This is a genomic window from Campylobacter sp. CNRCH_2016_3089, assembly GCF_025772505.1.
Classification (GTDB): Bacteria; Campylobacterota; Campylobacteria; order Campylobacterales; family Campylobacteraceae; genus Campylobacter_D; species Campylobacter_D lari_D.
This window is the reverse complement of the sequence record NZ_JAKMSF010000010.1, coordinates 1-56,310: the sequence shown is the minus strand read 5'-3', so window position 1 is coordinate 56,310 and position 56,310 is coordinate 1. Positions and strand designations below refer to the sequence as shown.

At 29.0% G+C, this 56,310-nt stretch carries 63 protein-coding genes; 44 read left to right on the top strand and 19 right to left on the bottom strand.

What is annotated here, in order from left to right; genetic code table 11:
- Positions 1–387: flagellin (locus tag L8W69_RS07510; protein ID WP_263666807.1), on the top strand; the 387-nt coding region annotated here is incomplete at its 5' end.
- A 27-nt stretch (positions 388–414) separates the two neighbouring features.
- Here the strand turns inward: L8W69_RS07510 and L8W69_RS07505 are convergent.
- The 5 genes from L8W69_RS07505 to pseI all read right to left on the bottom strand — a co-directional run bounded on the left by L8W69_RS07505 (position 415) and on the right by pseI (position 8,834).
- Positions 415–2,295: a motility associated factor glycosyltransferase family protein gene (locus tag L8W69_RS07505; protein ID WP_263666806.1), complete on the bottom strand. Its 1,881-nt coding sequence runs from the start codon at positions 2,293–2,295 to the stop codon at positions 415–417.
- Positions 2,296–2,487: 192 nt separating this feature from the next.
- A complete protein-coding gene (locus tag L8W69_RS07500; RefSeq protein ID WP_263666805.1) occupies positions 2,488–4,104 on the bottom strand; it encodes a motility associated factor glycosyltransferase family protein in 1,617 nt (538 codons plus the stop codon).
- Between the two features lie 2 nt (positions 4,105–4,106).
- Positions 4,107–5,843 (bottom strand): motility associated factor glycosyltransferase family protein, encoded by a 1,737-nt coding sequence (locus L8W69_RS07495; RefSeq protein WP_263665827.1) that lies wholly within the window; start codon positions 5,841–5,843, stop codon positions 4,107–4,109.
- Between the two features lie 55 nt (positions 5,844–5,898).
- Positions 5,899–7,797 carry a motility associated factor glycosyltransferase family protein gene (locus L8W69_RS07490; RefSeq protein WP_263666804.1) on the bottom strand — a complete coding sequence of 633 codons (1,899 nt, stop codon included), beginning with the start codon at positions 7,795–7,797 and terminating at the stop codon, positions 5,899–5,901.
- Positions 7,798–7,799: 2 nt separating this feature from the next.
- Complete coding sequence (gene pseI, locus L8W69_RS07485) at positions 7,800–8,834, bottom strand: pseudaminic acid synthase (protein ID WP_263666803.1); 1,035 nt, start codon at positions 8,832–8,834, stop codon at positions 7,800–7,802.
- Positions 8,835–8,953: 119 nt separating this feature from the next.
- Here pseI and L8W69_RS07480 point away from each other — a divergent pair, with 119 nt between their 5' ends.
- Genes L8W69_RS07480 through L8W69_RS07470 form a run of 3 tightly spaced genes read left to right on the top strand, consistent with a single transcriptional unit; the run spans position 8,954 to position 10,424 of the window.
- Positions 8,954–9,376, top strand: coding sequence for a chemotaxis protein CheX (locus L8W69_RS07480; RefSeq protein WP_133319685.1), 423 nt, complete (start codon positions 8,954–8,956; stop codon positions 9,374–9,376).
- Positions 9,373–9,669: a flagellar motor switch protein FliN gene (fliN, locus tag L8W69_RS07475; RefSeq protein WP_133319684.1), complete on the top strand. Its 297-nt coding sequence runs from the start codon at positions 9,373–9,375 to the stop codon at positions 9,667–9,669. The genes L8W69_RS07480 and fliN overlap by 4 nt, the downstream gene beginning before the upstream one ends.
- A complete protein-coding gene (locus L8W69_RS07470) occupies positions 9,666–10,424 on the top strand; it encodes a hypothetical protein (RefSeq protein WP_133319683.1) in 759 nt (252 codons plus the stop codon). Before fliN ends, L8W69_RS07470 begins: the two co-directional genes overlap by 4 nt.
- On the opposite strand, the gene L8W69_RS07465 is transcribed toward L8W69_RS07470, so the two are convergent.
- The 5 genes from L8W69_RS07465 to plsY all read right to left on the bottom strand — a co-directional run bounded on the left by L8W69_RS07465 (position 10,421) and on the right by plsY (position 13,947).
- A complete protein-coding gene (locus L8W69_RS07465) occupies positions 10,421–11,917 on the bottom strand; it encodes a Ppx/GppA phosphatase family protein (protein ID WP_263659707.1) in 1,497 nt (498 codons plus the stop codon). The two genes, L8W69_RS07470 and L8W69_RS07465, sit on opposite strands and share 4 nt — an antisense overlap.
- Complete coding sequence (locus L8W69_RS07460) at positions 11,917–12,162, bottom strand: YfhL family 4Fe-4S dicluster ferredoxin (RefSeq protein ID WP_012660922.1); 246 nt, start codon at positions 12,160–12,162, stop codon at positions 11,917–11,919. The genes L8W69_RS07465 and L8W69_RS07460 overlap by 1 nt, the downstream gene beginning before the upstream one ends.
- A 119-nt stretch (positions 12,163–12,281) precedes the next feature.
- A complete protein-coding gene (gene hsrA / locus L8W69_RS07455; RefSeq protein WP_133319681.1) occupies positions 12,282–12,956 on the bottom strand; it encodes a homeostatic response regulator transcription factor HsrA in 675 nt (224 codons plus the stop codon).
- Positions 12,957–13,033: 77 nt separating this feature from the next.
- The gene (locus L8W69_RS07450) at positions 13,034–13,351 is read right to left on the bottom strand and encodes a dihydroneopterin aldolase (protein WP_133319680.1); all 318 of its coding nucleotides are present in this window, start codon (positions 13,349–13,351) and stop codon (positions 13,034–13,036) included.
- Positions 13,336–13,947: a glycerol-3-phosphate 1-O-acyltransferase PlsY gene (gene plsY / locus L8W69_RS07445; protein WP_220566512.1), complete on the bottom strand. Its 612-nt coding sequence runs from the start codon at positions 13,945–13,947 to the stop codon at positions 13,336–13,338. The genes L8W69_RS07450 and plsY overlap by 16 nt, the downstream gene beginning before the upstream one ends.
- A gap of 198 nt (positions 13,948–14,145) precedes the next feature.
- Here plsY and L8W69_RS07440 point away from each other — a divergent pair, with 198 nt between their 5' ends.
- The 28 genes from L8W69_RS07440 (at position 14,146) to recO (ending at position 34,982) form a co-directional block, all read left to right on the top strand.
- Positions 14,146–15,180, top strand: a complete 1,035-nt coding sequence (locus tag L8W69_RS07440) for a cytochrome-c peroxidase (protein WP_133319678.1) — start codon at positions 14,146–14,148, stop codon at positions 15,178–15,180.
- Between the two features lie 151 nt (positions 15,181–15,331).
- Complete coding sequence (gene rplU / locus L8W69_RS07435) at positions 15,332–15,640, top strand: 50S ribosomal protein L21 (RefSeq protein ID WP_263659711.1); 309 nt, start codon at positions 15,332–15,334, stop codon at positions 15,638–15,640.
- Between the two features lie 10 nt (positions 15,641–15,650).
- Positions 15,651–15,905 (top strand): 50S ribosomal protein L27, encoded by a 255-nt coding sequence (gene rpmA / locus L8W69_RS07430; RefSeq protein WP_039649045.1) that lies wholly within the window; start codon positions 15,651–15,653, stop codon positions 15,903–15,905.
- Positions 15,906–16,000: 95 nt separating this feature from the next.
- A complete protein-coding gene (obgE, locus tag L8W69_RS07425) occupies positions 16,001–17,044 on the top strand; it encodes a GTPase ObgE (protein ID WP_263666802.1) in 1,044 nt (347 codons plus the stop codon).
- Positions 17,044–17,511 carry a DUF6194 family protein gene (locus tag L8W69_RS07420; protein ID WP_263666801.1) on the top strand — a complete coding sequence of 156 codons (468 nt, stop codon included), beginning with the start codon at positions 17,044–17,046 and terminating at the stop codon, positions 17,509–17,511. The genes obgE and L8W69_RS07420 overlap by 1 nt, the downstream gene beginning before the upstream one ends.
- Positions 17,508–18,419, top strand: a complete 912-nt coding sequence (fmt, locus tag L8W69_RS07415) for a methionyl-tRNA formyltransferase (RefSeq protein WP_220566508.1) — start codon at positions 17,508–17,510, stop codon at positions 18,417–18,419. Before L8W69_RS07420 ends, fmt begins: the two co-directional genes overlap by 4 nt.
- Positions 18,400–19,035, top strand: a complete 636-nt coding sequence (locus L8W69_RS07410) for a biotin--[acetyl-CoA-carboxylase] ligase (protein ID WP_220566507.1) — start codon at positions 18,400–18,402, stop codon at positions 19,033–19,035. The genes fmt and L8W69_RS07410 overlap by 20 nt, the downstream gene beginning before the upstream one ends.
- Positions 19,032–19,814 (top strand): ParA family protein, encoded by a 783-nt coding sequence (locus L8W69_RS07405; protein ID WP_012660935.1) that lies wholly within the window; start codon positions 19,032–19,034, stop codon positions 19,812–19,814. The genes L8W69_RS07410 and L8W69_RS07405 overlap by 4 nt, the downstream gene beginning before the upstream one ends.
- Before the next feature lie 3 nt (positions 19,815–19,817).
- Positions 19,818–20,669, top strand: a complete 852-nt coding sequence (locus tag L8W69_RS07400) for a ParB/RepB/Spo0J family partition protein (protein ID WP_263659714.1) — start codon at positions 19,818–19,820, stop codon at positions 20,667–20,669.
- Between the two features lie 63 nt (positions 20,670–20,732).
- Complete coding sequence (locus tag L8W69_RS07395) at positions 20,733–21,158, top strand: FoF1 ATP synthase subunit B' (RefSeq protein ID WP_263661938.1); 426 nt, start codon at positions 20,733–20,735, stop codon at positions 21,156–21,158.
- A 9-nt stretch (positions 21,159–21,167) separates the two neighbouring features.
- Positions 21,168–21,680 carry a F0F1 ATP synthase subunit B gene (locus tag L8W69_RS07390; RefSeq protein WP_263659715.1) on the top strand — a complete coding sequence of 171 codons (513 nt, stop codon included), beginning with the start codon at positions 21,168–21,170 and terminating at the stop codon, positions 21,678–21,680.
- Positions 21,680–22,201 carry a F0F1 ATP synthase subunit delta gene (locus L8W69_RS07385; RefSeq protein ID WP_133319669.1) on the top strand — a complete coding sequence of 174 codons (522 nt, stop codon included), beginning with the start codon at positions 21,680–21,682 and terminating at the stop codon, positions 22,199–22,201. Before L8W69_RS07390 ends, L8W69_RS07385 begins: the two co-directional genes overlap by 1 nt.
- Before the next feature lie 9 nt (positions 22,202–22,210).
- Positions 22,211–23,716, top strand: coding sequence for a F0F1 ATP synthase subunit alpha (gene atpA / locus L8W69_RS07380; RefSeq protein ID WP_133319668.1), 1,506 nt, complete (start codon positions 22,211–22,213; stop codon positions 23,714–23,716).
- A gap of 9 nt (positions 23,717–23,725) precedes the next feature.
- A complete protein-coding gene (gene atpG, locus L8W69_RS07375) occupies positions 23,726–24,610 on the top strand; it encodes an ATP synthase F1 subunit gamma (protein ID WP_263666800.1) in 885 nt (294 codons plus the stop codon).
- A gap of 14 nt (positions 24,611–24,624) precedes the next feature.
- The gene (atpD, locus tag L8W69_RS07370) at positions 24,625–26,022 is read left to right on the top strand and encodes a F0F1 ATP synthase subunit beta (RefSeq protein WP_133319666.1); all 1,398 of its coding nucleotides are present in this window, start codon (positions 24,625–24,627) and stop codon (positions 26,020–26,022) included.
- 2 nt (positions 26,023–26,024) lie between these two features.
- On the top strand, positions 26,025–26,417 hold the full coding sequence (atpC, locus tag L8W69_RS07365) for an ATP synthase F1 subunit epsilon (protein ID WP_133319665.1): 393 nt from the start codon (positions 26,025–26,027) through the stop codon (positions 26,415–26,417).
- On the top strand, positions 26,417–26,977 hold the full coding sequence (locus tag L8W69_RS07360) for a MotA/TolQ/ExbB proton channel family protein (protein WP_220566504.1): 561 nt from the start codon (positions 26,417–26,419) through the stop codon (positions 26,975–26,977). The genes atpC and L8W69_RS07360 overlap by 1 nt, the downstream gene beginning before the upstream one ends.
- Positions 26,978–27,367: an ExbD/TolR family protein gene (locus tag L8W69_RS07355; RefSeq protein WP_133319663.1), complete on the top strand. Its 390-nt coding sequence runs from the start codon at positions 26,978–26,980 to the stop codon at positions 27,365–27,367.
- Positions 27,368–27,370: 3 nt separating this feature from the next.
- A complete protein-coding gene (locus L8W69_RS07350) occupies positions 27,371–28,147 on the top strand; it encodes a TonB C-terminal domain-containing protein (protein ID WP_263661936.1) in 777 nt (258 codons plus the stop codon).
- Positions 28,147–29,346, top strand: a complete 1,200-nt coding sequence (gene tolB / locus L8W69_RS07345) for a Tol-Pal system protein TolB (protein WP_263661935.1) — start codon at positions 28,147–28,149, stop codon at positions 29,344–29,346. Before L8W69_RS07350 ends, tolB begins: the two co-directional genes overlap by 1 nt.
- A gap of 66 nt (positions 29,347–29,412) precedes the next feature.
- Positions 29,413–29,898, top strand: coding sequence for a peptidoglycan-associated lipoprotein Pal (pal, locus tag L8W69_RS07340; RefSeq protein ID WP_133319660.1), 486 nt, complete (start codon positions 29,413–29,415; stop codon positions 29,896–29,898).
- Between the two features lie 11 nt (positions 29,899–29,909).
- Positions 29,910–30,902 carry a tetratricopeptide repeat protein gene (locus L8W69_RS07335; RefSeq protein WP_263661934.1) on the top strand — a complete coding sequence of 331 codons (993 nt, stop codon included), beginning with the start codon at positions 29,910–29,912 and terminating at the stop codon, positions 30,900–30,902.
- A 14-nt stretch (positions 30,903–30,916) separates the two neighbouring features.
- Positions 30,917–31,501: an FKBP-type peptidyl-prolyl cis-trans isomerase gene (locus tag L8W69_RS07330; RefSeq protein ID WP_263666799.1), complete on the top strand. Its 585-nt coding sequence runs from the start codon at positions 30,917–30,919 to the stop codon at positions 31,499–31,501.
- Entirely contained in the window at positions 31,501–32,421 is a 921-nt protein-coding gene (fabD, locus tag L8W69_RS07325) for an ACP S-malonyltransferase (protein WP_263659719.1), read from the top strand. The genes L8W69_RS07330 and fabD overlap by 1 nt, the downstream gene beginning before the upstream one ends.
- On the top strand, positions 32,418–33,104 hold the full coding sequence (locus tag L8W69_RS07320) for a 5'-methylthioadenosine/adenosylhomocysteine nucleosidase (protein ID WP_263666798.1): 687 nt from the start codon (positions 32,418–32,420) through the stop codon (positions 33,102–33,104). Before fabD ends, L8W69_RS07320 begins: the two co-directional genes overlap by 4 nt.
- Positions 33,101–33,862 (top strand): ATP-binding protein, encoded by a 762-nt coding sequence (locus L8W69_RS07315; protein WP_039627820.1) that lies wholly within the window; start codon positions 33,101–33,103, stop codon positions 33,860–33,862. The genes L8W69_RS07320 and L8W69_RS07315 overlap by 4 nt, the downstream gene beginning before the upstream one ends.
- Positions 33,855–34,367, top strand: a complete 513-nt coding sequence (locus L8W69_RS07310; RefSeq protein ID WP_133319654.1) for a cysteine hydrolase family protein — start codon at positions 33,855–33,857, stop codon at positions 34,365–34,367. The genes L8W69_RS07315 and L8W69_RS07310 overlap by 8 nt, the downstream gene beginning before the upstream one ends.
- Positions 34,368–34,982: a recombination protein RecO gene (gene recO / locus L8W69_RS07305; RefSeq protein ID WP_133319653.1), complete on the top strand. Its 615-nt coding sequence runs from the start codon at positions 34,368–34,370 to the stop codon at positions 34,980–34,982.
- Here the strand turns inward: recO and L8W69_RS07300 are convergent.
- From L8W69_RS07300 to bamA, 7 genes are all read right to left on the bottom strand, one after another.
- Complete coding sequence (locus L8W69_RS07300; protein WP_039617382.1) at positions 34,966–35,286, bottom strand: hypothetical protein; 321 nt, start codon at positions 35,284–35,286, stop codon at positions 34,966–34,968. The genes recO and L8W69_RS07300 overlap by 17 nt on opposite strands.
- Positions 35,287–35,347: 61 nt before the next feature.
- Entirely contained in the window at positions 35,348–36,274 is a 927-nt protein-coding gene (locus L8W69_RS07295) for a tRNA dihydrouridine synthase (RefSeq protein ID WP_220566496.1), read from the bottom strand.
- The gene (locus L8W69_RS07290; RefSeq protein ID WP_263661932.1) at positions 36,271–37,254 is read right to left on the bottom strand and encodes a hypothetical protein; all 984 of its coding nucleotides are present in this window, start codon (positions 37,252–37,254) and stop codon (positions 36,271–36,273) included. Before L8W69_RS07290 ends, L8W69_RS07295 begins: the two co-directional genes overlap by 4 nt.
- On the bottom strand, positions 37,251–37,607 hold the full coding sequence (dksA, locus tag L8W69_RS07285; protein ID WP_133319649.1) for an RNA polymerase-binding protein DksA: 357 nt from the start codon (positions 37,605–37,607) through the stop codon (positions 37,251–37,253). Before dksA ends, L8W69_RS07290 begins: the two co-directional genes overlap by 4 nt.
- 8 nt (positions 37,608–37,615) lie before the next feature.
- A complete protein-coding gene (locus L8W69_RS07280; protein WP_263661931.1) occupies positions 37,616–38,071 on the bottom strand; it encodes a 23S rRNA (pseudouridine(1915)-N(3))-methyltransferase RlmH in 456 nt (151 codons plus the stop codon).
- Between the two features lie 2 nt (positions 38,072–38,073).
- Positions 38,074–38,916, bottom strand: a complete 843-nt coding sequence (accD, locus tag L8W69_RS07275) for an acetyl-CoA carboxylase, carboxyltransferase subunit beta (protein WP_263661930.1) — start codon at positions 38,914–38,916, stop codon at positions 38,074–38,076.
- A gap of 50 nt (positions 38,917–38,966) precedes the next feature.
- Complete coding sequence (gene bamA / locus L8W69_RS07270) at positions 38,967–41,183, bottom strand: outer membrane protein assembly factor BamA (RefSeq protein ID WP_263661929.1); 2,217 nt, start codon at positions 41,181–41,183, stop codon at positions 38,967–38,969.
- Between the two features lie 77 nt (positions 41,184–41,260).
- On the opposite strand from bamA, the gene L8W69_RS07265 reads away from it, so the two are divergent.
- The 12 genes from L8W69_RS07265 to ribD all read left to right on the top strand — a co-directional run bounded on the left by L8W69_RS07265 (position 41,261) and on the right by ribD (position 54,164).
- Positions 41,261–42,088 carry a prephenate dehydrogenase gene (locus L8W69_RS07265; RefSeq protein WP_263659726.1) on the top strand — a complete coding sequence of 276 codons (828 nt, stop codon included), beginning with the start codon at positions 41,261–41,263 and terminating at the stop codon, positions 42,086–42,088.
- Positions 42,089–42,164: 76 nt separating this feature from the next.
- A complete protein-coding gene (locus L8W69_RS07260) occupies positions 42,165–43,544 on the top strand; it encodes a M23 family metallopeptidase (RefSeq protein ID WP_220566490.1) in 1,380 nt (459 codons plus the stop codon).
- Between the two features lie 2 nt (positions 43,545–43,546).
- The gene (gene lpxC, locus L8W69_RS07255) at positions 43,547–44,431 is read left to right on the top strand and encodes a UDP-3-O-acyl-N-acetylglucosamine deacetylase (protein ID WP_263661928.1); all 885 of its coding nucleotides are present in this window, start codon (positions 43,547–43,549) and stop codon (positions 44,429–44,431) included.
- Positions 44,432–44,472: 41 nt separating this feature from the next.
- Positions 44,473–44,880, top strand: a complete 408-nt coding sequence (locus L8W69_RS07250) for a tRNA threonylcarbamoyladenosine biosynthesis protein TsaB (protein WP_165955275.1) — start codon at positions 44,473–44,475, stop codon at positions 44,878–44,880.
- 8 nt (positions 44,881–44,888) lie between these two features.
- A complete protein-coding gene (thrB, locus tag L8W69_RS07245; RefSeq protein WP_133319641.1) occupies positions 44,889–45,767 on the top strand; it encodes a homoserine kinase in 879 nt (292 codons plus the stop codon).
- Between the two features lie 24 nt (positions 45,768–45,791).
- Positions 45,792–46,058: a DUF448 domain-containing protein gene (locus tag L8W69_RS07240; protein WP_133319640.1), complete on the top strand. Its 267-nt coding sequence runs from the start codon at positions 45,792–45,794 to the stop codon at positions 46,056–46,058.
- Positions 46,039–48,672, top strand: coding sequence for a translation initiation factor IF-2 (gene infB / locus L8W69_RS07235; RefSeq protein WP_263661926.1), 2,634 nt, complete (start codon positions 46,039–46,041; stop codon positions 48,670–48,672). Before L8W69_RS07240 ends, infB begins: the two co-directional genes overlap by 20 nt.
- Entirely contained in the window at positions 48,669–49,031 is a 363-nt protein-coding gene (rbfA, locus tag L8W69_RS07230; protein WP_149061987.1) for a 30S ribosome-binding factor RbfA, read from the top strand. Before infB ends, rbfA begins: the two co-directional genes overlap by 4 nt.
- Complete coding sequence (gene rimP, locus L8W69_RS07225; protein WP_263661925.1) at positions 49,021–49,443, top strand: ribosome maturation factor RimP; 423 nt, start codon at positions 49,021–49,023, stop codon at positions 49,441–49,443. The genes rbfA and rimP overlap by 11 nt, the downstream gene beginning before the upstream one ends.
- Before the next feature lie 140 nt (positions 49,444–49,583).
- A complete protein-coding gene (locus L8W69_RS07220) occupies positions 49,584–51,788 on the top strand; it encodes an AAA family ATPase (RefSeq protein WP_263666797.1) in 2,205 nt (734 codons plus the stop codon).
- Positions 51,781–53,163: an McrC family protein gene (locus L8W69_RS07215; protein ID WP_263666796.1), complete on the top strand. Its 1,383-nt coding sequence runs from the start codon at positions 51,781–51,783 to the stop codon at positions 53,161–53,163. Before L8W69_RS07220 ends, L8W69_RS07215 begins: the two co-directional genes overlap by 8 nt.
- 8 nt (positions 53,164–53,171) lie before the next feature.
- A complete protein-coding gene (gene ribD / locus L8W69_RS07210) occupies positions 53,172–54,164 on the top strand; it encodes a bifunctional diaminohydroxyphosphoribosylaminopyrimidine deaminase/5-amino-6-(5-phosphoribosylamino)uracil reductase RibD (RefSeq protein ID WP_263666795.1) in 993 nt (330 codons plus the stop codon).
- On the opposite strand, the gene sppA is transcribed toward ribD, so the two are convergent.
- Together sppA and L8W69_RS07200 are read right to left on the bottom strand one after the other, a co-directional pair.
- Positions 54,161–55,054 (bottom strand): signal peptide peptidase SppA, encoded by an 894-nt coding sequence (gene sppA, locus L8W69_RS07205; protein ID WP_263661920.1) that lies wholly within the window; start codon positions 55,052–55,054, stop codon positions 54,161–54,163. The genes ribD and sppA overlap by 4 nt on opposite strands.
- 24 nt (positions 55,055–55,078) lie before the next feature.
- Positions 55,079–56,310 (bottom strand): autotransporter outer membrane beta-barrel domain-containing protein (locus L8W69_RS07200; protein ID WP_263666794.1); only part of this gene is annotated, 1,232 nt, incomplete at its 5' end.

Genomic DNA, 56,310 nt, shown 5'->3' with positions numbered 1-56,310 from the left:
ATAAGCGCAGCAGGCGATGGATCTTCTCAATTTGCTAATTTTGCAACTAGTGTTGGATCTTTAAGTATAGCAGCTAATGATCAAACTCCAGGTGTTACTACTCTTAAAGGTGCTATGGCTGTGATGGATATAGTAGAAACTGCTACAGCAAATCTAGATGCCATTAGAGCTGATATTGGCGCGGTGCAAAATCAAATCACAGCTACACTAAATAACATCAGTGTAACTCAAGTAAATATCAAATCAGCTGAATCAAATATCAGAGATGTAGACTTTGCAGCAGAAAGTGCGAATTTCTCTAAATACAACATCTTAGCTCAAAGTGGATCTTATGCTATGAGTCAGGCTAATGCTGTGCAACAAAATGTTTTAAAACTCTTACAATAAATCCAAATAATATAAGGCAGTTTTGCCTTATATTAAATTTCTTTTTTCTAAAATATCTTGTAAAGGTATAATGGCTATTTTTAAAGCTTTTTCTTGGACTAAAGCTAACTCACTGATTTCTTCTAGCCAAGATTTATGTGCTGTAATCCAAGCAACAAGTTTATTTTGTTTATCGCTATCATTGTGCATAGGATTAACATAGATTTTTGAGAAATTACTTTCAAGATGAAATAAAGAAGGACTTAAAACTTCTCTTAAGAAAATGTATTTATTACTTTCTATAGTCTCTTTTAGTTGATCTATTTTTGTATTTAACTCATGTAAAGTATAGTGTGTTTTGCTTTGATAGTTTAATTCTTTATGTAATTTTTTACAAATTTTTAAGAATTTTTCATTAGCTTTTATATTTTGTTTGATTTGTTTGTAAGCTTTTAGCATAAGCTCTTGGCTATCTTTGCGTTTTGGCGGATTTAGCTTTGGAAAAGGTTTTTTTACCTCATCTTTTAAAAACTCTTTACAAATTTCTTTAAAAGGTTTTTCTATGGTTCCTTCTATCCTTGCTCCGCCTTCTGTGGCATTGTAAATTTTTGCTTTTGTTTGTTTGTGAAATAAACTTTCAAAAATTTGTTTAAATAACATCCAAACCTCTGAACTTTGCACATAAGTTTTTCCACCATAAGCTAAGGTTTCAAATTTTCCATGATCGCGTTCAAAATCTCCTTCGTGATAACTTTCATGTAAAAATCCTTCACTATGAGTTTGTCCATCATCACTATAAGCTAAATCTTGTCCTATTAAGATGATATTTTCATGCCCTAGTAAAAGTGCTAGTTCATAGTTTAAATGTGCTACACTCATTCCACCGCTTACATAGCCAAAATCATGCAATCCTAAAGAATAAGCAAAAGGTAATGATCTTGAAACTAAAATATATTTTCTTTTATTTTTTTCTAAAAATTTTATACTATCTTTATATACTAGTGAAACTAAAATAAAAGTAATGTCTTTATCAAATTCTTTAAAATCATTTTCAAAGCATTTTGATACTACATCATCTCTTTCTAGCATACAAACATAATCAGGTTTTATACCCGCCTTTGCTAAGATAGGATAAGCACTATCAGCGCAAAATATAGTAGCTTTGTTAGCATATTTTTTAAGTAAAGGAAGTTGTTTTTTTAAAGAAGGTCCAGTAGCTACCAATATAGCATTTTTACTTTTATTTGATCTTTTTTTCTTAAATTCGTTAAAACTTGGATGTGTAAGCATTTTAGGTAAGTTTAGAACAAATTGCTCTATACCTTGCATAGCATCAATTGGGTCATTTCCTCTTCTTAAGGCAATATTTTTAATAACTTTGGAATTTAAATCATTTATGTTTTTAATTTCTTCTTTTTGTTTTTCTTCATAAAATTCGCAATGAATATGCAGAGTGTAAGTTTTTAAAAATAAATTTAAAAAAGAGCACAATGTATCAGCTTTTGTATAGTTAAATTCCTTTGTATGGATTAAAATAAATCTACCTTCTAAAAGTTCTTTGGAAAAATCTATCATATTAAAAACTAAAAATATCAACTCAATATCTTTTTCGTATACAATAACTTTTTTATGTTCTTTATTTGCAAGCAAACTTTTGTAAAATATACCATTGCCTAATCCATAGAAAAAAAGTATAGGGTATCTTAAGTATTCTTTATTAAAAAGCTCAATTTTTTCTTGTAGTTCTTTTAAAGGATTTATATATAAATTTTTTATATTTTTATAACATATATTACAATTTAAAGGATCTTTATCAAAAACATAAATATAATCTTTAGCTTCTTTTATTCTACCTAATTTTCTTTTTAGTGTTTGATATTCACTTCCTTTTAAGGCTTTTAAATTTTTTTTAAAAATCTCTGTTTTCATTTTTATCCTTTTTGATTAAAAAAATAATATCGTCATTTTTTATGTTTTTTATCAAAAATTTGATGTGTTATTGTTTTAAATTTTCTTTTATAGTTTTATTATAATTTTCAAGATATAAAATAATCTCATCAAAAAAATCGATTTGTTGTTCTAAGAAAGATTTTGTATTTTTTTCTTTTTCAACTTTGTATTTTAAAACCTCACATTCATTTTGAAAGCATCTAGCTTGTAAAATATCTGAAAAAATTCACTTTTTGGGAGCTTAAGTCTTAGTTTTTCTAATCTTTCTAAGCTTTTATCTTTAATAGCTTTTTTACATTCATTGATAAAAATTTCACTTTGTTTTATTTGTTTGTTGAGTTTTTCTTTGCATTGTTTTAGTTTTTTTTGTGGATTTTTTGCTTTTGTTAAAATAATATTTTTTTCAATTTTTTCTTTTAAAAACTCTTCACAAATTTCTTTAAAAGGTTTTTCTATAGTTCCTTCTATCCTTGCCCCACCTTCTGTGGCATTATAAATTTTTGCTTTTGAATTTGTGATTAAATGTTCAAGATTAGTTTTAAACATATCCCATGCAATATGTGTTTTTACATAGCCCTTGCCACCATAAGCCAAAGTATCAATTTTTTCCAATCGACTTTCATAAGTTGGACTATGCTTGTAGTTTGTAGGGTGAGAGTGTCCTAGATCATTAAAAGCTAAGTCTTGTCCTATAAAAAAAATATTTTTAAAATTTAATAGATTGGCAAATATAAAAGCTAAATGTGCAACAGAAATTGCTAAATCAACATAACCAAAAGCATTTAAACCAAAATAAGTTTCAAAAGTTTCTTTTGATATACATATAAATTTTCTATTATTTTGCTCTAGATAGTTAATTGCATTAGGATGAACTAATGAAGTTAAAATAAATAATGTGTTTTTATCAAAATTTTTAAAGTCATTATTAAAAAATTCCGCAGTAATTTCTCCTCTTTCAACCATAAAAACATAATCAGGCTTGATATTTTCTTGATATAAAATAGGATAAGCACTATCAGCACAAAAAATTACCACATTATCTTGATACTGTTTGAGTAAAGGTAGCTGCTTGCTTAAAGATGGTCCAGTAGATACTATGATTGCATTTTTACTCAATGTATTTCTTTTATTTAGCAATTCTTTTAAGCAAGGTTTTGAAAGCATTTTTGGAATATTTTCCATGAATTGTTCTATCCCTTGTAAAGTATCTTTAGTGTCTGTTCCTTTTATAGTTGCAATAGATCTTATACAAGAGAGTATTTTTTGATTTAAATTTAAAATATCATTTGCAAATCTTTCATAGTATCTAGAATGTATTTCTAAAAAATATGTTCTTGTAAATTCTCTAAAAGGATTTCTTGACATTAAAGAAAGTAATGCAGAATTTGGCATATTGCATTGTGCTAAAATTAGTTTATTTGCTTTTAATTCTTTTGAAAAATCTATATGAAAAAACAAGCTATAGATTAATTCCAAGTTGTCTTCAAAAACTATGATATGCTTTAAATTTGGATTTTGCAAAAGAGCTTTATATAAAATTCCATTTCCAAATCCAAAAAAATAAAGCACAGGATATAATTTATACATTTGATCATATTTTGCCAGCATAGTATTTAATTCTAAAATAGGATTTTCATAAATTATCTTTCCTTGTTTATCTTTAATATTAATATCTAAAGAATCGTTTCCTTGTATTATTTTATATGGTGTTTTTTTGATGTTTTTAAAAAGTTTTTGAAAAGATGGGTTAAGGGATTGGATATTTTTCTTAAAAAGCTCATGATTCATAATTATGCCTTTAAATTTTCTTTTATAGTTTTATTATAATTTTCAAGATATAAAATAATCTCATCAAAAAAATCGATTTGTTGTTCTAAGAAAGATTTTGTATTTTTTTCTTTTTCAACTTTGTATTTTAAAACCTCACATTCATTTTGAAAGCATCTAGCTTGTAAAATATCTGAAAAAAATTCACTTTTTGGGAGCTTAAGTCTTAGTTTTTCTAATCTTTCTAAGCTTTTATCTTTAATAGCTTTTTTACATTCATTGATAAAAATTTCACTTTGTTTTATTTGTTTGTTGAGTTTTTCTTTGCATTGTTTTAGTTTTTTTTGTGGATTTTTTGCTTTTGTTAAAATAATATTTTTTTCAATTTTTTCTTTTAAAAACTCTTCACAAATTTCTTTAAAAGGTTTTTCTATAGTTCCTTCTATCCTTGCCCCACCTTCTGTGGCATTATAAGTTTTGATTTTTAATATATCTCTAGCTAGAGCTATATCTTTTTCAAAACTTTTTAAAAACAAATACCATGTGAGTTGTGTTTTTACTTCTTTATTGCCTCCATATGCACAGATTGTTTTATAAACAACTTCTTCATCTCCTTGATCACCATATAAATGTTCTTTTGGGTGAGACTTTCCATCATCACTATAAGCTAGATCTTGCCCTATTAAAATAATATTTTCAAATCTTAAAGCTCCAGCTAACTCATAAGCCATATTAGCAACACTCATGCCATTTCCCAAAAAACCATATTCATTTAAGCCAAGTTTGCTTTCAAAAAACAAAGGTCTTAAAACAAGCATATAATTTCTATTGTTTTTTTCTAAATATTCTATGGTTTTAGGATGAGTTAAAGAAGCTATGATAAATAATATATTTTTATCAAATTCTCCAAAATCATTATTAAAAAATTCGCTAGTAAAATCTACTCTTTCTAGTGAAAAGACATAATCAGGCTTAATTCCCTCTTTGGCTAAGATAGCATAAGAGCTATCAGCACTAAAAATCACAACATTTTCTTGGTATTTTTTTAAAAGCGGAAGTTGTTTCATCAAAGAAGGACCTGTTGAAACTATAATGGCATTTTTTGCTTTTGCTTTTCTATCTTTTATTAGATTTTTAAAAGGCGTATGAGTGATGATTTTTTCTAAATTTATAATATTATGTTTTATTCCTAGCAAAGCATCTTTTGGGTCATTTCCACGAGCAAGCATTAGTGTTTTTATGAGATTTAATAAAATTTGCATCACATTTTGAGCATTGGGTGTATAAAAATTAATATAAAAATCATTATAAAAATGAAAATTGAAAATTTTCAGCGTATGTTTGATTTGTGGATAATTAAATAAAACTTTAAGTTGAGCGGTGTTGATATTTGGTGTAAAAAACAAAATAAGTTTTTCTTTTCTAAGAAGCGTGGTAAAATCAATCATATGAAAAGCTAGATATAAAATTTCTAATTCTTCTTCAAAAATAACAATATGTTTTAAATTCTGATTTTTTAAAAGTTCTATAAAAAATTTTCCATCGCCAAAACCATAAAAAAATAATACTGGATATAATTGAAATTTATCATAATCAAAAGAATGATTTTCATCTAAAAAAACTTGATTTTGCAAATCAAAAATTTTATTTTCTATGATTTTAAATTTATGATTTTGAGTGATTTTTCTCAACTCATAAGCTAGTATTTGATCTACTTCAAAAAGAGCTTGGGTGTTTTTTAAAAATAATTCTTTATTCATTTAAAGTCCAAATTTTTATTTTATTATATCAAAATTACTATATTTTATAAAAACATTAAAACAAGGTATTTTTTATCCTTGAAATTTGTTTTTGGAGATTTTTATTTATCAATTCTTTTTCTAAATTTGTAATATTTTTTTCTAGACTTTCTTGTAATTTTTTTATATGGCCTATTATAAGTTCTAACCATTCTAAGTGTTCTTTAATCCAAAGATAATTTTTGTTAAAAACATCTTCTTTTGTTTTTGGGTTAAGTACATAAATTCTAGCAAGATTAAGCTCAAATTGAGTGTTTAAAGGATTAACTAATTCTTTTAAAACATTTATTTTTTCAAATTTAGTTTTAAAACAATCTAATTCTTTAATCAATAATGAAAAATTCTTTTCATCATTTCCCATAAAATTTAATTTGTTTGATAAGTGAATGCATTCTTTGATTAAAGTATGGCATAGCTTTAAAACTTGATGAATTTTGTAAAATGCTTTTAACATTAATTCTTTTTGCTTGTTCTCATTTAATTTTTCAAGTTTAGCAAAAGGTTTTTTGAGTTCTTTTGTTAGTAGTTCTTTGCATACTTGTTTAAATGGTTTTTCTATGGTATGATTAATTCTGGCTCCACCTTCGGTGCAATTATAGGTTGTGATCTTCATGTTAGAAGAAATAAAAAATTCCAACATTTGTTTAAAAATCATCCAAGTTTCATTTGTTTTTACATAATGATTCCCATTGTAAGCTAATGTTGTTAAGCTATAATCAATTTCTTGAGGATCGTAAGTATCATATTTTCCATAGTAATATTCTTCAGGATGTGAAGCTCCATCATCAGCATAAGCTAAGTCCTGGCCTATAAATATAATATTTTTAAAATCTAAATTTAGGGCTAAAAAATATGCCATAGTTGCTACACTAGGAGATGAGTGTAAATTGCCAAAATTTTTTAGCTTAAGATGGTGGGTAAAACCTGAGCTTCTTTGTAAAAATGTAATTTTATGATTTTTATTTAAAAATGTAACTGTGTTTTTATGAACAACATTAGCTAAAACAAACACTATATCCTTGTCAAAATCACCAAAATCATTATTAAAAAATTCTGAAGTTTCTATTACTCTTTCTAAAGATAATACATAATCAGGTTTTATATTGTGTTTTGCTAGTATAGGATAAGCACTATCAGCACAAAATATACTAGCATAATTAGCATATTGCTTTAATAAAGGAAGTTGTTTTATTAGCGATGGTCCTGTAGAAACTATGATTGCGTTTTTTGCTTGTTTTTTTCTTTTTAAAAGTAATTCTTTGAAAGAATAATTTGAGATAATATCAGGAAGATTATAAACAAAATTTTCTATACCTTGTAAGGCATCTTGAGATGAATTTCCATTGCTTAATACAACTTGCTTTATGTGTTCTTGTATTTTTATGTTGAGTTTTAAAATATCTTCTTGATATTTTTCATAATAATCGCAGTGTAAATCTAAAAAATATGTTCTTAAAAAATTAAAGAAAGGGTTATTGTAGAAAAGTATTTGAAAATCAATCGCTTTTAAATCATTATTATCTAAAATAATCAAAGAATTATTTTCTAATTCCTCACTAAAATCTATACATCGAAAACTTAGATAAATAAATTCTATTTCTTTTTCAAAAATAACTATTTTTTGTCTATTTTTGTTTTGTAAAAGGGCTTTATATAAAATTCCATTACCAAAACCATAAAAATAAAGCACAGGGTATAAAAGATATTTATCATTATATAAGTTTAGTTTTTCATTTAACTCACTAAGAGTATTGCTATATAGTGTATACCCCCCCCCATGATGTATAAAATTAATATCTAGGGAGTCTTTTCCTTGTAGAATTTGGAAATTTTGGGGTTTAAAATTTTCTAATTTTTCTTTTAATTTTTTATTTTTTAAAGCTTCTAAATTTTTATTAAAAATATGTTTTTCCATGATTATTCCTTGAAATGTTTTTCTTCTAAAGCTTTAGCAAATTCTATATCACAACTTGCTTTTTTACCAAGCATGATAGGTAAAAATTTAGGATGCAAACCTAGGCTCGGTCTTACGCTTTTTATATTTTCTCGTGTGAAAATATCACCTTTTTTGATGTCTTTGCTTGCGTATAAACTTCTTGCAAAATGGCGGTTTTTTAAAGTTTTTTCATCCATGCTAAATTCTTTGTTTCCTAAAGCTTGCTCGCTTAAACGCACCATAGAACACATTTGCTTAAATTCCTCAAAATCAAGACTAAATTTAGCATCAGCGCTATTTAAAGTTTTGTCTAATATAAAATGTTTTTCTATAACTCTTGCACCAAGAGCTACGGCTAAAGTTGGTGCTAAAAATCCCTCGCTATGATCACTTAAACCAATAATAGTGTTAAATTTTTCTTGTAAAGTTTTTATGACATTTAAATTTAAATCACAAATTTGTGAAGGATAAGCTGAGGTGCATTTTAGCAAAATCAAATTCGGATTGTTTTCTTCTTTAAAAATTTTAACAATCATTTCAAGTTCTTCTTCATAGGCTATGCCTGTAGAAACTAAAGTAGGTTTGTTTTCTTTTGCTACATAACGCAAAAAATCATAATCATTTGCTTCAAAGGAAGCGATTTTATAAGCTGGGGGATTAAATTGCCTTAAAAAATTTACATCTTCTTTAGAAAAAGGACTAGAAAAGCAAATTAAACCTTCATTTTTAGCACATTCAAAAAGTTTTTCATGCCACTCATAAGGAGTTTTAGCTTCTTCGTAGAGCTCATATAGTTTGCGTCCATGCCATAAACCACCTTCAATAATAAAATCTTTTTTGTCAGAATTTAGTGTTAAGCTATCTGGGGTATAGGTTTGAATTTTTATAGCATCAGCTCCTGCTTGTTTGGCTGCTTGTATAGTTTTTAAAGCTATTTCAAGACTATTTGCATGATTGGCTGAAAGTTCAGCGATGATGAAAACCTTTTCATTTGTGTTAAAATTTTCTATAAACATTAAAAAACCTTTTTTAATTTAAATAAAAATTTACTATATTTTATATTTTAATTATTAATTATGATTAAAGGTTTATTTAGTAAAATAAATTTATTATAAAGTTATCTAAGGAAAAAACTATGACTAAAACACTAGAATATTCGATTTATCACTTTTGTGAACACATTTTAAAACTTAAAATTACACCAACAAGCGTGATTAGAGGCGAGCTTTATGGGGCTTCTATACCTTTGTATTTTAAAGATGAAGAATATAGTTTTTATCTGTTTTTTCAAAAAAAGGCTCTTAATGAGATTGCGCAATTTTTATTGCATGAAGAGTTAAAAGAAGATGATCTAGCAGATTTAGTAAAAGAAGTAGCTAATCAAATTATAGGTTATGCCAAAAAATTACTTAATGACACTAATGGCAAAGATGAATATCGCTTGGGTGTTCCTGAATATTTAGGACGTATTGATGGATTTTCAAAAATCAAACTCAAAGAAAAATTTACTTATGAAATGAAAAATGCTCGTTTTAGAATAGGTTATAAAAAATTATGATAGAAGATCATTTAGGATTGTTGCAATCTTATGAAGATATTTTAGATATTAGCGTTGATTTTGTTAGTGAGCTTGGTACTACTAATATGAGTGTAAGAGAACTTTTAAAGCTAGAAGTTGGTTCTGTGATAGACCTTGAAAAGCCAGCGGGTGAAAGCGTGGAACTTTATTTAAATAGAAGAATTTTTGGAAAAGGTGAGGTAATGGTGTATGAGAAAAACCTTGCTATAAGGATTAATGAAATTTTAGATTCTAAATCAGTATTGCAGTATTTCAAAAAAGAATTGCAATGAAATTTATTTGGATTTTACTACTTGCTTTACCTCTTTTTGGGGCAAAAATTCTTGATTACAATATTTATCCAAGAGAAGATAGGGTGGATATTACTTTTTCATTTGATGTTCCTTATAAAGAAGGTATTAGTCAAAAGAAAAAAGATGGTATTATTATTTTTACTTTAAATGCTAAAAGTGCAAAAGAGGAAGATAGAGCGTTAAATTCTGATATTATAAAAAAAATTAAAATTTTTTCAGAAGATAAAAAAACTTTTATAGCTTTAAGTGTAGGTAATAAAATACAAATTACCGCTGATGCGATTGGTGAATATGGTTTAAGATTGCGTGCTCGAAAAGAAGGTGTAAATTTAAGTACTAAAAAAAGCTTAGAGGAAAAAAACGAGGAAATAAAAATGCAAGAATATGATTTTACAAATTATATTTTAGTTGTAAGCGTTTTGATACTTTTGCTTGTTGGACTTTGGTTTTTAAAAATATATCTAAGACAAAAACACCCTTTAGATAGGAATTTTAATTTAATCTTTCAAAGACCACTTGATAGACACAATCAACTTGTAGTTTTTGAATATGGTTTAAAGCGTTATACTATGATTATAGGAAATTCTAATGTGGTATTAGAAACAAATGAAGCTTTGATAAAAAATGAAGAACAAAACAAAGCACCTCAAAAGCCAAAAGAAAAAGATTTTGACTCTTATTTTGAAGAAAATAAACAAAGATTGCAAAATTTACTTTTAAAACAAAATAATTAATTTTGCTGATTAAAAGCTAAAATGATAAGTTTTGGCTTCGAAATTTTTTTGATTTCTTCTTTTGAAAAATAAATTTGTTTTTTAGTCGAGTATATATACAAAGTATGATTTTTTAGCGTGAAATCAAGATTCTCATCAGTGTCTTTTGCAAGTTTTTTTGATAAAGCTAAAATAAAATTAAGCCAAGCTAATATGTGATTATTTGGTAGTAAATCTTTTATATTTTCTATCGCAAATGGATTGATTTTTTTTCCATTAGCTTTTAAAATAGTAGAAATTAATAAAATTTCTTTATGTGAAAAACCAAAATGCAGGCTATTTAGAGCTATATAAGCACTATGTTCATTGGCAAAATAGAAATTAATTCTCTCGCCTATATGCGATAATTTTGCAGCATTTATAAGATCTTTTTTAAAAGCAAGATTAATTTTATGGATAGGCAAAAGAGTATCAAATAGTTTATTTGCAAAATAAGCACTTTTATCATTATAATCTATACTAAAACGATCTTGTATAGATTTTAAGCTTGGATTGAAATTCGGAGGAAATTTGGCATTAAATTTTGAAAAATCCGTTGTTTCGTTTTTTATTTTAGTATATTTTTGAAAAAGATTAGATAAAAATACACCTTCTCTAACACCCACTGCAGAGGTGATGATATTTTTAGCTTTTAAATTTTTTGCTAGTGCTAAAAATATCACACATCCTTCTTTTATAGTATCAAAACGATCTTTTTTTATGTTAAAATCATTTAAATTTTTAGCATTTTGAATTTTTTCTATGTGATTTTTTTCTTTTTCAAAACTATAACTAAAATTATGAATCATTTTTAACGGGTAAGAGTTTTTTTTCATTATAGAATTTGACAATGCCCTTAAACTTCCACCTATGGCAATGATATTTTCATTTTGAAAATGCTTTGGAACTTGTTTTAGTGCTTCTTGTATAAATTGGTCTAGTGCATTAAATTTTTTTGTATCGTAAAAAATTTCTTTTAATCTTACTGTGCCAAGATCAAGTGAAATACAATCTACAATCTTACCTTCTTTGATTAAACAAAGCTCAGTCGATCCTCCACCTATATCTATAGTGGTGGCATTTTGAATATCTGATAGTAAATTTAGCGCAGCAAGCCCACCTAAAAATGACTCCGTTTTTCCATTAATACATTTTATATTTAAACCTACATTTTTTGCTATTCTAGCTATGAAATCTTTAGCATTGGGTGCATCTCTTAATGCAGAAGTTCCAACAGCAATAATTTTTCTACATTTTTCTTTTAAAGCTTTTTCCTTAAAATAAGTTAAAGCTTTTTCGGCTTTAAGCATGGCTTCTTCTTGAAGAATTTTATTATTATTGTAAGCATTTTCTCCAAGTCTTACTTTCTTTTTGTGCTCACTACAAATGAAAAAACCATATCTTGAGGTTTTTTCAAAAACTACCATACGAACGGAATTAGAGCCAAGGTCAATTACTGCTGTTTTTTTAGCCATTAAATATCTTTATTTTTATGTTTTAAGCGAAGCTCATCAATGCTTTCTACATTATCAGGATCAGGTATGATACAATCTACTGGACAAGCTACTATACAAGCTGGTTCTGAAAATTCATTCACACATTCAGTACAAAGATCAGGATCTATGACATAAATTGGATCATTATCATAGATTGCTTCATCGGGACATTCTTCCCTACATGCATCACAGGATATGCATTCTCTAGTGATTAAAAGTGACATATTTTTTTCCTTTTTATAAGTAATAAAGCAAACTTATACTATATAAAAACTTATAGGTAATTTAAAATGAAAGAAAAAACAAAATCTACTTTTTAGAATGATTAAATCATTCTAAAATTTTAGTTAGTTTTTTTAGGAAAACAAAAACGATACCCTCTACGACGCACGGTTTCTATGGTAGAGATATTAAGCGGTTTATCCATTTTTTGTCTTATTTGATTGATTGCAACCTCTATAACATTTGGAGTTACAAGTTCAGGTTCTTCCCAAATAGCATCTAAAAGTTGTTCTTTTGACACAATCTGATCTGAATGTCTAGCTAAATGAGTTAAAACTTCAAAAGGTTTTCCTTTTAATTCTATATCTTTTCCTTGATAAGTGATTTTTTCTTCATCAGGATCAATCACTAAATCATCGATTTTGATCACATTTGTTCCGCCAAATCTAAGTCTAGCTTCAATTCTCGCCATTAAAATTTCAAAATCTAAAGGTTTTTTTATATAATCATCTGCTCCAGCTTTCAAAGCTTTGATTTCATTTTCTTTATCTGCTTTTGCGCATATTGTAACTATAGCGGTTCTTGGAGATTTTTGCTTAATGGCATTAATTAAATCACTTGCATCATTATTGCCAATAGTCCAATTTGATAATACTAAATCATAGTGTCTAATACCTATAAAATACTCAGCGTCTTTAAAATTTTCTGAAGTATCACTTTGATAGCCAAACTCATTTAAGGTATTTGATAGAGTTTTATTAAGTGATGCTTCATCTTCTACAACTAAAATACGCATTTTATTCCTTTGAAGATAGTTTTAGTGCAAAAGTATAACACAAATTAAGCAAATGTTCAAAATTCTTTAAAAAAATTTTAATATTTTTTACTCAGACTAGCTCCAACGCATGCATTTTTGATAATATCAGGTTTGTAACAAGTGATATTTATAAATTTAAGCTTTTTATTATGTTTTTTAATATCTTTGCATATGTATTTTAAAGATTTTTCTATAGTTTTAAATTTTTTCTTTTTATAAATTTTTTCTATTCTAATACAAAGTTTTGCATAATCTAAAAATTTTTTACTTTTAGCTTCTAGTTCTATAATAACTTTTTGTTCTTGAATTCTTTCAAAATCCAAAAGCCCTATAATACATTTAAATTCTAAACTGACTTTTATATGACTTTGCATTCTTGTTTTCCAATAAGCCTTAAAATATTTGGTATATGTTTATAAATTACTATAAATGCAATAATAAAAATTGGTGCATGGGTGTTGATCACAGGCATGTCATAATGAAAAATAAATGAAGTAGCTATTAAAACAATTAAAGCTCCTAATGAAGCTAAGCTTGAAATTTTAAATACCTTTCCTATGATAAACCAAGCTAAAACCGCAGATATTATTTCAAAAGGTAAAAATACTGCTAAGACCCCAGCCCCTGTAGCCACTCCTTTACCACCTTCAAATTTTAAATAAGGAGAAAAGCAGTGCCCAAATACTGCTAAAACAGCCATAGTCCATAAGATATTTTCATCATAGCCCATAAATTTTGCCACTAATATAGGTATGATTCCTTTTAATGCGTCTAAAATAGCGGTTGCAATAGCAAGTATTTTAGCTAGTTTAGGATCGCTTTCTTTTACTACCCTTAAAACATTTGTAGCGCCTATACTTTTACTACCCATATTTTTAATGTTTGTTTTAGCAAAAATTTGAGCTAGTAAAAGCCCAAATGGTATAGCGCCTATAAGATAAGCTAAAAGATAGATTATTAAATTTTCCATTTACTTTTCCCTAAGATTTTTGTAAAACTCTGTAATAATAGCAAAAAACCCTGAAATAAATATTTAAGAGATATTTTATCCTATAATAATTTTTATTGTTAAATATAAATTTTTTATATTATTTAAAGAAAATTATAGATATATTTTCAATAAGTTTATTTTAAATAGGCTTTATTTTATCTTATTTAGGAGTAGATAATGAAAAAAATTTCATTATTAGTTGCATCATCATTATTAGTTGCATCAACTGCTTTTGCTAACGATAAAGCTTTGCTTGATGAAGCAAAAGCTGCAGGTTTGGCACCTTTACCAAAAGATCAGACAGGTGTTGAAAAACTATTAAAAGAAATGGGTATTAAAGCTAGTAAATTCTCTAAAGAGAAAGCTAACCTTGGTAAAAAGCTGTATTTTGAGCCAAGACTTTCTAAAAGTGGTTTGATTTCTTGTAATACCTGTCATAATTTAGGTATGGGTGGTACTGATGGTATAGCGGCTGCTGTAGGACATAAATGGACAGCTAATCCTCATCATTTAAATTCACCAACAGTTTATAACTCAGTTTTAAATTCAACTCAATTTTGGGATGGTAGAGCAGGAACTTTAGCAGACCAAGCAAAAGGGCCAATCGAAGCAGAACCTGAAATGGCAACTCCTGCTAAATTAGCAGTAGAAAAAATAGCTTCTATGCCAGAATATGTAAAAGAATTTAAAAAAGTTTATGGTAGCAGTGGAGTAACTTTTGATAATATTGCAGATGCTATTGCTACATTTGAAAGAACACTTTTAACTCCATCTAAATTTGATAAATTCTTAGAAGGTGATACAAAAGCATTAAATAAAAAAGAAAAAGAAGGTTTGAAAACTTTCATCGATAAAGGCTGTACAGCTTGTCATACAGGGGTAAATTTAGGTGGTAGTATGCAGGCTTTCCAAGTAGCAGCTAAATATAAATTTGCAAATGTAGGAGATTTTAAAGGTGATGCAAATGGCTTAGTTAAAACTCCAACCTTAAGAAATATTGCTGAAACTGCTCCGTATTTTCACAATGGTGCTATTTGGTCTTTACAAGAAGCAATCAAAGAAATGGGCAGTGTGCAACTTGGCATAGAAATTTCTGATAAAGAAGCAGCTTCTATAGAAACTTTCTTACATGCCCTAACAGGTAAAAAACCAAGCATTACTTACCCTCAACTTCCAAAAGCAACTGAAAAAACTCCAAAACCAGAGCTTTAATTTAAATCTTAAGACGCTTTTTTGCGTCTTAAGCTTACTTTATATAAAATCAAGATATAATTACTACTTTTAGCCATTAAAGCTTTCTAAATTTATGTTTATGCATAATGCTTTATGGTGCTACCAAAATATTTTAAGAAAGGATAGCTGTATGTATGCTATTATAAAACACAGTGGAAAACAATACAGAGTAAGCCAAGGTGATGAGCTTAAACTAGATCGTTTTGAAGCTGAAGCAAAATCAAGCATAGAAGTAAGTGAAGTTCTTGCTATATGCGATAAAGAATTAAAGGTAGGTGCGCCGTTTGTTGCGGGTGCAAAAGTTGTTTTAGAAGTGATTGCTCATGGAAAAGACAAAAAAGTTGTGATTTATAAAAAAAGACGCAGAAAAGACTCAAAATTAAAACGCGGTTTTAGAAGACAATTTACTCGCGTTAGAGTAGTAGATATTAAAGCTTAAGGAGTAAAGAATGGCACACAAGAAAGGTCAAGGTTCAACTCAGAATAATCGTGATTCTATAGGTCGTCGTCTAGGTGTTAAAAAATTTGGTGGAGAATTTGTTCGCGCTGGCAACATCATCATCCGCCAAAGAGGAACAGCAACTCATGCGGGTAATAATGTAGGCATAGGAAAAGATCATACAATTTTTGCTTTAATTGATGGTTTCGTAAAATTCGAAAGAAAAGATAAAAATAGAAAAAAAGTTTCTGTTTATCCTGCATAATTTTAAGGCTACTTTGTAGCCTTTTTCTTCTTTTTAATCTTAATATATTAAAAAAAATATAATATCATTTTAAAAATTTATACTTTGGTGATTGTATGTTTATAGATAATGTGAAATTAGTTTTAAGTTCAGGTAATGGTGGCAAAGGTGCTGTGAGTTTTCGCCGTGAAAAACATGTTCCACTCGGTGGGCCTGATGGTGGCGATGGTGGAAATGGCGGCGATGTATATTTTATATGTGATAATAATACCCATACGCTAGCGCACTTTAAAGGTAAAAAAGAACTTAAAGCACAAAATGGCCAGCCAGGCTTAGGTCGTAATAAAAACGGCAAAAGAGGGGAGAGTTTAGAATTAATCGTTCCTCAAGGCACTCAAGTAATTGACGCACAAAGTGGGGAAGTTTTGCTTGATATGTTAGTAGAGGGCCAAAAAGAATTATTTTTAAAAGGCGGTAAAGGTGGTCTTGGTAATACTCATTTTAAAAACTCTACTAATCAACGCCCAGATTATGCCCAACCGGGTGTGGCAGGAAAAACCTTAAGTGTGCGCTTAGAATTAAAACTCATAGCAGATGTTGGACTTGTGGGCTTTCCAAATGTAGGAAAATCCACTCTTATAAGCGTAGTATCTAATGCAAGACCTGAAATAGCTAATTATGAATTTACTACTTTAACTCCAAAACTTGGTATGGTTGAAGTAGATGATTATAATTCTTTTGTGATGGCAGATATCCCAGGTATTATAGAAGGTGCAAGCGATGGTAGGGGTTTGGGACTTGAGTTTTTAAGACACATAGAAAGAACTTCTTTTTTGCTTTTTGTGCTTGATCCATTAAGAGAAATGAGTTTAAAAGAGCAATTTTGTATTTTAAGAAAAGAATTAGAAAAATTTTCAAGCAAGCTTTATGCAAGAAATTTTGGCTTAATGCTTTCAAAAAGTGATAGCGTAAATTTAGGCGAAGAATTTGCACAAAAAATAGAAGATGATTATAATGAGCTAAAAGCTTATTTGCAAAGTCAAAATAATCCGCAATGTTTTTTCATCAAGGTTTCAAGCCTTGAAAAAACTGGACTTAAAGAGCTTAAATTTATGCTTTTAGAAGAAGTTAAAAAAATTAGAAATCAAAATAATCTTTGATGAGTGAAAATTTAACTATAGATTTTATCCAAGAATACATCAAGTCCAATTTTAAAGACTTGGTGTATAAATTTACCTATAAAGAGCATAGCTTTTTTTATAATCCCGATAGAGTTTTAAAAAACGGAGTTTATTTTTGTACTATTAAAGAAAACGATGGCATAAATGACAAAGCTTCGAATTTAAATAGAGAGGGTGTGTTTCGTCTAAGTTGCTCTCTTTGTGATCAAGATTACCAAAATCTTTTTGGTCAAAAACCTAAAAAAGCTTTAAAGGGTGAGATTGTTAGTTTAAATTATGATTTTTCTATGCTTGATCTTATCATGCCTCATCCAATTTATGCTTATATGGGATATATTTGTATTAACAATCCTTCAAGAAAAAATTTTGAAATTTTTAAAGATTATCTTGAGCTTTCATATCAAAAAGCTATAAAAACTTATAAAAAAAGGATAGTGGCATTATGAAAAATATCATTTTTATGGGAACTCCATCTTATGCAACTTGTATTTTAAAAGAGCTTGTTGATAAAGGGTTTAATGTCAAAGCTTTATTTACCCAACCTGATAAACCTGTGGGTAGAAAACAAATTTTAACCCCAAGTGATACTAAAAAATTTATTTTAGAAAATAATTTAAATATAGAAATTTTCACTCCAAAAAGCTTAAAAGATGAAAACATAACCAATAGAATAAAAAGCTTAAAACCTGATTTTATAGTTGTTGCTGCTTATGGGAAGATTTTGCCAAAAGAAATTTTAGATATTGCTCCTTGTATCAATTTGCACGCTTCCTTACTTCCTAAATATCGCGGGGCTTCGCCTATACAAAGTGCTATTTTAAATGGGGATAAAATAAGCGGGGTTTGTACTATGCTTATGGAAGAAGGACTTGATAGTGGTGCAATCTTAGAAAGTATAGAATGTGATATAGAAGGTAGAAATTCAGCTGAAGTGTTTATTATGCTTTCAAATTTAGCTGCTAAACTTACTGTTTCTACACTTTTAAATTTTGAAAAAATTATCCCAAAAAAACAAGATGAAAATTTAGTTACACATTGTAAAAAAATCAAAAAAGAAGATGGCTTGATTGCTTTAAATAATGCAAATGAAATTTATCAAAAATTTTTAGCTTTTACACCTTGGCCTGGAATTTTTTTAGAAAATGGTTTGAAATTTTTAGATATAGAATTAGTCGATAGTGAAAAAACTCAAAAATCAGGCGTGATTTTACAAATAGAAAAGGAAGGCTTTTTGCTTTCATGTAAAAAAGGTGTTTTAAGGATTAAAAATTTACAAGAAAGTGGAAAAAAGGCTTTAGACGCTAAGACTTATTTAAATGGAAAAAGGTTAAAACTTGGAGATAGTTTATTTTGATGAGCTTGAATCAACTCAAATTTATTTAAGTGATAAAATTCGTAGTGGAGAAATTACTAACAATACAGCCATTTGTGCTTTTATCCAAAGTGCTGGTATAGGTAGTAGGGATAATACTTGGCAGAGTAAGCAAGGAAATTTACATGTATCTTTTTGCATAAAAACTCAAGAATTAGCACAAGATCTTCCTTTGGCTTCTGCTAGTATATATTTTGCATTTTTAATGAAAGAAGTATTGCAAAGAAAAAATTCGAAAGTATGGATTAAATGGCCCAATGATTTTTATATAGAAGATAAAAAAATAGGCGGATTGATGAGTTCTAAAATCAATGATTTTTTGGTTGTAGGAATAGGGATTAATCTTAAATATGCTCCATTTAATGCTGAAATTTTAGATATAGAAGTAGATATAGCAAAACTTTTAAATGAGTATTTTTCTTATGTAGATGAGAAAATTTTATGGAAGAATATTTTTAGCAAGTATATGCTAGAATTTGAAAAATCAAGAAATTTTTTTATACATAATGAAGGTAAGATTTTATCTTTAAAAGATGCTTTGTTGTATAAAGATGGTTCTATATTGTTAGATAATAAAAGGATATATAGTTTAAGATGAGTGAGATAATAACTATTGCAAATCAAAAAGGTGGGGTAGGTAAAACTACTACCGCTATTAATCTAGCGGCTTCTTTAGCAGTAGCTGAAAAAAAGGTTCTTTTGATAGATATTGATCCACAAGCTAATGCTACAACAGGACTTGGTTTTAATAGAAGTAATTATGAGTATAATATTTACCATGTTTTTATAGGCAGGAAAAAACTTTCCGAAATTATTTTAAAAACTGAACTTCCACAATTATACTTAGCTCCATCAAATATTTCTTTGGTTGGAATTGAACAAGAAGTAGTAAAAGAAAGCGGAGAATATAGAACGATTTTAAGAGAAAAAATCAAAGAAATTGCTAAAGATTATGATTTTATTATCATTGACTCACCTCCTGCACTTGGAAGTATTACGGTAAATGCTTTTGCAGCAAGCGATAGTGTTATTATCCCTATACAATGTGAATTTTATGCGCTTGAGGGTGTTGCGATGGTTTTAAACACCATAAAATTTGTGAAAAAAACTATCAACCCAAAGTTAAAAATAAAAGGTTTTTTACCAACTATGTATAGCTCACAAAATAATCTTTCAAAAGATACTGTGGAGGATTTAAAGCAAAATTTCAAGCAAAAGCTATTTAGAACAGGTGATAATGAAGATGATTTTATTATCATACCAAGAAATGTAAAACTTGCTGAAAGTCCAAGTTATGGAAAACCTATTATACTTTATGATATAAAATCCCCAGGTTCAGTAGCATATCAAAATTTAGCACATTCTATATTAGGATAAAAAATGGCAAAAAAAAGTGCATTAGGAAGAGGTTTAAGTAGTATTTTGGCTGATATTGATGAGGTTTATGAAAAAGAATTAGGATCAAAAGAAGGCAAAATAGAAGAAATTGATATAGATTTAATTAGTCCAAATCCTTATCAGCCAAGAAAAAATTTTGATACACAAGCTTTAGAAGAGCTTGCGGGGTCTATTAAAGAATATGGTTTAATTCAGCCTATTGTAGTTTTTAAAAAAGATGAATTTGATTATATTATAATAGCTGGCGAGAGAAGATTTAGAGCATGTAAGCTTTTAGAAAAAGAACAGATTAAAGCCGTAGTTTTAAATGTGGATGATATAAAATTACGCGAGCTTGCTTTGATTGAAAATATCCAAAGGGAAAATTTAAATCCTATAGAATTGGCACATTCTTATAAAGAATTATTGGAAATTCATGACATAACTCAAGAAAAATTAGCAGATCTTATTCACAAGTCAAGACCACAAATTGCTAATACCTTAAGACTTTTAAATTTAAATGAGCAAACGCAAAATTTCATTATAGAAGGTAAAATTTCACAAGGTCATGCAAAAGTTTTAGTAGGACTTGAAAAAGAAGAAGAAAAAATGATAGTTGATACTATCATAGGTCAAAAACTTAATGTAAGAGATACAGAAAAACTGATTAAAAATTTTAAAAATTCAAATAATTTAGAAAAAAATACAAATTTAAATAAGCAAAATCAATCTATATTAAATTTAAAAGAAAAAATAGAATCTTTTGGATTTAAGACAGTGGTGAAAGATTTAAAAATTATTGTTAATTTTTCTGACGAAAATGAGATTTTAAAATTTTTAAAAATACTAGATTAAATATGCTTTTAGGTATATTTTGGTATAATTGCGCGTTTTATTTAGATTTATTTAGGAGTATTAATGTTTAATGATGTACATTTTTCCATCATGATAGCTACTGGTGTCATTTTTTTGCTCATGATAGCAATTTTAAATTCTATACTCTATAAACCTTTGATTAAATTTATGGATTCTAGAGATTTGACCATTAAAAATGACGAAGAAAAAATGAAAAAAAATTCTGATGATGTTTCAAATGTAGAAAATGAGTTGGAAAAAATTCATATACAAACAAGAGATGAGATTAATCAAATCAAAGTAAAAGCAGTAGAAGAAGCTAAAATAAAACAAGAAAAAGAATTATCAATAAAGAAAAAAGAATTAGAAGAACAAATGCATGTTTTTCTAAAAAGTCTAAGAGAAAAAGAAAAAGAATTAAAAGAAGAGATGCGGTTAAAAATGCCAGAATTTAAGCAAAGCTTTAAAGATAGCTTGAGTAAAATTTAAGGAAGATAAATGTTGAAAAAAATTACATTATTATTGGTGCTTCCTTTTTATGCTTTTGCAGCAGGTAATGGAAGTGGTGAGTATGATATTATCCCAAGAGCAGTTAATTTTGTTTTGTTTGCTGCTATTTTATATTATTTTATAGCAACACCTTTAAAGAATTTTTACCACGGAAGAATTGCAAAAATTGCCTCTAGGATGAATGAAATACAAGAAAAACTTATTGCAAGCAAAAATCATAAATTAGAAATGATGAAAAAATTAGATTTAGCTAAACAAGAAGCAATTAATGCAGTTGCTCTTGCAAAAAAAGAAGCAGAAATCATTACAGATAAAATAGAAGCTGAAACAAAAATGGAGATTAAGGCTTTAGAAAAAACTTATGAAGAACATAAAGAATATGAAATAAGAAGAATGGAAAAAGAAGTTGTGCAAGCGGTTTTAGAAGAAATTTTTGAAGATCAAAGTTTACAGCTTCAGCAAAAAGAAATTTTAAATATCATGATGAAAAAGGTGTCTTGATGGAAAGTGTAATTGCAAAAACCTATGCAAAAGCTATATTAGAAAGAAAAGATTTTGAAAATTTTTATTCAAATTTATTACAACTTAGTTCAGCTTTTGCTTCTGATAAATTTGTAAGTATTTTAAATGCTTATGAGCTTAAACAAGAAAAAAAATTAGATTTTATACTTTCTTTATTAGATAATCCAAGTGATGCTTTTAAAAATTTTATGAGCTTAGTTGTTGGCAACAATAGAGAGATGTTAATTCCAAGCATTACTAAAGAATTGAGTGAACAAAAAGCATTAAAAGAAAATGAATTTTTAGGGCAAGTTTATTCAAAAGAAAAATTAAGTGAAGAAGAAATTAAAAATTTAGAAGAAAAACTTAGTCTTAAATTCAACGCAAAGATTAGATTAGATAGTAAAATAAGTGATAATGACAGTGTAAAAATTAGCTTAGATGGACTTGGTTATGAAATTTCATTTTCAATGCAAAGCTTAAAAGCTAAAATGAATGAATATATATTAAAAGCAATTTAAGGAGACTTGATGAAATTTAAAGCAGATGAAATTAGTTCTATTATAAAAGAAAGAATTGAAAAATTTGATTTTAATCTTGAAATAGAAGAAACCGGTAAGATTATTTCAGTTGCTGATGGTGTTGCTAAGGTTTATGGTCTTAAAAATGCTATGGCCGGTGAGATGGTTGAATTTGAAAATGGCGAAAAGGGAATGGTGCTTAACCTTGAAGAATCAAGTGTTGGTATTGTTATTTTAGGAAAGGGACTTGGCTTAAAAGAAGGAAGTTCTGTAAAAAGATTAAAAAAACTTCTAAAGGTTCCAGTTGGTGATGCGTTGATAGGCCGTGTTGTGAATGCTTTAGGTGAGCCAATTGATGCTAAGGGAGCTATTGAAACAAGTGAATATCGCTTTGTGGAAGAAAAAGCAAAAGGTATTATGGCTAGAAAAAGTGTTCATGAACCATTACATACGGGTATTAAAGCTATTGATGCTTTAGTTCCAATTGGTAGAGGACAAAGAGAGCTAATTATTGGTGATAGACAAACGGGTAAAACTACTGTTGCAATAGATACGATTATTAGTCAAAAAGGTAAAGATGTTATTTGTATTTATGTGGCAATTGGTCAAAAACAAAGCACAGTGGCTCAAGTAGTTAAAAAGCTTGAAGAATACGGCGCAATGGATTATAGTATAGTGGTAAATGCAGGTGCTTCAGATCCTGCTGCATTGCAATATCTTGCTCCATATACAGGTGTAACTATGGGTGAGTATTTTAGAGATAACTCAAGACATGCGTTGATTGTTTATGATGATTTGAGTAAGCATGCTGTTGCCTATCGTGAAATGTCTTTGATTTTGCGTCGTCCTCCGGGTCGTGAAGCTTATCCAGGGGATGTATTTTATTTACATTCAAGATTGCTTGAAAGAGCAAGTAAATTAAGTGATGAACTTGGCGCAGGAAGCTTAACAGCATTACCTATTATTGAAACTCAAGCAGGGGATGTTTCAGCTTACATCCCAACCAATGTTATTTCAATTACCGATGGTCAAATTTTCTTAGAGACAGATTTGTTTAACTCAGGTATTCGTCCTGCGATTAATGTTGGTTTATCTGTATCTCGTGTTGGTGGTGCTGCACAAATTAAAGCAACAAAACAAGTTTCAGGTACCTTAAGACTTGACTTAGCTCAATATAGAGAATTGCAAGCTTTTGCGCAATTTGCAAGTGATTTAGATGAAGCAAGTAGAAAACAACTTGAGCGTGGACAAAGAATGGTTGAAGTTCTAAAGCAGCCTCCATATTCTCCGCTTTCAGCTGAAAATCAAGTAGTGATGATTTATGCAGGAACTAAAGGATATTTAGATGATATTGCAGTTTCAAAAATAGGAGAATTTGAAGCAGCCTTATATCCATTTATTGAAGCTAAATATCCAGAAATTTTTGAGCAAATTAGAACTAAAAAAGCTTTAGATAAAGATTTGGAAGAAAAATTAGCTAAAGCGTTGAGTGAGTTTAAAGCAAACCATATATAAGGTTTTTAAATGTCTAATTTAAAAGAAATAAAAAGAAAAATAAAAAGTGTTCATAATACACAAAAGACAACTAATGCTATGAAGCTTGTCTCTACTGCCAAATTAAGAAAGGCAGAAGAGGCAGCTAAAAAGTCAAAAGTTTTTGCTCAAAAAATTGATGAAGTTTTATCTGAAATTGCATTCAAGATTAATCAATACGAAGGACTTGATGATAAACTTCCGTTTTTTAGAAAAAAAGACAATGTTGAAAAAATGGATATTATTTTCATTACTGCTGATAAAGGTTTATGCGGTGGTTTTAACATTAAAACTATTAAAACAGTAAATGAAATGCTTGAAGATTGTAAAGCAAAAAAAATCAAGGTAAGATTAAGAGCTATTGGTAAAACAGGTATAGAGTATTTTAATTTTCAAAATATTGAAATTTTAGAAAAATATTTAGACACAAGCTCTAGCCCTGATTATGAAAAAGCTTGTGCTATTATTAAAAATGCAGTTGATGATTTTATAAATGAAGTTACAGATAAGGTTGTAATTGTACATAATGGCTATAAAAATATGATTTCACAAGAAATTCGTATTAATGAATTATTACCAGTGCAAGCTATTGCGAGCAAAGAAGAACAAGAGTCTCAATCTTTAATGGATTTAGAACCTGAAGATGAAGAAATTTTAAATGATTTATTAAAAACTTATTTTGAATATAATATGTATTTTTCTTTAGTTGATTCTTTGGCGGCTGAGCATAGTGCAAGAATGCAAGCTATGGATAATGCAACCAATAATGCAAAAGCTAGAGTTAAACAACTCAATTTAGCTTATAATAAAGCAAGACAAGAATCTATTACCACCGAATTGATAGAAATTATCAGTGGTGTTGAGTCAATGAAATAAATTTAGGAGTGATGATGCAAGGTTTTATTTCTCAAGTTTTAGGACCAGTGGTTGATGTTGAATTTAAAGAATATCTTCCACAAATTAACGAAGCTATAATTGTAAATTATGAATTAGAAGGAAAAGAATGCAAGCTAGTGCTTGAAGTAGCTGCGCATTTGGGTGATAATAAAGTAAGAACTATCGCTATGGATATGACTGATGGTCTTGTTAGGGGTTTAACGGCTGTTGCGACTGGAAACCCAATTAGCGTTCCAGTGGGCGAAAAAGTACTTGGAAGAATTTTCAATGTAACAGGTGATTTGATTGATGAGGGTGAAGAGATCAATTTTGATAAACATTGGTCAATCCATAGAGATCCACCTCCATTTGAAGAGCAAAGTACAAAAAGTGAAATTTTTGAAACAGGTATTAAGGTAGTTGATTTGTTAGCTCCTTATGCAAAAGGTGGTAAAGTAGGACTTTTTGGTGGTGCAGGTGTTGGTAAAACCGTTATTATTATGGAGTTAATCCACAATGTTGCATTTAAACATAGTGGTTATTCTGTTTTTGCAGGTGTTGGTGAAAGAACTCGCGAGGGTAATGATCTTTACAATGAAATGAAAGAAAGTAATGTTTTAGATAAAGTTGCATTATGTTATGGTCAAATGAATGAACCACCAGGAGCAAGAAATCGTATTGCTTTAACAGGTCTTACTATGGCTGAGTATTTTAGAGATGAAATGGGACTTGATGTGTTGATGTTTATTGATAATATCTTTAGATTTTCACAATCAGGTTCTGAAATGTCGGCACTTTTAGGAAGAATTCCTTCAGCCGTTGGCTATCAACCAACTTTAGCTAGCGAAATGGGTAAATTCCAAGAAAGAATTACTTCAACTAAAAAAGGTTCTATTACTTCAGTTCAAGCAGTTTATGTGCCAGCAGATGATTTAACAGACCCTGCTCCTGCAACTGTTTTTGCGCATTTAGATGCAACTACGGTTTTAAATAGATCAATTGCTGAAAAAGGTATTTATCCAGCTGTTGATCCGCTTGATTCTACTTCAAGAATGCTTGATCCACAAATTATTGGTGAAGAGCATTATAAAGTAGCTCGTGGAGTACAATCAGTACTTCAAAAATACAAAGATTTGCAAGATATTATTGCTATTTTAGGTATGGATGAATTGAGTGAAGAAGATAAATTGATCGTTGAAAGAGCAAGAAAAATTGAAAAATTCCTATCTCAACCATTCTTCGTTGCTGAAGTATTTACAGGAAGTCCTGGTAAATATATTAGTTTAGAAGATACAATAGCAGGTTTTAAAGGTATTTTAGAAGGAAAATATGACCATTTACCTGAAAATGCTTTCTATATGGTAGGTGGAATTGATGAAGTTATTGAAAAAGCAGAAAAACTTAAGGCTTAATAATGGATAATTTAATACATATAGAGGTGGTAACGCCTCTTGGTATGATTTACAATGATAATGTAAAATCTATTGTTCTTCCTGGAAGTGAAGGTGAATTTGGTGTTTTAAAAGGACATGCATCTTTAATTTCTTCTTTAAGGGCAGGGATTATAGATATAGAAAAATCAGATTCTACTCATGAGTTAGTTGCTATTGATTCAGGTCATGCGAAAGTTTCTGAAACGAAAGTAAGCGTTTTAGCAAAAGGTGCTGTGTGGGTTGGAGGAAATAGTGATAGTGAAATAGCAAAAAGATTAGCAGATGCAAAAGATTTAATCAAATCTATGAGTAGTGATAGTGTTGCTTTAGCTTCTACTTTTGCTAAGATGGATAATAATGTAAGGCAAAAATAGTGGATTTTCAATCAATTTTTCATTTTTTTGAAAATACAAGCTTAATTACTTATATTGTATTGGCTTGGCTTTCGGTGTATTTTATACTTAGTTTTAGTATTTTATTTTCAAGATTAATGCTTATTAATAAATGGATGCAAGATGAAAGTCAGGCTTTAGAAGCTTTGATGAGAGGAGAGAGGGATTTAAGCCAAAGTGCATCAATTTTAAAAAAATGTATTGAGATTGATGAAACTAAGATGAATATTTATAAAAATTCTGTTGAAAAAAAAGCCACAATTGGATTAACTTGGCTTAGTATTATTGCTTCAACCTCTCCTTTTATAGGTCTTTTTGGTACAGTTATTTCTATACTTGAAACTTTTGGTGGTTTAGAAATGCAAAATTCTTTGAGTATTATTGCGCCAAAAATTAGTGAAGCTTTGGTAGCTACAGGTTGTGGAATTTTAGTGGCAATTCCCGCATATAGTTTTCATTTGATTATCAAACGCAAAGCTTATGAACTAATTAATATTTTAGATAGTGAGATAAAAGTATTAGTAAGTTCAGCAAAGGTTTAATTGATGTTTTTAGAAGAAAAACCCGAACTAAATATTACACCTTTAGTGGATATTATGCTTGTATTGCTTGCTATTTTAATGGTAACAGCACCAAGTATTACATATGAAGAAAAAGTTCAACTTCCTCAAGGTTCACAAAAAACTTCAAGTGCTCCAAATATCAAAAGTTTAATTATAACAATTAATGCAAAAAAAGAAATTTTTATAGGAAAAGATAAATTTAATTTTTTAAGTTTTGCGGATAATATGAATGCATTAAAAGTGCAATATAATACTCAAGAAACAGTTTTCATTAGAGCGGATAAGAATTTAAAATATGATGATGTAATGAGTGTTTTAAGAACAATGAAGCATTTGGGTTTTCAAAAAGTTGCTTTGCAAACTGAGTAAAAAATGGAAGAAAATTCTACATATAATTTTAAAGCTTTTACTTATGCGATTTTAGTTTATTTTTTTGTTGTTTTTTTAGTATTTTTTAAGTTAGTCGAATATAAGCCAAAAGCTATTGAATATACCAATGATCCCAATAGTTTTATTAATATAGAACTTGGAGATAGTATAAATCAAAATCAAGTAAATATGATACAAGAGTTACAAAAGGAAAATTTGCAAAGTTTATTTGAAGAGAATCTTTTGCAAAAATACACTACAAATAAAAATGTTAATACTCAAAATGTAGAACAACAAGCTAGTGTTTTCAATGAGTTATTTGGCAAAATAGAAGACTATCAAGAAGAAAAAACTACAAAAGTGCAATCTTCAATGCCATCGAAAAAACCCACTTTTACTCAAAGAGAAAAAATCAATGATTTTTCTAAGCAATTAAATGAAAATCTACAAATTAATCAAGAACTAGGACAATCTGTTATAGAACAAAAAATAGGAGTTTATGATCAATTTTTAGGTGCTGTTAGAAAACATCTTGAAGATAGATGGAGAATATACAATCCTAGTGGTAATTTAAGTATAGAAGTAGAATTTGTAATTGATAATAACGGATATTTTTATTTGTTAAGTACCACTAGTGCACATAGTCATAATTTTGATAAAAAGGCAAAAGAATTTTTACAAAATTTAGAAGGAAAATACATAACTTTACCTCCAAATGGTAAAATAAGAAAAATTAAAATGAAACTTAGTGATATAATTGAGTTTAAAACGGAGAAGTGATGAAAAAAATATTAGCGTTTTTATTTTTTTGTTCAGTATTATTTGGGCAAGATGCGACAATATCTGTTGTAAATAAAGGTATGCAATTACCTAAAATTTATATTAAAGATCAATCAAGATTGAATGATTTAGATCTTAAAAAAAGCTTTTATAATATGCTTGTTAATGATATAAAAGTGAGTTCAAATTTTGAATTAACTCAAGATGAAAAACAAGGTGATTATATTTTTTCTTATGTTTTAAATAAAAATGGTAAGCTTTTGGATATTGATGTTGAAATTTTAGCTGCAAATGAAACAAAAACGAGATTTTATGAGCAAATTCTTTCCATTGAAGAATATCCATTTTTAGCACATAGAAGTGTCGCTCAAATGAATAGAAAATTAGGTTTTGCACCGGTTGATTGGATGGATCATAAAATTTTAATAGCTAGAACTCAAGGTAATAAGCAAAGTGATATTTTGTTAGCAGATTATACTTTAACTTATCAAAAGATATTAATATCAAAAGGTTTAAATTTATTTCCCAAATGGGCAAATAAAGAACAAGATGCATTTTATTTCACTGCTTATGAAGATGAAATTCCAACACTTTATAAATATAATATGAAAAATAAAAACATCACAAAAATCATTGCTAGTAAGGGTATGATGGTTGCTTCTGATGTTAGCGATGATGGTAAAAAAATTTTACTTACTATGGCGCCAAAAGATCAGCCAGATGTGTATTTGTATGATACAGATACAAAAGATTTAAAACAGATTACAAATTATACGGGTATTGATGTAAATGGCAACTTTGTAGATGATGATAAAAAAATCGTATTTGTATCAGATCGTTTAGGTTATCCAAATATTTTTATGCAAAATTTAGATTCTAATTTAACAGAACAAGTAGTTTTTCATGGTAAAAATAATTCTTCAGTTTCTACCTATAAACATTATATGGTTTATTCTAGTAGGGAGGTAAATCAAAGTGGGGTTTTTAATCTTTATTTAATGTCAACCAAAAGTGATTATATAAGACAACTCACTGCAAATGGTAAAAATCTTTTTCCAAGATTTTCAAGTGATGGAGAAAGTGTAGTATTTATTAAATATTTAGGTTCACAAAGTGCCTTAGGAGTCATTAGAATTAATGCAAATAGGGCTTTTCATTATGGTTTAAAGGTGGGTAAAATTCAATCAATTGATTGGTAAAATATCAAAATTGTATTTTTTTTGTTATAATTAAACATGATTTTTAAATAAAAAAGGGGAAAAGCAATGAAAAAAATCATTTTTGCTTCAATTACTGCATTTGCTGTTATTGTAAGTGGTTGTGCTACAAAAAATACTAGTGTAAGCAGTTCAAGTAGTGTAGATGGATCAAAAGGTAGTGGTGGTTCTGATAGATTTGAAAATCTTGAATCTTTAAATTCTATTGCAAATGTGTATTTTGATTTTGATAAATTTAATGTTAGAAAAGATATGCAAAAAGTTGTTGCAGATAATGCTGAAATTTTCAACAAAGAAGCCGCGAATGCTGCAATTGTAGTTGAGGGAAACTGCGATGAATGGGGAACTGATGAATATAATCAAGCTCTAGGTTTAAAAAGAGCTAAAGCTGTTAAAGAATCTTTAGTAGCTCAAGGTGTTAGCGCAGATAGAATAAGCGTAAAAAGTTATGGAGAAACTAATCCTGTATGTACTGAAAGAACAAAAGCTTGTGATGCGCAAAATCGTCGTGCAGAATTTAAATTATCAAAATAAGTTTTAAATAAATGAAAATCAAATTATTATCAGTAGCTCTTTTAGGAGCTACTTTTTTATACGCTGAAATTTCAGCATTTGATGCAGGAAAAGTAGATACAAAAACACCTTATGGCTTAACTCAAAATGAAAAATTACAATACGAAAATCAAGAACGCTTAAAAGCTTTAAATGAATATTATACTAATTTGACTAGTAAGATAAATACTGCTGTAGAAAATATAGAAGGTTTACAAAGTGTAACCGAGGGTTTAAATGCTCAATATTCTAAAGCAAATACAAAATTACTTTCACTAGAAGAAAACTATCAAAATTTTGATGCAAATATCACAAAAGAAATTCAAAATTTAAGAGCTTATGTAGAAGAAAATAGGCAAATTCAAGAAAAAAATCACCAAGAAATTCAAAAAGTATTGAGCGAAATAACAACTTTGATCAATAAAATTAATGATGATTATGTTTCTAAAGAAGATATGAACCAAACCATAACTTTTTTTCAATCGGAAATAGCTAGAGTGCAAAATCAAACAAATAATATCCAAGTTGTTCCTATTGCTAGCGAAAGCAATAAAACACAAGAAGTCATTAAAGAAACAAATACGACTTTGGAAAAAGAAATTGTTCAAGCGAAAGATGATAGTTGGAAAAAACTGCAATCTAGCGAAATTTTAAAAAAAGCTATTGATGAAACCAATAAAAATCAATTTGATGATGCAAAAGAAAAATTTGAGCATTTAATTAGTATCCATTATAAACCTGCTAGATCTACTTTTTGGCTTGGAGAGATAAGATATAAACAAAAAGATTATGCAGGCGCTTTGGGATTTTACAAAAAAAGTTCTGCTATAAGCACCAAGGGTGATTATGTGCCAAAATTACTTTATCATACGGCTATTAGCTTAGATAAAGTTGGGGATCCAAAAAGTGCTAATAAATTTTACAAAGCTTTAAAGACAGCTTATCCTGATAGTCCTGAAGCAAAAGTTTCGCCAGATAGAAAATAAAAAAAGGAGATAAAATGGCTATAGAAAAAAATAGTGTAGTTTCAATGTTTTATGAGTTAAAAGATGCAAACACAAATGAAGTTTTAGAATCAAATATTTATGCTGAACCTATTTCTTTTATTTTAGGTAAGGGTCAAATTTTAGAAGGACTAGAAGAGGAAATTCAAAAACTTGATGCCCCATGTAATGCCGATATTGTGATAAAAAAAGAAAATGCTTTGGGTGAATATGATGCAAATGCATTGCAAACTTTACCAAAAGAACAATTTGCAGGGATTGATTTGCAAGTTGGTATGGAGCTTTTTGGCGAAGGCGAAGATGGTAATACAGTAAGAGTAATTGTTAGAGAAATTACTGAGAATGAAGTTACTATTGATTATAATCATGCTTACGCAGGAAAAGACTTGTTATTTTCAATTAATATTGTAGATGTTAGAGCTGCAAGTGAAGATGAAATTTTAACAGGAATTATTGCAGGTAGCAGAAGTTGTGGATGTGGTGGTGGAGGACATCATCATGATCATCATCACGGACATGGTGGTGGTGGATGTTGTGGTGGCCACGGACATGGTGGTGGCAGTTGCTGCGGTGGACACTAATGAATAGTGCATTTATTTTCCCAGGCCAAGGCTCTCAAAGTGTTGGTATGGGGCTTAGTTTTTATGAGAATTCACTTAAAGCAAGAGAATTATTAGATTGTGCAAGTGATTATTGTAAAATTGATTTTAAAAATTTGCTTTTTAAGGAAAATGAAAATTTAAATAAAAGTGAATTTACACAAATGGCCATAGTGTTAAACTCACTAATGGCTTATGAAGCTTTAAAAGAGCAAGCTAGTATAGAAGCTAAGTATAGTTTAGGCCATTCACTAGGAGAATTTAGTGCTTTAGCGACTCAAGGTGCATTTGACTTTTTAGATGTTATAGCACTTGTTAACAAGCGTGGCCAATTTATGCAGGAGGATTGCTCTAAAATCGAAGCTGGTATGATGGTGGTTTTAGGACTTGAAGATAAAGTAGTAGAAGAACTTTGCCAAAAGGCATTAAGTGAGCAAAAAAGTATTTTTGCAGCTAATTATAATTGTGAAGGACAGGTTGTAGTAGCGGGTTTAAAGCCTGATTTAGCTTCTTATGAGAGTGAGTTTAAGAATGCAGGAGCCAAAAGAGCTATGCTTTTGAATATGAGTGTTGCAAGCCATTGTCCATTATTAAAAAATGCGTCTTTAAAACTTACAAAAGAACTAGAGCTTGTGTTAAAAGATGATTTTAAAAGTGTAGTTTCAAATGTAAATGCAAAAATATATAGTGATAAAACTCAAGCTTTAACACTTTTAAGCGAGCAACTTATAAAGCCTGTTCTTTATAAGCAAAGCATTAAAACAATAGATAATGAAGTGGATTTTTATATAGAATTTGGTGCGAGCGTGCTAAAGGGCTTAAATAAAAAAATCACTCAAAAAGAAACTTATGCTTTAAGTAAAATAGAAGATATTGATGAAATTCTAAAGGTGATTAAATGAAAATAGCTATTTTAGGAGCTATGCCCGAAGAGGTTACTCCTTTACTCGAAACATTAAAAGAATATCAAACAATTGAATATGCAAATAATACTTATTATATTGCAAAATACAAAAATCATGAATTAATCATCGCTTATTCTAAGATAGGGAAAGTAAATTCCACTCTTAGCGCAACTATTATGATAGAAAAATTTAAAGCTGAACTTATGCTTTTTACAGGAGTGGCTGGTGCTTTTAATCCTAGTTTGGAAATAGGGGATTTAATCTATGCTACAAAATTAGCTCAATATGATTTAGATATTACAGCTTTTGGACATCCGCTTGGTTATGTTCCTGGTAATGAAATTTTTATAAAAACAGATGATAAGCTTAATAATCTTGCCATAGAGGTCGCTAAAGAACTTGGTGTTAAATTACAATCAGGTATTATCGCTACGGGTGATGAATTTATTTGTGATGAGAATAAAAAAGCAAAAATTAGAGAAATTTTTAACGCAGATGCTTGTGAAATGGAAGGAGCTAGTGTGGTTTTGGTATGTGATGCTTTAAAAATTCCATGTTTGGTTTTAAGATCAATGAGTGATAAGGCAGGTGAAAAAGCTGAATTTGACTTTGATGAGTTTGTAGAAAAATCCGCTAAAATTTCAGCTAATTTTGTTTTAAAAATTTGTGAGAAATTATGATAAATCTTAGCAAAAGACTAATCAGAGAAGTTGCAAAAGCAAATGCCAAGTTTTCCTTAATAGGAGATAATGATAAAGTTTTATTAGGACTTAGTGGCGGGAAAGACTCTCTAGCCCTAGCTCATCTTTTAAAGCGTATGCAAGCACATGCACCTTTTAAATTTGAACTTAAAGCAGTAACTTTAAGTTATGGCATGGGTGAAGATTACACCAAACTTCATAATCACTGCAAAGAACATGGTATTGACCATGAGGTTATTGATTCTAATATTTATGAAATTTCAGGTGATACCATTAGAAAAAATTCAAGCTTTTGTAGCTATTTTTCAAGAATGAGACGTGGTGCTTTATATACTTACGCCTTAGAAAATGGTTTTAATAAATTAGCCATAGCTCATCATTTAGATGATGCAGTAGAGAGTTTTTTTATGAATTTCATTTATAATGGTGCTCTTAGAAGTTTAGCGCCAAAATATAAAAGTAAAAGAGGTGTAGAAGTCATCCGTCCTTTGATTTTTGTAAGAGAAAGACAATTAAGGGAAAATGCTATTAATAATGAATTAGAAGTAATTGGTAATGAATTTTGTCCTGGTATGAAATTAAGTGAAAAAAATGTAAAATTTCCTCATGCTAGAGAAGAAGCTAAACAGCTTTTAGCAAATTTAGAAAAAGAAAATCCAAAATTATTTACGAGCTTAAAAACTGCATTTGAAAATATCCACACGGATAGTTTTTTCATGGTTAAGGATAATGACTAAACTTTTAATTATAGTTGATTATCAAAATGATTTTATCGATGGTAGCTTAGGTTTTGAAAAAGCTACCAAGATAAAAGATAATATTCTTACTCTTTTAAAAAATCATCAAGGTGATGTTGTTTTTACTTTTGATACGCATGATGAGAATTATTTAAAAACCCAAGAAGGAAAAAAACTGCCTATTTATCATTGTATTAAAGATACTTTTGGTTGGCAAATGCCAAGTGATTTTAATGTGTATTTAAAAAATGCAAAAAAAATCTTTTATAAGAATGCTTTTGGTAGTTTAGAATTGGCTAATTTTTTAAAACAAAATCATTATGAAAGTATAGAATTTTGTGGTTTGGTTTCGCATATTTGTGTATTTAGTAATATTATTTTAGCTCAAAGTGCCACGCCTAATTCTAAAATTATTTTACATAAAAATGCTACTGCAAGTTTTAATGAATCTTTAGAAAATAGTGCTTATGAAATTTTACAAGCTTATGGTATAGAGCTTTTATAGATGCAAGGCTTTATTTTGCACACTCAGAGCGTAAAAGATGAGGATTTGATTGTTTATCTTTTAAGCGCCAAAAAAGTTATTAAAAGTTATAGATTTTACGGAATGAGACATTCTAATATTCTAAATGGATATAAGATTGATTTTGAACTTGAGGAAAGTTCAAGATTTTTACCGCGCTTAAAAGATGTTTTACACATTGGATTTTCTTGGGTTTTAGATAGAGAAAAAATGTTTTTTTGGCAAGAATTTATCAGGCTTTTTTATTGGCATTTAAAAGATGTTGAGGAGATTGATAGTTTTTATTTTGAGCTTTTAGAAGATTGTGCTAAGCGTTTTGAAAAACAAGATTGCAAGCGTGTGATTGTGGATGCTTATTTAAAGATTCTAAGCTTTGAAGGACGCTTGCATAAGGATTTTATTTGCTTTTTATGTGATGAGTGTATAAAAGAAGATGTTGTATTGATAAGGGCTTTTTTGCCTGCGCATAAAAAATGTGCTTTTGGCTATGAGTTTAAAGCTAAAGATCTTGTGAGGTTTTATGAAAATTTTAATTCATCGCATTTTAGCGATGAATATATTGATAATTTATATAAAATCATTAAAGAGGGTTTTTAAGAGTAATATCATACATCATAATAGCCTCTTGTCTTAATTTTGCGATGATATTTGCACTATCAATATGTGTATTTTTTATAATAGCTTCCTTGCTATTTTTAATATCTTCAAGCAAATTTCCAAGTTGTTTTTGGGAGCTTTGTAAGCAAGTGCTTATACATTTTGGTTGTGTTTGTTGTAAAACTTGCTCGAAATTTAAACTTTGATTGTTAAGCTTTGAAGCATGTGCTGCTAGATTATTTGCACTTGTTCTAATGCCACCTAATGCTTTGTAAATCCCTTTTGAATTGATATGAGCTGCCATGAACCTTCCTTGTTTTATGGTATCTCTTCATTCATATTGCTTAGAATTTTACAAGCAAAAATCATTCCTTATTGAAAAATTCTTGCATATATTTTCGCATAATTTCTGCATCATTAATGCGATTAACACAATCTCTAAAATTTGAAGCATCTTCATAGCCTTTAGAATATTCATGTAAGTGCTTTCTAAATATGCTTATACCTTGTTCTTTGTAATGTTTTAGCATTTCTTCAAAATGTGTAAAGATGATTTTGTTTTTTAAAATTTTATCGATTTTTTTGCCAGTTTTTACCTCGTGAAATATCCAAGGTTTTCCTATGCTTGCACGCCCTATCATCAATGCATCACAATTTGTTATTTTAAAAACTTCTTTAGCATTTTCTGTGCTAATATCGCCATTTGCAACTAAAGGAATTTTGATATTTTCTTTAGCTAAAGCTATAGCTTCATAATCAGAATTTCCACTATACATTTGTTTTCTAGTGCGACCATGCATACTGATAAAATCTACCCCAGCATTTTCACATGCTTTAGCAATGGTAATAGGATCTTTTTTTTCAAACCCTAATCTTACTTTGACACTAGTTAGCTTTTTATTGCTTGTTTTTTTGATAAGTTCTAAAATTCTTTGCAATTTATCAAGATCTTGCAAAAGAGCACTGCCTGCACATTGTTTTATAACTTTATTTACAGGACAGCCGCAATTAAAATCAATCCCATCTATAAAATCAAAACGATTTAATATTTCTACCGCCCTTTGAATCACACTTTCATCCGAGCCTGCAATTTGAACTATATAAGGATTTTCAAGTTCAGCTTTTTCTAACATTTTAAGAGTTTTTGAGCTTTCATACACTAAAGCATTAGAACTTATCATCTCACTAATTGTTACATCAGCCCCAAATTGTTTAACTAAATTTCTCAAAGGCAAGTCTGAAAAACCTGCCATAGGAGCTAAAAACAAAGGTTTTTTACTAAAATCTATCATTGTATAAATTTTTCAAGTTCTATTTTTTTATTATGTTCTCTTAAAAAGAGCAAGAGTCTAAAATCCTTATGTTCGTTTTGATCATTTCCTAATTCATTAAGCAATTCATCATACATACCAAATTCTGCTAAAGTATAAAGATAAGCTCTTAAAGCTTGAGAATGACTATCTTTTAACTTTTTAAATAAAGCAATTAATATTTGAGGCTCTATTTTTTTACAAAGTATTTTTGTGCATTGTAAATATGACTTATCATCTAAGGTATTCATGCTAAGCAAAACTTCGATTTCAGCATGATTTAATTCCAAATTTTCTTTTTCAAATCTATCCAAAAGTAATAAAATATCATCTTGATTTTTTTGTATTTTTAGTGTTTTAATTTGGCTATAAGGTGCATTATCTAATACCATTTTATAAGCAAAATTTTCTAATTCATTTGTCAGAATTTCTTTATTTTTAATAAAAGAAAAAGCATAGTCATTATCTTTTTGGAAGTGATTTTTTTCATTTAAAATGAAAATTTCATTATGTGGATCGAGTTTGTATTTTTTTAATTCCACAAATTCCTTTTTGTCTAACTGCTCTAAAATATTTATAATATCATCTATTTTTGTATTTTGATTTTTTTCTTTAAAATAAAGAGCTTGAGTGTTTTTGGCTATATCTTGAAATTCTTGAGTTTTAAATTTAATTTTACTTATTTTTTTCAAAAATACATCAATTAAAAAATTTTCATAATTTTTGCTATCTTTAATAAGATTTTTGTATTGTAAATGTTTTAAAAAACCATAAAAGCTCATATGTAATAAAGCTAAAATCATCAAAATAAATGCAGGTAAAATTACCCATAAGCTGATAGGTAAATTTAGCTCAAAAGTAGAAATTGTGAAAGTGTAATTTCCCAAATTTAGATTATAAACTAAGGCTGCTACGATTAAAAGATAAACTAAACTTGCAAAGAAAAATAATTTTACTTTCATAATTCTTTCCTTTTTTCTAAGTTTTCACGACAATTTATACAATATTTTGCGTGAGGTTTTACTTTGAGTCTTTCAGGATGTATATCTTCATCACAATACTCACAAATTCCATAAGTATTGTTATCTATTTTGCTTAATGAATGTTTAATTTCTTCTAATTCTGTTTTTAAATTTTCATTGATTTTTAAGTCAATATGTGAGCTGTTGTCAATTTGTTGTAAATCAACTTCATCTCTTGGTTCACTATCTTGCAGATCATGGATATTGTCTATATTACCTTGAAGTTCTTGTAAAATTTCTTTTTGTCTTTGAAGTAATATATTTTTAAATTCTTCAAGATTTAACTCTTGCATAAATGCTCCTATTTGTGGTATGGATGATTTGTATTAATACAAAATGCACGATAAATTTGTTCTAAAAGCATAGTTTTAGCAAATTTATGCACTAAAGTCATTTTGCTAAGAGCTATGCTTGTATGCATTTGTGCGATGAATTCTTTTTCAAGGCCATAAGCACCGCCTATAAAAAAAGAAATTTCATTTTTATCTTGTAATAATTTAGCAAATTCTACACTTGTAAGCTCTTTACCATTTTCATCTAAAGCTATGCAAAAACCTTTTTTATAAGGATTTAGCGCGTTTGTATAAGATTTTTTTGCTTCTATGGTATTGGTATTTTGTGCTAAATTAATTTTACTGTTAAAAATACAAATATCATTAAAATTGCAAAATTTTTTGATGAGCTTGGTGTAGTGCTCATCTATTTTACTGAATTCATTATTATTGTTTTTTTGAATGCTTAAAAGATTAATATGCATTTTTAATTTTTAGAAAAAAATCTTAAAAAATCTGCTATAAATTTTTTATGTTCACTTCTTTCTACAATAGCATCAATTAATCCATGTTCAAGTAAAAATTCGGCCTTTTGAAAGCCTTCTGGTAAATCAGTACCTATAGTTTGTTTGATAACTCTAGCTCCTGCAAAACCTACTAGGGCACCAGGTTCAGCCATAATGATATCTCCAAGCCAAGCAAACGATGCACTCACTCCACCCATAGTTGGATCAGTTAAGACAGAAATATAGGGAAGCTTTTCTTCTGCTAATAGCTTTAATGCCGCACTTGTTTTGCTCATTTGCATTAAAGAATAAGTGCTTTCTTGCATTCTAGCTCCACCACTTGCACTCACTATAACAACAGGAGTTTTTTTTTCAATCGCTCTTTCAATCGCTCTAAGAATTTTTTCACCTTCTACTGAGCCCAAACTTCCACCCATGAAAGAAAAATCAAAAACAACTAATTGAGTTTTAATGCCATCTATATTGCACTCGCCGCTTATTATAGCGCTTTTTCTTCCTGTTTTTTCTTCATTTTCTGCTAATCTTTTTTTATATGATTTACTATCAACAAATTTAAGCGGATCAATCGCATGTAAATCTTTATCCATTTCTACAAAAGTATCTTCATCACTAAGTAGCTCGATGCGTTTTAAAGGATTTAATCTCATATGAAAATTACATTTAGGACAAACATTATAACAAGTTTCTATTTCTTTATAATACATTAACGCATGGCAAGAATTACATTTTACCCAGTGATTTGGAGCTTCGCTTGGAGCGGCTTGTTTGCGTCTTATACTAGAAAAAATATCTAAAAAATTCATTATCTCTACCTAAAATAAAATTTCAAAATTATAGCAAGATTTTAGTATTTTTAAAATCTTGCACCCAACATAAACTCGAATTTGCTTAAGTCGTCTTTTGAATTAGTGTTAAATGGTTTAGCAAAAACTAAATTTAAAGCACCTAGTGGGGTTAGCCACTCAAAGCCAACACCTGTACTCCATCTTTGAATTTGACTTAAAGAACTCTCACCTATGGCACCATAGTCAAAAAATACACTTCCTCTTAGCTTGATTCTATCAAAGATTGGAAAACTAAGCTCTACAGAGTTAGCAAAAGCCACTGTACCACCTGTTTCATCACCCCATTCGTTTTTAGGACTCACGCTTCTTCTATCAAAACCTCTAATAGTTCCTATGCCTCCAAGGTATAATTTCTCATTGATAGGTAAATAACCTTGATCCCATACCTTATAAAAACTTGCTTTATAGCGATAAATCAAATCCCAACCTATAAATTCTTCTAAGCCTTGATAATAATTAAATTTAGTAGTAGAGCTTATAAATTCTTGATCTCCACCTAAGCCTGCATATTCAAGTGAGGTTGAAGCGATAAAACCTGATCTTGGTAGATAATAATCATCTGTATTGTTAAATACTATTGAAGGAGTGATAGAACTTTTGTAAGTTTTTCCAAGTTTATATCCTTGAGCGATTAAGCGATCACTCAAATGATAAATATCACTTTGCTCAAGATTGTAAGTTAAATCTATGCTTGTGTATCTTCCCAAAGTTTTACCAACACTTATATCAAAACCATAGTTTCTCTCATCATAACTATCCCATTCTAAACGATCTGAATATAATGATCCTCCAAGAGAATAATCACTATCATTTACTCTAGGATTTCTTAAAGATATTCTACCTGAAAGTGTATCATCGCCTTTGTCTATACTTACACTTCCTTTCATGCCAGAGCCTAAGATATTTGCATCAGATAATGAAGCACTAAGTAAAATTCCATCACTAGTTCCATAACCAATACCACCTGAAATAGCTCCAGTTGAAGCTTCTTTGACTTCTACTATCAAATCAATATGTGTATCATCTACTCTTTGTTCTTTAATATCTACATTTTCAAAATATGCAGTTCTTCTTAGAGCATTTCTTGAGTCTATTAAATCAGTTCTATTATAAAGATTGCCTTCGGTTAGATAAAGCTCTCTACGAATAACCCTATCAACTGTTTTAGTATTACCTGAAATTTCAACATTTCTAACATATACTTTTTCATTAGGTATGACTTTAAAAATAATCACAGCTTCATGGTTTTCTTTATCTTTTTGTATATCAGGTATAACCTGTACAAAAGCATAACCCAAATCAGCCGTCTTTGTTTCTATAGTTTTTATATCTTCTCTTAGTTTTTCTATATTAACTATTTTTCCAACACTTAATTTTAAATCATTTACTAAAGCTTCATTTTCTTCATCACTAAAAATAGGATTAAAAATTTTAATCCCTTTAACTTTATAAACCTCACCCTCGTTGATAAAATAAGTTAAATCAGCTTGATAAGTATCTGTATAAGTATTTAAAAAAGCAGGAGATACGCTTACATCAAGATAACCTTCTTTTAAATATACATCTGAAATTCTTGAGCTATCATTTGCAAGATCAAAGATTTTAAGCTTACCATCGTTAAAGCCCCACATCCAGCCTAGGGCTTCTCTTTGTTTATTTGCTACCGCAGGTTCAATATCTGAATAACTTAAATTTTTTGCACCACTTAAATGTACTTTTTCTATGATGATATTTTCCCCACGATTTACAACAAAAGTAAGTTTTAATGAGCTTGAATTACTTAATTTTTCATCTTTGATTTCTACAACAGTATCATAAAAACCTTTGGCTTGATAAAAAAGTTTGATTTTTTCAGCTGCGTCTTTAGCTGAATTTTCATCATATAAAATTCCAGGTTTTAAACCAACAAGACTTTCTATTTGTTTTCTATCATTACTTGCTATACCTTGAATGTCTATTTTTCCAATGGAAGGTTTTTCTATTACTTTAAAAATTAGTACCCCATTTTTTTCTTCTACTACTATATCTTTAAAATAATTTCTATCAAAAAGGTTTTTAATTGCTGTATCTATACTAGCAGGATCGATTTTTTGTCCTATTTTTAATTTAGAAATCGCAATAGCACTTTCTTTAGAAAGTTGCGATAAGCCTTCAAATTTTATATCTTTAATCGTAGCTGCACATAAAGAACTTGAGAGTGCAAAGAAAACAAACCATTTTTTCATCATTTTACCTAAATTTTTATATACAAAACCGTTATAATACCAAAATATTTTTAACTAATGCTTTTTAAGGAAAATTTATGAAAGTAGGTATAATCGGACTTGGCTTAATAGGTGGATCTTTGGGCCTTAGCTTGAGAGAGAATAAATTAATAGATTTAGTTTGCGGATATGATATAAACAAAGAATTTGAACAAATCGCGCTAGAGCGAAAATTAATAGATAAAATTGTTTCATTTGAAGAGTTAAAAAAATGTGATGTGATTTTTTTAGCTATCCCTGTAAGAGCTATTGTAAAAATTTTAAAAGAATTTCAAGATATTTCTAAAGATTGCACTATCATTGAGCTTGGAAGTACAAAAGAAGAAATTATTAAAAATTTACCATCTGATTTACAAAGTCAATTTATCGCAGCTCACCCTATGGCAGGAACTGAAAATAGCGGTCCAAATGCAGCTATAAAAGACTTGTATAAAAATGCAGTTTGTGTTTTATGTGATGTGCAAAATGCTGATCATATTCATCAAAAAAGGGCTATAGAAATTTTTTCAGATTTAGGAATGAAGCTTGTATTTATGGATAGTATCGCGCATGATCATCATGCTTCTATCATTTCACACTTACCGCATGTGATTAGTTTTTCCTTGGCAAATTTTGTGATGAAAGAAGAAAATAAAAAAAATATAGCCCACCTAGGAGGTCCTTCTTTTAAAGATATGTGTAGAATTGCAAAATCAAACCCTCAAATGTGGAGTGGTATTTTTGAACAAAACAAACAAAATTTATTAAATTCTATTGATTTATTTCAAAAAGAATTACAAGAGTGTAAAAAAATGATAGAAAAATGTGATATAAATGAACTTGAAGCTTGGATTAAAAGTGCAAATAAGTTAAGAGAAATTTTGTAAATTTTTTTATAATTTACCCTTAATTTGCTAAAGCATAATATATTTTTACAAAAATTATACAATGAAAGTGGAGAATATGGTTTTTACGCGTAAAAGATCAAATAAAAAATGGATTTTTCTAGTTTTTTTAATACTTTTAGCCTTTGGGGTTTTTGTGTTAAATACAAAGCTGTTTGAAAAAAATCCTCCATTAATCCAAACAAAATCAGATATTATTTATAGCAATTTAACAGATCCTATATCTATAGAAATAAGCGATGAAAGCGTTTTAAAAGATGTTAAAGTCACACTATTTAAAGCAAATGAATTAAATGGTGAAATGCTTGTTAATGAACATGTTAAAGGTAATAAAAAAAGTGTCCATTTTGATTTAAAACTACCAAAACCAGCTTATAAAGAAAATGTTGATTCTTATAAGCTTGTAATAGAAGCAAGTGATAGTAGTTTTTGGAATTTCTTTTTAGGAAATCAAGCGCTTAAAGAAGTGAAAGTTATCATTGATACCAAAAAACCATTTGTAGAAATTTTAGACAATTCTTATCAAATCGAACAAGGTGGAGTAGGTAGTGTGGTATTTAAAGCAAGTGATGAGAATTTACAAGAAGTTTATATCACAACTGATAAAGACAAAATTTTTAAAGCAACTCCTTATGTGAAAGAAGGATATTATGCTGCGTTGATTCCTTGGGAGGCAACCGATGAGCATTTTAGAGCTTATGTAGTAGCAGTAGATAAAGCAGGTAATGTAAACAAACAAAGAATTAGATATTATTTTACCAATAAAAAATACCGAGTATCTAATATAAAAGTAAGTGATAGATTTTTAGATGGAAAGATTGAATTTTTAGCACAAAAATATGCTCCAAAAGATAGAGAGTTAAGCAGGCTTGAAAAATTTAAATTTGTTAATGAGGACTTAAGAGCTTCTAATGAAGTTATCATTCATGATATTACGAGTAAAGTTCCTGATACCATGATTAATAATTTTAAAGTCAATCTTTTCAAGCCTTTAAAAAATGGCCAAAAAGTAGCTGATTATGCTGATCATAGGTTTTATTCTTATAATAATCAAGCATTTAGTAGCTCTTATCACATGGGGCTTGATTTAGCAAGTGTAAAAGAAGCGCCTATCATTAGCAATAATGATGGTGAAGTGGTATTTGTACAAGAAAATGGAATTTATGGACTAAATATTATTATTTATCATGGTTTTGGGATTTATACTCTTTATGGACATTGCACTAATGTGGATGTAAATGTGGGTGATAGAGTTAGAGCAGGTGATGTTATAGGCACTACAGGCACTACAGGCTTAGCGCTTGGAGATCATGTGCATTTTGGTGTTTTGGTGCAAGGTGTTGAAGTGCGTCCTGAGCAATGGCAAGATGCAAAATGGATAAAAGAAAATATCTATAATGTATTAGAATCAAGCAAAAAAAGAATTTTGAGTGAATAAAAATGAATCAAACAACAATAGCAAAAGAAGTTAAAGGTGTTGGTATAGGTTTGCACAAGGGTGAGCCTATTAGTATAAAATTAGAGCCATTAGAAGCTGGTAGTGGTATAGTGTTTTATAGAAGTGATTTGGGAATTTCTTATGAAGCAAAGCCTGAAAATGTCATCGATACACAAATGGCTACTGTAATAGGCGATCATAGGGGTTATGTTTCTACTATAGAACATTTAATGAGTGCGATTAATGCTTATGGTATTGATAATGTGCGTATAGTTTTAGACGCAAATGAAGCTCCTGTAATGGATGGTAGCAGTATAGGTTTTTGTATGATGCTTGAAGAAGCAGGTATAAAAGAGCTTGATGCGGCAAAAAAAATTTTAGTGATTAAAAAAAGTGTAGAAGTAAAAGAAGGCAATAAATTTGTGCGTTTAAGTCCTACGGATATGCCTATTATAAACTATACAATCGAATTTGATAATCCTATTATAGGCAAACAAAATTATTGTTTTGAATTTAGCAAACAAAACTACATAGAGCAAATAGCAAGAGCAAGAACCTTTGGGTTTTTAAAGGATGTTCAAGCTTTAAGAGCTATGAATTTAGGTCTTGGTGGAAGCCTAGAAAATGCTGTTGTGATTGATGATAATCGTATTTTAAACCCTGAAGGTTTGCGCTTTAAGGATGAATTTGTGCGTCATAAAATTTTAGACGCTATTGGGGATTTAACCTTGCTTGGATGTAGAGTTTTTGGAGATTATACTTCTTATGCAGGTTCACACAAGCTTAATCATCTTTTAACTAAAGAACTTTTAAAAGATCCTAGTATCTATGAAGTGGTAAGCTTAGAAAAAAGCACACATAAGGTTTATGAAAAGGTTTTTGCATAAAAAAGGTTACTTTGCTTTTAAATGCCATAGCAAAACCTTTAATGCTTGGTATTTATGAAAATGATTTATTGTTAAATACCATTGAAAGTGATTTAAAAGTTAGCGAGGTTTTACCAAAAATATTGCAAGAATTACTTTCACAATATGAGTTTGAAAAGCTTATTTATGTACATGGGCCAGGTTCTTACATGGGTATAAAAATTTCTTATGTTTCTTTTGAGACATTAGCCATAGTCAAAAACATTCCTTTAAAAGCAATCAGTGCTTTTGAGTTAAATAACAACACTCCTATATCTGCAAACAAACATTTATGTTTTGTAAAAAAAGACAATGGTGAAATTATTTTAGAGAAGACACAAGCAGGAAGTTTTTTTATGCCTCAAAGTTTAAAAGGTTTAAATTTAAGCAAAGAAAATACACCTTTTTATGTTTTAGATGCAATTAATTAAGGTAAAAAATGAAAATTTTAGTTCCTGCGACAAGTGCAAATTTAGGTCCTGGTTTTGATTGTTTGGGCTTGAGTTTAAAACATTTTAATCAAACTATAGTTGAAAAATCTAAATTTTTTAGTATTAACATACATGGAGAAGGTGAAAATAATATCTATCTTAAAAAAAATAATACTTTTGTTAATATTTTTTATGAAATTTATCAAAGACTTAGCGGTAAAAAAGATAATTTTCGTTTTGTTTTTCAAAATAATATCCCTTTAGCAAGAGGTATGGGAAGTTCTTCTGCTGTAATAATTGGAGCTATTGCTTGTGCTTATGAATTAAGCGGATTTAAAGCAGATAAAAATATCATTTTAAATGAAGCTTTAAAATATGAAAATCATCCAGATAACATAGCTCCAGCAGCTCTTGGAGGTTTTGTGTGTGCATTAAATCACAATCAAAAAGTCTTAGCTATAAAAAAAGAAGTAGATAAAGACTTACAAGCTGTTATAACTATACCAAATGTAGCGATGAATACTCAAAAATCAAGAACAGTTTTAGCTAAAAAAATTAATCTAGAAGATGCTGTTTTTAATCTTTGTCATGCTTCATTTTTAACTGCTTGCTTTTTAGAGAAAAAATATGATTTATTAAAATATGCAAGTTTAGATAAACTTCATCAAAATCAAAGAATGAAACTTTTACCTGAGCTTTTTGAAGTACAAAAATTAGCTTTAGATAATAATGCTCTCATGAGCACGCTTTCAGGCTCAGGTTCGAGTTTTTTCACTCTAGCTTATAAAGATGATGCTAAACAAATCAAAGAAAAAATCAAAAATAAATTTGCTAAATTTAGAGTTGAGCTTTTAGAATTTGACGATGAGGGCTTTAAAATTTGCTAAAAATTCCAAAAAAAAGATATAATTTTGAAAAACCATATACCCATTAGAATGTGCATTGTTTGCAAAGGTCGTTATGAAAAGCAAAGTTTGCATCAATTTCAAATAAAAAATTCTCAAATTATCACTAAAGTGGAATTTGGTAGGAGTTTATATATTTGTAATCCATGTTTTGAAAAAGATGAAAAAACATTGCAAAAGGCTTTTATGAGAGCTTGCAAAGGCAATTTTTATGGCAGTATAAATCAGCAGGATTTAAAGGAGATATTTTTTAATGACAGATGTAAAGATTAGCGAAATCGCTCAAGAGTTAGGATATACTAGTAAAGAAATTATAGAAAAAGCCAATGAAATAGGCTTAGAGGATATAAAATCCCCTAACAAAAAAGTATCTTCTGAAATCGCAGAAGCGATTTATCAATATGTACAATCAGGTGAAATACTAGATGTGGTAAAAAAAGTGGCAAAGCCTAAAAAAGAAAGTGCGACTAAAAAAACTACTACTAAAAAAGAAGAAAGCAAAAAAGAAGAGAAAAAAACTACTAAAAAAGAAACAAAAACTCCTGTTAAAACAACAAATGAAAAGAAAGAAGAAAGTAAAAAAGAAGAAAAGCAACCTGAAAATCCTATTAAAAATGAAGCATTAGAGGAAAAAAAAGAAGAAATTAAATTCGATGAAAAACTAGGCTCTAATTTAAATTTAGCTAAAAGAAGAGGTTTAGTTATCGTTAAAAAGAAAAAAGAAGAAAGCAAAGAAAACCAAATAAACAATGAAGAAAAATCTAATATACAAAATACTCAAGGCTTGAGCCTTAGTATGATTTTTTCAAATTCAGATGAGAATTTAAAAAGAAAGAAAAAAGAAAAGAAAAATCATCCTGCGACAAGTAAAAAAGAAAACACTACTAAAATGGATCTTTTAGGAGATAAAGACTTTGCTGATATTTCTTTAGAAGATGACGATATGGTAGTTTTACCTGATTTTAGTGTAAAAGAAAACAAACCAGCACAACCAGCAAACAAAAAACAACCAAATATCTTAAAGCAATCTTTAAATAACTCTATCAACCCATTTGGCGAGGGTGGTATACAAAGAAGAAGTCGTAAAAAACCACCTAAAAAGGTAGAGAAAAAAGAAAGTGAAGCTATAACAAGTGTAAGCATACCTAAAGAAATTCGTGTGTATGAATTTGCTGAAAAACTTGGTAAAAACACCGGAGAAGTTATCTCTAAACTTTTCATGCTTGGTATGATGACGACTAAAAATGACTTTTTAGATGAGGATGCTATAGAAATTCTTGCTGCTGAATTTGGAGTGGAGATTAATATCATTGATGAGGCTGATGAGTTTGATTATGTAAAAGATTATGATGAAAATCAAACAGAAGAAAATTTAAGCCAAAGAGCCCCGGTTATCACTATCATGGGGCATGTGGATCATGGTAAGACTTCTTTGCTTGATTATATAAGAAAATCACGTATTGCAAGTGGCGAAGCAGGTGGGATCACTCAGCATGTTGGCGCTTATATGGTGGAAAAAAATGGTAGAAAAATCACTTTTATCGATACTCCAGGCCATGAGGCATTTACTGCTATGCGTGCAAGGGGAGCTAGTATAACGGATATTGTTATTATCGTAGTAGCTGCAGATGATGGGGTAAAACCACAAACTAAAGAGGCGATCAATCATGCAAAAGCAGCTAATGTGCCTATCATCATTGCTATTAATAAAATGGATAAAGAAAACGCAAATCCTGACATGGTAAAAACCCAACTAGCAGAAATGGACATCATGCCAGTAGAATGGGGCGGAAGCCATGAATTTGTGCCAGTTTCAGCTAAAAAAGGTGATGGTATAGAGGATTTACTTGAAATTGTATTATTACAAGCTGATATTTTAGAGCTTAAAGCAAATCCAAAAGCCCATGCTAAAGCAAGTATTATAGAATCTTCAGTGCAAAAAGGTAGAGGTCCTGTGGCTACTATCATCGTGCAAAATGGTACTTTAAGAGTAGGAAATACAGTCGTAGCAGGGGAAGCTTATGGTAAAGTGCGTGCTATGAGTGATGATCAAGGCAAAGCTTTAAAAGAAATAGGTCCAGGTGAGTGCGGGGTGATCATAGGTCTTAGTGAAGTAGCCGATGCAGGAGAAACTTTAATAGCTGTAGATAGCGATAAGCAAGCAAGAGAATATGCTAATAAACGCCATGAATACAATCGTCAAAAAGAACTAAGCAAATCCACTAAAGTAAGTATAGATGAGCTTGGTGCAAAAATCAAAGAAGGTAATTTAAAAGCCCTTCCTGTGATCTTAAAAGCAGATGTGCAAGGTTCACTTGAAGCGATTAAGGCTAGTTTAGAAAAACTTAAAAACGATGAGATTAAGGTTAATATCATCCATAGTGGAGTAGGTGGGATTACTCAAAGTGATATAGAGCTTGCAAGTGCGAGTGAAAATTCTATTGTTTTAGGTTTTAATATACGCCCAACTGGTGAGATTAAAGAGCGTGCCAAAGATAAAGGCGTAGAGATAAAAACTTATAATGTTATTTACAATTTGCTTGATGATGTAAAAGCTTTACTAGGTGGTATGATGAGTCCTATTATCTCTGAAGAACAACTTGGTCAAGCTGAAATTCGTCAAGTGATCAGTGTGCCAAAATTAGGCCAAATCGCAGGTTGTATGGTGACAGAAGGCACAATCAATCGTGGCGCGAAAATCAGGCTCATTAGAGATGGGGTTGTGGTATTTGAAGGTAATGTAAGCTCGCTCAAACGCTTTAAAGATGATGTAAGAGAAGTTGCAAAAGGCTATGAATGCGGTGTAGGCATAGAAGGTTGTAATGATATGAGAGTGGGCGATTATATAGAAAGCTACAAAGAAGTTGAGGAACAAGTAAGCCTATGAACCCAGCTGAAATCAAAAAGCTACGCACAGAAAGCATTTTAAAAGAGCTTATACCAGAAGCTTTAGCAAATTTAGACAACGAAGTTTTAAAAAACTTGTGCGTAGTGGATGTAGAGTGTAAAAAAGGCAGATATGATGCTTTTGTGTATTTAGATAAAATGTTTTTTAATACCCAAGAGCAAGAAATCATACTCAATCAACTTAAAAAAGCCGCCCGTGCTTTGCAAAATTACTGCATGAGTGAGCAAGGGTGGTATAGATGTCCGAATTTTCACTTTAAATTTGATGATAGATTAGAGTATCAAAATCATATGGATGCTTTATTTGAAAAAATCAAAAAGGAACAAAATGAATCTTGAAGCACTTTGTAAAGAAGCAGGACTTAGCTTTTATGATGATGAGCTAACAAGTGAAAATAGTAGAAAGATTTATAGAATTTATGTGCAAAAAGAAGGTGGAGTAAATCTTGATGATTGTGCTAGGCTTAGTGAGATTTTATCGCCTATTTTTGATGTAGAGCCACCTGTGAGTGGGGAGTATTTTTTAGAAGTATCAAGCTGTGGGCTTGAAAGAAAACTTAGTAAAATCGAGCATTTTGCAAAAAGCATTAATGAACTTGTAAAAGTCACCACTAGTGAAAAAGAAAAAATCGAAGCAAAAATCATCGCTGTAAATGATAAAAATATCACTTTAGAAAATTTAGAAACTCAAGAAAAGACTACTATAAATTTTAGTGACATAAAAAAAGCTAAAACCTTCATACAATGGTAAAAAATTTAGAATTCTAAATTTTTACCTATCTTTTATATAATTAAAGTTTAATATAAAGTAAAAATATATATAATATAGTTAGATCCATTTTATAATATTGGATAATAGTTTTAAAAACTATTAAAAATAAAGGATATGTTATGATTGCATTGCCATCTGATGATAAAAATAAGTTTAAAAAGTATTTAGTAGACTTTTTTCATAACGCTTATGGCGGTACTAAGTTATCTTCTAAGGACGAAATAATTAATTTTGATTTTCTAAAAAACTATGGTTTTTATGTAAAATTAAGTTATGGACAAGGAACTGTATCTAAAATTCCTTGGATTATATTTGTAAGAATGGATACGCAAGAGTATAAGGCATCTTATGGTGTTTATGTGTATTGCGGCATAAAGCGAGAAAATGGAGAAATCATAGTTTGTATCGGAGAGAGCGAGGATGTAATAATTAACTATACTGCAAAAAATAAAGTTGACGAATATAATACAAAGTTCAATAATGTGGCTTTTAATTATCTAAATTTAAATAATGATATTGAAGTGATTGTTGATAAAATCATAGAAAATATGCAATGGTTTGCAAAGTTGCCATTAAATGAAATTCAAGATAGAAATGCTTTATCTATAAGCAATAATAAAGAAATAAGAAATAATGGAAATGAAATATTAAGTAAAAAAGAAAATCAAAATCCGCCTTTAAATCAAATTCTTTATGGACCTCCAGGGACAGGAAAAACTTATCATACGATAGATAAAGCTTTAGAGATTATATCAAATGAAGAAAAAATACAAATTCCAAGCGAAGATGATAGGGTAAATAGAAAAAAATTATTTGATGAGTATGTAGAAAAAGGGCAAATAGTTTTTACTACTTTCCATCAAAGCTATGGGTATGAAGAATTTATAGAAGGTATAAAACCTCGCATAGATAGAGAAAATTCTAAGGAAGTAGAATACGAAATAAAAGATGGAATTTTTAAAGAACTTTGTAAAAAAGCTTTGGATAAAAAAAGAAAAATTATAAATAATGAAGATATATCTATTGATAAAAATTCAAAAGTTTGGAAAATTTCTTTAGGAGCTAATGCTTCATTAAGAGATGAGTGTTTTGAAAAAAATAAAATTTGTATAGGTTGGAATGATATTCCAAAAAATAAAGATGAGCGTTTTTTAAATTTAGGTTCAAATAATAAAAATAGTATAATAAGTTTTGTGGATTATATGCAAATAGGGGATTTGGTATGTGTTTTTAATACTTCAACAACTATAAAAGGTATTGGAGTTATTACAAGCGATGTTAAATATAATGAAGATGAAGAATATCAAACATATAGAGAAGTTAGTTGGATTTCTCAAGATGATGAAATAAACATTCTTGATTTAAATAGTGATAAAATTTTAGTACAAAAAACTGTTTATGGGTTATATAGAATTAGCCCTAATGATTTATTAGAAAAGATAAAGTCAAGCAATCTTAATGAGGCGAAAGATAATCTTAATGATTTAAAGATTGTAGAAGATAATACAAAAAAGAATTTTATAATCATCATAGATGAGATTAATCGTGGTAATGTAAGTAAAATTTTTGGTGAGCTTATAACCTTGATAGAACCTAGTAAAAGGATAGGTGAAAAAGAAGAGTTGAGAGCAAGATTGCCTTATAGCGGTGAAGAATTTGGAGTGCCTAAGAATGTTTATATCATAGGTACTATGAATACAGCCGATAGAAGTATAACTTCACTTGATACAGCTTTGCGAAGACGCTTTGAATTTATCGAGATGATGCCTAAACCTAATTTGCTTTATAATATATTTGTGTGTAAAAATGTTGAAAATCCAAATAAAGATGAAGATTATTTGGGTGATGATCGTAAAACAGAAGGCGATGCAGAAATACTTCAAAAAATCTTGATAAGTATAAACAAGAGAATTGAGTTTTTATTAGATAGAGAAAAAACAATAGGACATGCATTTTTTATAAGTGAAGCTGTTAAATTTGATAAAAATAATTGGATCAAACCAGGTAAATATAAAGAAGATTGGTATGTTTTGAGTATTTCAAAATTAAAAAGTATTTTTCAAAATAAAATTATCCCGCTATTGCAAGAGTATTTTTACAATGATTATGCTTTGATAAATGCAGTTTTAAATGATAATGGTATGATTTTTGAAGATAAAAAAGATGATAAATATCTTCAAAAAAAGAATTTATATAATGTTGATAATGAGAGAAATATTTATACTATCGCTCCATTTGATGATGAAATTTGGAACGATATAAAAACATATCAAGCAATATATGATGATAAAATAACAAATAAAACAAAAAACGAAAATGAATAACACCTTTTCTATCATCGAATACCAAGATTTTTCTAAAGAAGATTTAAAAGAAATTTTCAAAGAAAAAGCTGAAATATTTTATAAAGAGCTAGAAGACTTCGCAAAAAATAATGAAAGTCTTCTAGGCTTTAAAAGTAAAAACGCCTTAAAAGCTAAAAATTATGTCGGCATTATACAGACTAAAAGCGGTGTTTTAGAAATTTTGCCAAAATGCACAAATTTGGATAGCTATAAAGAAAAAAAAGATAAATCTTTGAAAGTTTCAAAGAGCAAGTTAAATTATGCCTATACAATAAGCAATGGTAATAAATTATATACTAATTTTAGCTATTTTCAAGAATATAAAATTGTGAAAAACATTAAAATAAAAAAATGGTATAGTATAAAAGAGATAAATTTCAACCCCAAAAATCTTTTAATTAACATGCTAACAACCTTAAAAAATTTCCCTTTTAAAAAATCTCAAATTTCATCTTTACAAATTGCTAAAATGCCTTTGTTTGAAGTATTTATCACGATGTTTTTAGATGAATTTGATAGTGTGTATAAAAAAGGTTTGATGAGATCTTATGTAAGTAGCGAAGAAAACAGAACTTTTTTAAAAGGAAAATTACTTTTTAACGAGCATATAAAATCAAATTTAATACACAAAGAAAGATTTTTCACAAGTAGTGATGAATTTGTTTTAGACATAGCGCCAAATCGCTTGATAAAATCAACCCTAAATTTTTTAAAATCCAAAACAAGCTTGAATAAATTTAAAATCATCAAAGCTATGCAAATGCTTGATGAGGTAGAATTTTCTATAAATTATGAAAAAGATTTTAACTTTAAAATTTCAAGACATTTTGATTATTATGAAAATATACTTTCTTGGTGTAAGATATTTTTACAAAATAAAACTTTTGCTCAATATAAAGGCAAAAACGAAGCCTTTGCTTTACTTTTTCCTATGGAAAAACTTTTTGAAAACTATGTAGCTTATATGTTTAAACTTGCTAATCCTAGTGAAAATGTAAAAACTCAAAGCAGTGGAAAGTATTTAATCTCAAAAAATGATGAAAAGTGTTTTATGTTAAAGCCTGATTTATATATAGAAAATAAAATGATCTTAGATACTAAATGGAAAATTCCAGATGATAATGAAGATGAGAAAAAGCATGGCATATCGCAAAGCGATTTGTATCAAATGTTTGCTTATACAAATAAATACGAGATAAAGGAAATTTATCTTATTTATCCTCTATGTGAGAGAACTTTTAACTTAAGAGAGAAGTTAAAAACTAAAGATATTAAGTTTTTAGCACAAGGTTTTTTAAAAGCTTGCGATGAACATGTAAAGCTTAAGGTATTTTTTGCACCTTTACCTTTTTAGGAAGTAACATGAATCATGAATTTTATATGAATTTAGCCATAGATGAAGCTTGGAAATATCAGCTTTTAACCTACCCAAATCCAACTGTAGGCTGTGTGATCTTAGATAAAAATGGTAAAATTTTAAGCATAGAAGCACACAAAGAAGCAGGTAAGGCTCATGCAGAACTTGAAGCAGTAAGCAAAGCCTTGAAAGTGCTTAATCCAAATTTAGATTTACCCCAAAATGCAAACGATTTGCATGAGTTTATTTGTCAAAATCATCAGGGGTTGTTAAAAGGTGCTAGTACTTATGTGAGCTTAGAGCCTTGTAATCATCAGGGTAAAACCCCACCTTGTGCGAAACTTTTTAGCACGCTTGGCTTTAGCGAAGTTTTTATCGCCACTAAAGATGAGCATAAACTCGCAAGTGGTGGAGCAGAGTTTTTAAAAGATCAAAGCATAAAAGTTCACATGGGAATTTGTGAACAAAGAGCTAAAGAGCTTTTAAAGCCTTTTTTAAAATGGCAAAAATCAAGTTTTAAATTTTTTAAACTAGCCCTTTCTTTGAATGGTTCTGCTTATGGTAAAATCGTAAGTTCTAAAGCAAGTAGAACCTATGCCCATACATTGCGTTCAAAGCTTGATTTGCTTGTAGTGGGTGGAGAAACTATAAGACATGATAGGCCTATTTTGGATGCAAGGTTAGCTCAAACTAAAGCGCCAAATTTATGCATACTAAGCCATCAAAATTTAGAAAGTTTTGATCCAAACATTCCTTTATTTAACGTAGCTGAAAGAGAAATTTTTACAAGCATTCCTAGCAAAGCAAAGCTCATCATGTATGAGGGTGGGGAGAATTTTTTAAAAGCCTTTAAAGATGAGTTAGATATGCTTTTGATTTTTTCAAGCTCGAATTTAAATACTCTTGAAAATGTTAAGTTAGATTTAAAGCTAAAGCCTTTATATAAAGGCTTTTTAGAAAATGATACTTATGGATTTTATGAGATTATTAAATCTTAGTAGATTTTTTGTGAGCTTACTTGTGTGAAAAATTGTGTCAAAGTGTTAGCAAAAAAGCTAGCACTTTGCTCTTCTAATCGTTTTAAAAACTTATCTATGGCATCTTCTTTTTGCCAGATAGGGTTTTGTACTTTAGCTAGTTTTTCTACTTCTTTTTTGGCTTGCTCGTAATTGCCTATTTTATCAATGAGTTTTAATTTTAAAGCCTCATTAGCTAAAAATACTTTCGCATCAGCCCATGAGCTTGTTTGGTTTAAGTCTAGCTTGCGATTTTTAGCGACAAATTGTGTGAAAAGTTCATAGCTTTGATTGGCTAAATTTTGCAAAAAGTCTTTTTCATCTTCGCTCCATTTACGCATGAAAGTTCCTGCTTCTTTATAACTTCCTGCTTTGATAGTTTGCTCATTTATGCCAAGTTTTTGTGCAAGATTGCTTACTTCAAAGCCTTGCATGATTACCCCAATAGATCCTACAAAGCTAGCAGGATTAGCGATGATCATATCAGCTCCTACTGCACTTAAGTAGCTTCCACTTGCTATAGTTCCACCTGCATAGACTACCACAGGCTTTTTAGCTTTAAGATCTTGTATAGCTAAAGCTATTTCCATGCTTGGTGCAAAAGCTCCCCCAGGGCTATCTATAAAAAGCAAAACTCCTTTTATAGCTTTATCGTCTTTGGCTTTGTAAATTTGTTCTAAAAGATTGCTCGCATCGCTAATTTCGCCTTTAAGATTAATTTGAGCTAGGTTTGCATTAGAAAGTTTGGCATTATCCCCGCTTGGAGTAAGGATTAAAAACACGATAAATAAAAACACAAAGGTTTTAAAATAAGTGTTGATATAAGAAATGGTTTTTCCAATTCCTTTAAAAAATGATTTTATAATCTGCATTCTTTTCCTTTTTAAGTTGTTTAATCAAAAATTAAATCCAAAATTTGACACCAAATTAACATTATATTGATTTTTATAAATTTCATTTAATAATTTTATATCAAAAAAGAATGTTTTATTTGGTTTGAAATTTAGTCCAAGGTTAATGTTGAGTAAGTTAGTATCTAAATCATAGTATTGTTTAAATTTTTGATTTTTAAAATCAATAAAATTTGCATTGTTGCCTATCTTTTTTCCTGTTAATCTTTTTTCATACAATATAGAACCTGTTATAGTATTTTTATTTTCATCTAAATTTGGTAATACATAAGAAGAAGTAATCCCTAAAACTAAAGATGTGCTGTTGTGTTTTATGCTATCGTAAGATTTTGAAAAAATTCCACCGCTTTCACTAAATGCATTTTGTTGAAAATAATTGTAATTAAAATATATCAAAGGAGTTAAATTTAAATTTTTATTATAACTAAATTCTTTTGCTACACCTAATTGGGTAGAAGTTATCAATCCATTATATGTTCCTTTTAAAGTATCTGAATTTAGTATATATCTTTGCATGTTGCTTGAGTATAATCCTATGCCAATACCGCTTAAAATTTTAAAATTTTCTAAATTCAAAATATAATTGCTTGATAAATTTGCGTTTTTTGTTTTGATATTAGATGTTGAAAAATCAACATTAGAATATGAAGTACTTAAATGCGTTGCGAACATTGAAGAATTAATTTCTTTTCCTACGCTAAGATTGAGTCCATAGGAGCTTCCATGAAAATCATTACCATATATTTTTTTAAAACTAGGTCCCATTTGGAAGATATATGTTTGATTATCATAAAAATTAAAATTGGCTACATCACTTTGATATAATAAATTTGTCGGATAAGTATTACTAGCTAATCTAATATCCTCCATAGGTGTATTTATGAAAGTTGGATTAAGAGTCGAGAGCATGTTATTTTGTCCGAAATTACTGTAGGTGTTTAATAATTGGATTGAATTGGATAAATAATCATTTGATTCCAAGCTTTTTAGACTACTTTGAACGATTTTTTTATCTGCATTATCTAGTAAAATAAAATAATTTTTATAGTTTTCATTTAAGTTATCCATCATTCTAATGCTTCTTAATGCTTGTCCTATAGTGCTATTTTGAGTATTATACGCATTGTTTTTTATAATAGGCTTGACTATTATTTGAGAGTTATCATGTTCAGGTTTTGGTTCAGGTTTTGGTTCAGGTTTTGGTTCAGGTTTTGGTT

Coding starts and splice junctions, on each gene's coding strand:
- L8W69_RS07390 (WP_263659715.1), top strand. CDS start 21,168: ATGTTGAAAAAAATTACATTATTATTGGTGCTTCCTTTTTATGCTTTT.
- bamA (WP_263661929.1), bottom strand. CDS start 41,183: ATGAAAAAATGGTTTGTTTTCTTTGCACTCTCAAGTTCTTTATGTGCA.
- recO (WP_133319653.1), top strand. CDS start 34,368: ATGCAAGGCTTTATTTTGCACACTCAGAGCGTAAAAGATGAGGATTTG.
- L8W69_RS07215 (WP_263666796.1), top strand. CDS start 51,781: ATGAATAACACCTTTTCTATCATCGAATACCAAGATTTTTCTAAAGAA.
- L8W69_RS07335 (WP_263661934.1), top strand. CDS start 29,910: ATGAAAATCAAATTATTATCAGTAGCTCTTTTAGGAGCTACTTTTTTA.
- L8W69_RS07350 (WP_263661936.1), top strand. CDS start 27,371: ATGGAAGAAAATTCTACATATAATTTTAAAGCTTTTACTTATGCGATT.
- dksA (WP_133319649.1), bottom strand. CDS start 37,607: ATGCAAGAGTTAAATCTTGAAGAATTTAAAAATATATTACTTCAAAGA.
- L8W69_RS07310 (WP_133319654.1), top strand. CDS start 33,855: ATGACTAAACTTTTAATTATAGTTGATTATCAAAATGATTTTATCGAT.
- rimP (WP_263661925.1), top strand. CDS start 49,021: ATGAATCTTGAAGCACTTTGTAAAGAAGCAGGACTTAGCTTTTATGAT.
- L8W69_RS07320 (WP_263666798.1), top strand. CDS start 32,418: ATGAAAATAGCTATTTTAGGAGCTATGCCCGAAGAGGTTACTCCTTTA.
- L8W69_RS07260 (WP_220566490.1), top strand. CDS start 42,165: ATGGTTTTTACGCGTAAAAGATCAAATAAAAAATGGATTTTTCTAGTT.
- pal (WP_133319660.1), top strand. CDS start 29,413: ATGAAAAAAATCATTTTTGCTTCAATTACTGCATTTGCTGTTATTGTA.
- L8W69_RS07450 (WP_133319680.1), bottom strand. CDS start 13,351: ATGCAAAGTCATATAAAAGTCAGTTTAGAATTTAAATGTATTATAGGG.
- thrB (WP_133319641.1), top strand. CDS start 44,889: ATGAAAATTTTAGTTCCTGCGACAAGTGCAAATTTAGGTCCTGGTTTT.
- L8W69_RS07400 (WP_263659714.1), top strand. CDS start 19,818: ATGGCAAAAAAAAGTGCATTAGGAAGAGGTTTAAGTAGTATTTTGGCT.
- atpA (WP_133319668.1), top strand. CDS start 22,211: ATGAAATTTAAAGCAGATGAAATTAGTTCTATTATAAAAGAAAGAATT.
- atpG (WP_263666800.1), top strand. CDS start 23,726: ATGTCTAATTTAAAAGAAATAAAAAGAAAAATAAAAAGTGTTCATAAT.
- atpC (WP_133319665.1), top strand. CDS start 26,025: ATGGATAATTTAATACATATAGAGGTGGTAACGCCTCTTGGTATGATT.
- L8W69_RS07315 (WP_039627820.1), top strand. CDS start 33,101: ATGATAAATCTTAGCAAAAGACTAATCAGAGAAGTTGCAAAAGCAAAT.
- L8W69_RS07220 (WP_263666797.1), top strand. CDS start 49,584: ATGATTGCATTGCCATCTGATGATAAAAATAAGTTTAAAAAGTATTTA.
- L8W69_RS07480 (WP_133319685.1), top strand. CDS start 8,954: ATGACTAAAACACTAGAATATTCGATTTATCACTTTTGTGAACACATT.
- L8W69_RS07280 (WP_263661931.1), bottom strand. CDS start 38,071: ATGCATATTAATCTTTTAAGCATTCAAAAAAACAATAATAATGAATTC.
- L8W69_RS07470 (WP_133319683.1), top strand. CDS start 9,666: ATGAAATTTATTTGGATTTTACTACTTGCTTTACCTCTTTTTGGGGCA.
- rbfA (WP_149061987.1), top strand. CDS start 48,669: ATGAACCCAGCTGAAATCAAAAAGCTACGCACAGAAAGCATTTTAAAA.
- L8W69_RS07385 (WP_133319669.1), top strand. CDS start 21,680: ATGGAAAGTGTAATTGCAAAAACCTATGCAAAAGCTATATTAGAAAGA.
- infB (WP_263661926.1), top strand. CDS start 46,039: ATGACAGATGTAAAGATTAGCGAAATCGCTCAAGAGTTAGGATATACT.
- hsrA (WP_133319681.1), bottom strand. CDS start 12,956: ATGCGTATTTTAGTTGTAGAAGATGAAGCATCACTTAATAAAACTCTA.
- rplU (WP_263659711.1), top strand. CDS start 15,332: ATGTATGCTATTATAAAACACAGTGGAAAACAATACAGAGTAAGCCAA.
- L8W69_RS07405 (WP_012660935.1), top strand. CDS start 19,032: ATGAGTGAGATAATAACTATTGCAAATCAAAAAGGTGGGGTAGGTAAA.
- obgE (WP_263666802.1), top strand. CDS start 16,001: ATGTTTATAGATAATGTGAAATTAGTTTTAAGTTCAGGTAATGGTGGC.
- L8W69_RS07395 (WP_263661938.1), top strand. CDS start 20,733: ATGTTTAATGATGTACATTTTTCCATCATGATAGCTACTGGTGTCATT.
- plsY (WP_220566512.1), bottom strand. CDS start 13,947: ATGGAAAATTTAATAATCTATCTTTTAGCTTATCTTATAGGCGCTATA.
- atpD (WP_133319666.1), top strand. CDS start 24,625: ATGCAAGGTTTTATTTCTCAAGTTTTAGGACCAGTGGTTGATGTTGAA.
- fmt (WP_220566508.1), top strand. CDS start 17,508: ATGAAAAATATCATTTTTATGGGAACTCCATCTTATGCAACTTGTATT.
- L8W69_RS07465 (WP_263659707.1), bottom strand. CDS start 11,917: ATGGCTAAAAAAACAGCAGTAATTGACCTTGGCTCTAATTCCGTTCGT.
- L8W69_RS07300 (WP_039617382.1), bottom strand. CDS start 35,286: ATGGCAGCTCATATCAATTCAAAAGGGATTTACAAAGCATTAGGTGGC.
- ribD (WP_263666795.1), top strand. CDS start 53,172: ATGAATCATGAATTTTATATGAATTTAGCCATAGATGAAGCTTGGAAA.
- accD (WP_263661930.1), bottom strand. CDS start 38,916: ATGAATTTTTTAGATATTTTTTCTAGTATAAGACGCAAACAAGCCGCT.
- L8W69_RS07265 (WP_263659726.1), top strand. CDS start 41,261: ATGAAAGTAGGTATAATCGGACTTGGCTTAATAGGTGGATCTTTGGGC.
- L8W69_RS07330 (WP_263666799.1), top strand. CDS start 30,917: ATGGCTATAGAAAAAAATAGTGTAGTTTCAATGTTTTATGAGTTAAAA.
- L8W69_RS07420 (WP_263666801.1), top strand. CDS start 17,044: ATGAGTGAAAATTTAACTATAGATTTTATCCAAGAATACATCAAGTCC.
- L8W69_RS07490 (WP_263666804.1), bottom strand. CDS start 7,797: ATGGAAAAACATATTTTTAATAAAAATTTAGAAGCTTTAAAAAATAAA.
- L8W69_RS07290 (WP_263661932.1), bottom strand. CDS start 37,254: ATGAAAGTAAAATTATTTTTCTTTGCAAGTTTAGTTTATCTTTTAATC.
- sppA (WP_263661920.1), bottom strand. CDS start 55,054: ATGCAGATTATAAAATCATTTTTTAAAGGAATTGGAAAAACCATTTCT.
- pseI (WP_263666803.1), bottom strand. CDS start 8,834: ATGTTTATAGAAAATTTTAACACAAATGAAAAGGTTTTCATCATCGCT.
- fabD (WP_263659719.1), top strand. CDS start 31,501: ATGAATAGTGCATTTATTTTCCCAGGCCAAGGCTCTCAAAGTGTTGGT.
- L8W69_RS07460 (WP_012660922.1), bottom strand. CDS start 12,162: ATGTCACTTTTAATCACTAGAGAATGCATATCCTGTGATGCATGTAGG.
- L8W69_RS07250 (WP_165955275.1), top strand. CDS start 44,473: ATGCTTGGTATTTATGAAAATGATTTATTGTTAAATACCATTGAAAGT.
- fliN (WP_133319684.1), top strand. CDS start 9,373: ATGATAGAAGATCATTTAGGATTGTTGCAATCTTATGAAGATATTTTA.
- L8W69_RS07495 (WP_263665827.1), bottom strand. CDS start 5,843: ATGAATAAAGAATTATTTTTAAAAAACACCCAAGCTCTTTTTGAAGTA.
- lpxC (WP_263661928.1), top strand. CDS start 43,547: ATGAATCAAACAACAATAGCAAAAGAAGTTAAAGGTGTTGGTATAGGT.
- rpmA (WP_039649045.1), top strand. CDS start 15,651: ATGGCACACAAGAAAGGTCAAGGTTCAACTCAGAATAATCGTGATTCT.
- tolB (WP_263661935.1), top strand. CDS start 28,147: ATGAAAAAAATATTAGCGTTTTTATTTTTTTGTTCAGTATTATTTGGG.
- L8W69_RS07500 (WP_263666805.1), bottom strand. CDS start 4,104: ATGAATCATGAGCTTTTTAAGAAAAATATCCAATCCCTTAACCCATCT.
- L8W69_RS07295 (WP_220566496.1), bottom strand. CDS start 36,274: ATGATAGATTTTAGTAAAAAACCTTTGTTTTTAGCTCCTATGGCAGGT.
- L8W69_RS07505 (WP_263666806.1), bottom strand. CDS start 2,295: ATGAAAACAGAGATTTTTAAAAAAAATTTAAAAGCCTTAAAAGGAAGT.
- L8W69_RS07440 (WP_133319678.1), top strand. CDS start 14,146: ATGAAAAAAATTTCATTATTAGTTGCATCATCATTATTAGTTGCATCA.